Raw genomic sequence first — 56,513 nt, 5'->3', positions numbered from 1 at the left:
CGGCCTTGGGCCCGGTACCGGACAACCCGGACCCGCCGAAGGGCTGGACGCCGACCACCGCGCCGATGACGTTGCGGTTGACGTAGCGGTTGCCGGCCCCGACGCGGTCGAGAATCCGGTCGGCGGTCTCGTCGATGCGGGTCTGGAGGCCGAACGTCAGGCCGTAACCGGTGGCGTCGATCTCGTCCAACAGGCGGCCGAGATCGTGGCGCGCGTACCGCAGGACATGCAGGACCGGCCCGAACACCTCATGCTCGACATCCGCGACGCGGGTGATCTCGATGAGCGTGGGCGGAACGAAGGTGCCGTTCGCCGTCTCGGCCGGCAGCGAAACCTGGTGGATGGCGAAGCCGCGTCCCCGCATCGTCTCGACATGCTTGTTCAGGCGTTCGGCCGCCGCCTGGGTAATGACAGGGCCGACATCGACTGCGAGCCGGCGGGGATCGCCGACGACCAGCTCGCGCATGGCGCTCCGCAGCATGTCCACGGTACGGTCCGCGATCTCCTCCTGAAGGCACAGGATACGCAGGGCCGAGCAGCGCTGGCCGGCGGAATCAAACGCCGAAGCGATGACGTCGGCGACCACCTGCTCGGCCAGGGCGGAGGAATCGACCACCATGGCGTTCTGACCGCCCGTCTCCGCGACGAGCGGGATCGGCTCGCCGTCGCAGCCCAGGCGCTCGGCGAGACGTCCCTGGATCGTCTTTGCGATGCCGGTCGAGCCGGTGAACATCACGCCCTGCACGCGGGCGTCGCCGACCAGGGCCGCCCCGACGTCGCCGGCCCCCGGAAGGATCTGCAGGGCATCCTCCGGGATGCCGGCGCCGTGCAGCAAGCGGATCGCCTCCCAGGCCGTGAGCGGCGTCTCCGCGGCGGGCTTGGCCAGGACCGGGTTGCCGGCCGCCAGGGCGGCGGCGACCTGCCCGACGAAGATCGCCAGCGGGAAGTTCCAGTGGGCGATGCAGACGACCGGACCGAGCGGGGCGTGCGGGCCGGTGAGAGTCCGCTCGGCCTCGGCCGCGTAGTAGCGCAGGAAATCCACGGCCTCGCGGATCTCCGCGACGGCGTTGGCGGAGGATTTGCCGGCCTCGCGCACGATCAGCCCGATCAGCACCGGCATCCGTGCCTCGAAGGCGTCGGCCGCGGTGCGCAGACGCGCGGAGCGCGTCTCGGTCTCCACCGCCGCCCAGGTCTCGGCTGCCGCCTCCGCCCGGGCGAGCGCCGCCTCGATGGCGGGGACCGACGCGGCGCGGACTGTCCCGACCACGTCCCGATGGTCGGCGGGGTTGTGCAAGGGCGTATCGGCTGAGGCCGGATCGGCCCCCGACGGCACGGCGCGCCAGGGCGTCCTCCCGCTTTCCGCCAGCGCCGCAGCGAGTCGGCCCAGGACGGCCTCGTCGGCCAGGTCGAGGCCCGCGGCATTGGCACGGCTGAGTCCGTAGAGATCGCGTGGCAGGGCGATCCGCTCGTGCGGTGCGCCCGGGACCGGCATCGCCGCGACGGCGGCGACGGGATCGGCGATCAGCGCGTCCACCGGCACGGACACGTCGCCGACCCGGTTCACGAAGGAGCTGTTGGCGCCGTTCTCGAGGAGCCGCCGCACGAGATAGGCCAGCAGGGTCTCGTGGGTGCCCACCGGCGCGTAGATCCGGCACGGCCTGTCGAGGTCGGCCCCGCCGACCACCGCTTCGTAGAGCGGCTCCCCCATGCCGTGCAGGCACTGGAATTCGTATCGCCCGAGGCGGAAATCGGGGCCCGCCATCTCGACGATGCTGGCCAGCGTCTGTGCGTTGTGGGTGGCGAATTGTGGAAAGATCGCCTCGGGTGCGGCGAGGAGCTTTCGCGCGCAAGCGAGGTAGGACACGTCCGTGTGCAGCTTGCGGGTGAAGACCGGGAAGTCCGCGAGCCCCTCCACCTGCGCGCGCTTGATCTCGCTGTCCCAGTACGCGCCCTTTACCAGACGAACCATCAGCCGCCGCCGGCTGCGCCGGGCCAGGTCGATCAGCACATCGATCGCGAATGGGCAGCGCTTGCCGTAGGCCTGTACGACGAAGCCCAGCCCATCCCATCCGGCGAGACCCGGGTCGAAGACCAGCGTCTCGAGGATGTCGAGGGACAGGTCGAGGCGATCGGCCTCCTCGGCGTCGATGTTGAGACCGATCTCGTAGCGCTTGGCGAGACGGGCGAGGTCCCGGATGCGGGGCGCCAGTTCCGCCATCACGCGCCCGCGCTGGGATCTCGTGTATCGGGGATGAAGCGCCGACAGCTTGATCGAGATGCCCGGCCCCAAGAGGACGCCGCGCCCGGCAGACGCATCCCCGATCGCTCGAATCGCCTCCTGGTAGGCGCTCAGATAACGGTCCGCGTCCTCGGCGGTGAGGGCAGCCTCGCCGAGCATGTCGTAGGAGTAGGTGAACCCCCTCGCCTCCATCCGGGCGGCGTTGCGCAGGGCCTCTCCGATGTCGCGCCCGGTGACGAACTGCTCGCCCATCAGCCGCATGGCGAGATCGACCGCCTTGCGGATCAGCGGTTCACCGCCGCGCGCGATCAGGCGGGTCAGCGTCGCCGACAGCCCGGATTCACTGCGTGTCGCCGTGAGCCGGCCGGTCACCAGCAGGCCCCAGGTCGCGGCGTTCACGTAGGGCGACGGGCTGTGGCCGAGATGCGCGGCCCAGTCGCCACCGGCGATCTTGTCCCGGATCAGCGCATCGCGGGTGGCGGCGTCGGGAATGCGCAGCAGCGCTTCGGCGAGACACATCAACGCCACGCCCTCCTGACTGGAGAGCGCGTATTCGTGGATCAGGCCTTCGACGCCGCCGCGGCGGGTTTTGCGACGCAGCCCTTCCACCAGACGCCGGGCCATGTTGGCGACGCGCCCGGCCGCGTCGGGCGGCAAGCGGGCGAGATCGAGGAGCGGCGCCACGCAATCCGGCTCGGGGCGCCGACACGCCGCGACCATCGCGGCCCGGAGTGGCGACAGGGAGACCACGTCGTCCGCGAAGGCCGTGAACGGGTCGTCCGTCGGGACGGCGGGACGGTGCAGAACGCCTGATTCTGGCATGTTCGCTTCCTCGGGCTGAAAAGACTCACCGCCTGCGTGCACCAGGCTACGTCTCCAGGGCATCGTCCCGAAAGGTGGCTGCCGACGCGGATCGGGTGCCGCTCAGCGCACGGGTCTCGCGCACCTGCCAGGATCGCCATGTGACCGGCCGCCATGTGACGGACGGCCGTACGCAGTCCCCTCCTGCTCGGGCCATGATAGAGGGACGGTCATGACCGCGATCCTGATCTACGGAGCCACCGGCTACACCGGGACGCTCCTGGCCGAACATGCCCGTGTGCAGGGCCTTCGCCCGATTTTGGCCGGCCGCGATCCGGACAAGCTGCGACCGCTGGCCGACCGGCTCGGGCTCGACTGGAGGGCGGCCCCCCTCGATGCCCCGGGACGGCTGCGGGACGCGCTCGCCGGCGTCGCCGCGGTGATCCACGCCGCCGGACCCTTCTCCAGGACGGCCCGCCCCATGGCCGAGGCGTGCCTGGCCGCAAGGACGCACTACGTCGACATCACCGGCGAGATCGACGTGCTGGAGTCGCTCGCCGCCCGGGACGCCGATGCGCAGGCGGCCGGCATCGTGCTGCTGCCCGCCGCCGGCTTCGACGTTGTGCCGAGCGATTGCTTGGCCGCCCACGTGGCCGGCCGGCTGCCCGGCGCCACGAACCTGCGGATCTCCATCGGCGGTTTCGGGGGCTTCAGCCGCGGGACGGCCCGCACCATGGTCGAGGGCATCGCCTGGGGCACGCGGGTGCGGCGCGACGGCCGCATCGTCGAGTTGCCAAGCCCGCCCCGCGGGAGCGCCGATTTCGGCCGCGGACCTCGGCGCACGGTGGGGCTCGGCTGGGGCGACGTGTCGAGCGCTTGGTACTCGACGCGGGTCCCCAACATCGAGGTGTTTTTTGAGGCGCTCCCCGCCATGTCTGCCGCAGCGGGCCTGCCTGCTGGCTTCCGGCGGATCATCGCCGGCGGCACGGTGCAGCGCCTCATCAATCGCGGCATCGACCGCCTGCCGGAGGGCCCGTCGGCGGCCGCGCGGGCGACGGCGCGCAGCACGTTCCTGGCCGAGGCCTGGGATGAGAACGGCAGGCGCGCGGCAAGCCGGATGGAGACCCCCGAGGGGTATACGCTCACCGTCCTGACAGCGCTGGAAGTCGCCCGGCGCGTGGCGGCGGGTGGGATCCCGGCCGGGTTCCACACGCCGGTCACCGCCTTCGGGGCGGATTTCATCCTGGGTTTTCCAAACGTCGTGCGGATGGATCTCTGATTTCGCATCCGGGCGTGTCGTTCGAACAGCGCGATCTCCGGAGGGCCCATTCTCCGAAGTGGCTCCGCTACGCTCGCAACGGCAATTGAGACTTCGATCGCCGTCAAATCAGACGGTTGCGCCGAGCTGCCAGGGGGCGAATTCCGACGATCCGAAGTCGAACTGCTCGCTCTTCGTCCGCTCGCCGCTGGCGACCCGAAGGATCAGCTCGAAGATCCGTTGGCCGGCCTGCTCGACGCTTTCCTCGCCGTCGAGGATCGTGCCGCAATTGACGTCCATGTCCTCCTCGAGCCGCTGGTGCATGGCCGAGTTCGTGGCGATCTTGATCGACGGGGACGGCTTGCAGCCGAACACGCTGCCGCGCCCGGTGGTGAAGCACACGAGGTTCGCCCCGCCGGCCACCTGCCCGGTCGCGGAGACCGGATCGTAGCCGGGGGTGTCCATGAACACGAAGCCTTTGGCGATGACTGGATCGGCGTAGCGGACCACGTCGACCAGGTTGGTGCTGCCAGCCTTGGCCATGGCACCCAGCGACTTTTCCAGGATCGTGGTCAGGCCGCCGGCCTTGTTGCCGGGGGACGGGTTGGCGTCGATCTCCGAGCCCTCCCGGCGGGTGTACTCTTCCCACCAGCGCATCAGATCGACGAGCTTCTGGCCAACCTCCGGGGACACAGCGCGCCGGGTGAACAGGTGTTCGGCCCCGTAGGTCTCGGTGGTCTCCGACAGGATCACGGTGCCGCCGTTCTCGACCACGCGGTCGCTGGCGATCCCGAGCGCCGGGTTGGCGGAAACGCCGGAATAGCCGTCCGAGCCACCGCATTGCAGGGCGACGATCAGCTCGCTCGCCGGCACGGTCTCCCGCTGCACCACGTTCGCCTCGGCCAGGATGCCCGTGACGAACGCGATGCCGGCCTCGACGGTCTTGCGCGTGCCGCCGAGCGTCTGGATGTTCATGCTGCGGATCCGGTCGCCCAGGCCCTGCTCCTCCAGGAAGGCGCCGATCTGGTTCACCTCGCAGCCGAGCCCGATCATCACGATGTGCGAGAAGTTGACGTGGCGGGCATAGCCCGCGAGCGTCCGGCGCAGGAGCCGCAGCGGCTCACCCATGGCCATGCCGCAGCCGGTCTTATGGGTCAGCGCGACGACGCCGTCGACATTCGGGTAAGCGGCCAGCGGATCGAGGCCGAGGATCGGGTGGCGCCGGAACGCGTCCGCGATCAGGTCGGCGACATGCGCGCTGCAATTCACCGAGGTCAGGATGCCGACATAGTTGCGCGTCGCCACCCGCCCGTCCGGGCGGCGGATGCCCTGGAAGGTCGCGGGTGGCGCGACCAGCCGGGTCGGGCGCGCATCGACCCCGAACGCGTAGTCGCGAGCGAACTCGCCCATGCCGAGATTGTGCACGTGGACGTGCCGGCCGGCCGCGATGTCGTCCTTGGCGAAGCCGATGATCTGTCCGTACTTGGTCACAGCCTCGCCCGAGCGGTGGGGACGGACCGCGACCTTGTGGCCGGGCAGGATCCGCTCGACGGCCATCACGCCCGGGGCGACCGGCGTGCCCGGCTCGATCGCAGTCCTGGCGACCGCGACGCCGTCGTCCGGCCGCAGGGTGATGACGGGATAGGCGGACAGCCTGTCGGCCGTGACCAGCATCGGACTTCCTCCCTGAGTCGCGCCTCGCCGGGCGCGTTCACGGGAAACCTAGCGCCCCTGCACGCAGGGCGCGAGAACCGCGGGTGACGCGGGAGCCCGGATGTCGTCGGCTGGTATCAGGAGATCTCGCGCACCAGCTTGGCGATGAGCGCCCGGCCGAATGCCTCGAAGCTCTGCGCCGTCATGACGAACGCTCCTTCCCCGCCGATCACGGTCTCCCGGTAGTAGGCGGCCAGCCCGTCTGGGGGATTGGTGTGCTCTTTCAAATACCCCGGCATCACGGTGGGATCGGTGAGGATGACGATGCCGTTGACCGTGGTGCCCAGCGCCACGGCGGCATCCCGGGCTTCGGCGATCGCGCGGCCGGAATTGCTGGTGCCGTCCCCGGAGATGTCGATCACCGTCCGCTCGGCGCGGTAGGGCGAGCTATCGATGAGCATGGACGCGAAACCGATCGCCGACCCGATGGCGGTCCGGCCGTAGAAGGGGCGCGATGCTCCGGCCAGCCGCGCGGCGAAGGTGGCGGCATCGGCGGCCGAAGCGATGGTCATCCAGTCGACCGCGACCTGCTGCTCACCGGGCCCCGCCCAATCGAACAGCGCCACAGCGATGCGCCCGCGCTTCCCCTCGGCGATCGCCTGCAGGACGCGCCGGTCGCCGAAGGCTTCGGCATAGCCCCGTCGCTCCAACTCGAAGCGCGACGCGCTGATGCTCAGCGAGACATCGACCGCGAGCACCAGGAGAACATCGACCCCGGTCTCCGCGGCGGTGGCCCGCCGCGCCGTCAGCGACAGCGTGGCGAGCATCCCGGAGAGCAGATGGCGTCGCCGCATGGCCGAAAACCCGGTGATGGGCGTCCGCACGGTCCGGCGGACCACCTCGGGCGTGCAACGAGCCTGCCGCCGGGCTGGTTCGGTGCCACCGGCACCGCATATGCGACACCGGCGCCCGGCTTCCAAGCGATAGGAGCGGCGGCGCCTCTCCGTAGTCGAAGCGGCGGGCTCATCGGCGATGCTGGCTCCGACCGCATTGCGGGAAGGTTCCGTTGCCCCGGGCGCGGGCGACGCCGCCTTCGGTCGCATCGGGCACCGGGCTGTCCGCTCTATCTCCGCGTGGTGAGGTGCATCAGGCGCCGAAACCGGGAAAGCTCGAAACCGACAATGCGTATCTTCAAGTGGATCGGCCGCGTCACGAGGGCTGTCGTGGTCGGCGGGGTGACGGGCACCGTCGCTTTGACCAGTCGGCTCCTCGACGGGACCATCGAGCTGGTCGGCCGGTCCTCCGAGCGCCTGGATGCGAAGCTCGGCGCCCTGGCGCACGCCTCGGAAGAACGCCGTCGCCAGCAGGGCCGCCGCCCGATCGATCCGATCACCCTGCAGAAGTAGACCGTAGCCCTACAGGCCCGGGCCCTTGGCGGCGCCGAGGATACGGCCCGGGCGGCCTTCGGCGGCGCTCTGTACCAGAACGACCCAGCTGTCGGCCTCGGCGATCTCCGCCATGGTGCACGGGACATCGAACCGCGTCGGCTGGCCGGCCCAGGTGCCGAGACGCTGCATGCCGCGCACGACGTTGACATAGGTGGCCGTCCGGCCGCCGTTCTCCCCGCCCTGAATTGCGATGGCGCGGCTGCGCAGCACGGGCACGAGCCAGACGTCGCCGCGGGTGTCGGTCCTGGTGTCCGGCGCGGCGCCGACCTCGACGGTGATCCGGTCGCCATGCATCTCGCCGCGGACCGGGATCGGCAGCCCGCCGTGCTGCGTCGCCTCGCGCATCAAGCGTTCGAGGGCCGCTCGATCCGATCCGACCGCGAAGCCGCTGCCGTCGACCACGATCTGCGGCGTGAAGACCTGCCGGGCGCCGCGAGCCCTGGCGTAGGCGCGCTGACGTTCGGTCAGAGGCCGCATCGCCAGGGTGTCTTTCCAGCCGAGATAATCCCAGTAGGTCACCGGCAGGGTCAGCGCGACCACGCCGGGCTGGCGTGCCAGGTCGCGGATCACGGGGTCGGCACTCCGGCAGGCGCCACAGCCCTGGCTGGTGAACAGCTCCACGACGGCGCGGACCGGCTCCGCCCGCGCCTGCGCCGAAGCCGAGACCGCGCACAGCAGCGCGGCAGCGCACAGCGCGCGGCTTTCGCCGGTCCTGGTACGGGCGCGGTGCCGATGCGTCATCGATCCATCAGAGCGGTTGGGACGCCGTGTGGGAAATCACGTTGGCTTGAGAGGCCTCTACCATCGGTTGAGCGGCCTGTGGGAGATTTCTCGCCTTAGGCAACATGTCCGGCCGCCACCGGCGGTGCATCCAGAGCCATTGGCCGGGATGCTCGCGCACCCAGCCATCCACGACCGCCGTCATCGCCTGCATGGCGCCGGTCACATCGATCACCCCGTCAGCGTTGCGCGGCAGATCGAGCGGCGGCGTCAGTTCGAGCCGGAATCGGCCCTTCGGCAAGCGGATCACCCGGACGCCGTGAACCGGGCAGTCGTAGTGCCGGACGAGCTTGGCGAGCAGCGGGTTGGCCAGACAGGGCCGCCCGAGAAAATCGACCACGACGCCGCGGGTGAAGTGCTGATCGATCAGCTGCCCGAGATGGCCGCCGTTCTCGACCACGTCCCGCATGGCGAAGACGGCGCCGGGGGTCGACGCCGCCAGGCCCCCCATCGAGCGCCGGCGGACCTCCTGCACGAGGCGCGCGGCGGCCGGGTTGTTGGGCGGCCGGAAGACGGCGGTCGCGTCGAGGCCGAACCGGGCCGCGCAGATCGCCGGGAGTTCCCAGTTTCCGAGGTGGGCGGAGAAGATCAGCCCGGGCCGACCGTCGTCGCGCAGGGCCGCGAAGTGCTCGATCCCCGCAACCTCCGTGCGCATCGTACCGGTGGCGTCGGGATCGTAGTCGAACAGCGAATCGAGGTGGGCGTATTCGGCGCCGGTCCGCCCGAGATTGTCCCAGGCCTCCAGGGCGATGCGCTTCCGCTCTGCCTCCGGCATGTCGGGAAACGCCCCGCGCAGGTTCGCCATGGCGGTGCGATGGGCCGGCAGCCATGGTCCGACCGTGCGCAGGAGCGCTGCGCCGAGCGCGGTCGAGCGATCCGGACCGAGGGCGCGGGCCAGCCAGACCAGGGCGCGGATCAACGGGATCATGGCGAAACCGGCAAGCCGGGGGAACGATCGTCTGAGGATGAGAGCGAGGCGCAGCACGTTGGTTTCCCGGGCACGATGCGGGCAGGCCCGGCAGTTCGCGTGTAAGGCGACGCTTAAACCATGTCCGCCGCGGTGCGATAGCGCGTCGCCGCGCAAGATGGCCGCCGCCCTTCGGAACGATGGCAGGCCAGCATTGGGCAAGGCGTCCGGGAGGAGATCCCAGGACGCAGCGCCGACCGCTACAGGCTGACGAGAATCTTTCCGAACACCTTGCGGGATTCGAGCCGCTCCAGCCCCTGCGCGAAGTCGCCGAGCGGGTAGACCGTATCGACCACCGGGCGGATCCCCTGCGCCATCTTGTCGAGGGCCTGCGCGATGTTCGCCAGAGAGCAGCCGAATGAGCCGGTGATGCGATACTGCTGCTGGAACAGCTGCATCAGGTTCATGGTCGCCGAGACGCCGGAGGTCGAGCCGCAGGTCACCAGCCGGCCGCCGCGCTTCAGGCAAAGCAGCGAGCCGTTCCAGGTATCGGCGCCGACATGCTCGAACACCACATCGACGCCCTTGCGCTTGGTCAGCCGGCGGACCTCGCCCTCAAATCGCTCGGTGCGGTAGTTGATGACGTGGTCGGCTCCGAGCTCCGTCGCCTTCCGACCCTTCTCGTCGTCGCCGACCGTGGTGTAGACGGTGCAGCCGATCGCCTTGGCCATGCGGATCGCCGCGGTTCCGATGCCGGAGCCGCCGGCATGGACCAGGACGCTCTCTCCCGGCTCCAGGCGGGCGTTGTCGAACAGCATGTGCTGGACGGTGCCGAAGGCGATGCCCGCACAGGCTGCGTCCGTGTCGCTGACGCCATCCGGCACCTTCACGACCAGGCGGGCCGGCACGGTCACCAGCTCGCGCGCAAAACCATCGACGTGGAAACCCATCACGCCGGAAACATCCTCGCAGAGGTTGTCGCGGCCCTCCCGGCAGGCCCGGCACTGCCCGCAGGTCATCGCCCCGTAGGGCACGACCCGATCGCCTGGCGCGACAGCGGTGACGCCTGCGCCGACCGCTTGCACGACGCCGGCCGCCTCGGCGCCGACGATGAGCGGCATCTTGCGCTTGGCGAACGCCATGCCGCGAAAGCCCCAGACGTCGATGAAGTTGAGGCCGACCGCACGGATGCGGATCTGCACGTCGCCGGGCCCCGGCGCGGCGGGGGCCTCGACCTCGTTCAAGCGCAGGTCGCGGTCGCCGAATAGCTGTAGGGCTCGCATGTCGTCTTTCATCGTTCCGGCGCCAGGTAACGCCGCCGCGCCCACCCCACGGTTCGCCCGGCCTTGACCCGGCACCACGTCGCCCGGCTCGGCGTATCGGCGGTGCAGCCGAAGACCAGGGCACGGGTGCGGATCTCGCCGACCTGTTCGGCCCCGGCGTCCGGCTCGGCGCGGATCGAGAGCGGCTCGCCGGGGGAGAGCCCCGAGATCCGGTACGATTCCGGTTCGGCACGGGCACGGCCCGGGACGAGCGGAGCGGCGAGGCAGAGTCCGGCGAGGAGGGCGAGGCGGGCGCGCATTGGCAGGTCGCTAAAGCATCGCGCGTGCGAGGGGAATTGAGGGCGTCGGACTTATCACGGCGGTGGCGAAAGCCGCGAGCCTACAACGGAGACACGCAAGCGGAACTGCAATCAGGCGCGGTGGACGCCCATCATCGCGGTGAGACCGCCGTCCACCGGCAAGACTGCTCCGGTGATGTAGGCCGCCCCGTCGCCCATGAGGAACGCGGCCAGGGCGGCGACGTCCTCGGGCCGGGCGAACCGGCCGGCTGGAATCTGGCGCTCCATCCCGGCGCGGTGCGCGGCGTACCGCGCCATCATGGCGGTGTCGACGAAGCCCGGCGCAATGACGTTGACCGTCACCCCGCGCTTGGCGGTCTCGATCGCGAGCGTGCGGCAATAGGCGATCAGCGCGCCCTTGCTGGCCGCGTATGCGGCGTTTCCGGCATTGCCCCGCAGGGCGGCCACAGAACCGATGGCGATGACGCGGCCCGCCCGGGCGCGGATCATCTCGCGCATCAGCGCCTTGGCGATCCGCGTCAGGGAAAAGAAGTTGACCTGCATGGCCGCCTCGGCCCGCTCCTGGTCGAACATCGCCGCCAGGGCGTCGCTGGCCTGACCGGCATTGTGGACGAGGCCGTAATAGGCCGTCGCCTCCGCGGCCTCGCAGAAGCCCTCGAGGGCGGCCTTGTCGGCAAGGTCCAAGGCGTGACCGGTGAAAGTGCGGTCCGGATGAGCCTCGTGCAGCTCGGCGAGCAACGCCTCGGCAGCCTCGGCTGAGGAGCGGTAAGTGAAGTCGACGGCGTGCCCGGCGCGTGCCAGCGCCCGTACGATCGCCAGGCCGACCCCCGAGGCGCCGCCGGTGACGAGGACGCGCCGTGCTTCGGGCGTGCCGCTCACGCCGGCTCCGCCCCGAAGACCAGACAAGTGTTCTGGCCGCCAAATCCGAACGAATTCGACAGCACCGTCCGCACCGTCATGTCCCGGGCGGTCTCCACCACATCGAGGCCGATCACTGGATCCGCCATCCGGTGGTTGATGGTCGGCGGGATGCGGCCATGCTGGATCGTCAGCAGCGAGACCGCCGCCTCGATGGCACCGGCTGCGGTCAGCGTGTGGCCGATCATCGACTTGTTGGAGGTCACCGGCAGGGACGGGGCGCGGGCGCCGAAGACCGCGGCGAGCCCGAAAGCCTCCATCTTGTCGTTCTCGGGCGTCGAGGTGCCGTGCGCATTGACCGTGTCGATTGCCTCCGGGGCGAGCCCGGCATCGTCGAGACTGGCCCGGATCGCCGCGATGACCGGCGCTCCGTCAGGGCTGGAGCGGGTGCGATGAAAACCGTCGCCCTTCTCGCCGCAGCCGAGCACGTAGCCGAGGATCCTGGCGCCCCTGGCGAATGCGGCCTCCGCATCCTCAAGGACCAGGGCGGCCGCGCCCTCTCCCATCACGAAGCCGTCCCGATCCTTCGAGAACGGCTTCGAGGCCTCCGCGGGGACATCGTTGCGCGTGGAGAGCGCCGAGAGCAGCGAGAACCGGATCAGCGATTCCGGGTTCACGGAGCCGTCGGTGCCGATGCAGAGCGCCGCTGCGGTCTCGCCCCGGCGGATCGCCTCGACACCGAGCTGGATCGCGGTGGCGCCGGAGGAGCAGGCGGTGGAAAGCGAGATCGGCGAGCCCTTGGTGCCGAACCGGTCGGCGATGCGATCGGCCACGGTGCCGAAGATGAACAGGTCGTGCCAATCATCGAAGCGCCGGGTCGCAGCGGCCCGGAGCAACCCGGCGTAATCGACCGCGCCGTCGCCGCCGGCGGCCTCGGCGAGCGCCTGGCGCTGCGGCCATTCCATCTCGACGGGGGGGACCGCGATGAACAGGGCCCCCGGGAAATCACCCTTCGTGCCGATGCCGGCCTGCGCGACCGCCTCCTCGGCCGCCTCCGCGGCAAAGCGCTCGGACAGGAGCGGGGCAATCAGCGGATCGGTATCCAGGAAATCGACGGTGCCGGCGATGCGGGTGCGGAGACCCTCGGTCGAGAACCGGGCGATGGCATGGATGCCGGACCGGCCCGCACAGAGGGCCGCCCAGGTATCGGCTTGGCCCTGACCGAGGGAGGAGACGACGCCGATGCCCGTCACCGCGATCAGCGGCCGGCCCCTGGCGTCGCGATGGGATCGCGCGCTCATGGCGCGTCTGTACGGGATTTTCCGGCGGCGTACACCCGGTCCGTGTATGCCGTTCAGGCTGCGCGCCGCGAAGTCGAAAACGCTCTGAGCGCCCCGAACAGCACCCGCGCCCCGGTCTCGATATCGGCAATGCTCGCGAATTCGGCGGGGTTGTGGCTGATGCCGCCTAGGCAACGCACGAACACCATGGCGATCGGTGCGATCGCCGCCACCGCCATGCCGTCATGCCCGGCGCCGCTCGGCAGAGCGACGACGGGCAGGCCCTCGGCCGCGATGGCGTCGCGGATCAGCGCGGTCAGCCCGGGATCGCACGGCACCGCCCCGGCCTCGTGCAGGAGGCTGACGCCGAGATCGAGGTTGCGGCGCGCCGCAATGCCGTTGAAATCCGCCTGGATGTCGGCGAGCGCGGCGAGGCGCTGAGCGTCGTCGGGCGCGCGAAGATCGAGCGTGAATCGCACCCGCCCGGGTATCGTGTTCCCGACGCCCGGTTCGACCACCATCCGGCCGACGGTGCCGACCAGATGCTGCTCGTCGCGGCATCGTGCCTCCACGGCGATCACGCAGTCCGCGGCGCCCGCCAAGGCGTCGCGCCGCTCGCCCATGGCGACAGTGCCGGCATGGCCGGCCTCGCCGACCAAGGTGAATTCCAGGCGGCTGGCGCCCGAGATTGCGGTCACGACGCCCACCGGCAGGCCGGCCTTCTCGAGCATCGGCCCCTGCTCGATATGCAGTTCGAGGTAGCCGAGAATCGCGACCGGCGGACGCGCCGCGGACGCGATCGCCGCGGGGTCGAGCCCGGACGTCCGCAATGCCGCGGCGAGGGAGATCCCATCCGCATCCTTGGCATCGAGGACGGCCGGGTCGAGGCGGCCCGCGAAGGCGCGGCTGCCGATGAGGGTGGCGGCGAAGCGGACACCCTCCTCGTCGGCGAAAGCCACCACTTCCAAGGCGTGCGGCAGGCGGATGCCGTCGCGCGCTAGAGCCTCGACGCAGGCGATCCCGGCGATCACGCCGAGCGGCCCGTCGTAGCGGCCGGCATTGCGGACCGTATCGAGATGGGACCCGATGACGAGAGCCGGACCACCCGGGTCAGGACCTTCGAGGCGGCCGATCAGGTTGCCGACGGCATCGTGCCGCACGGTCAGGCCGGCCTCGCGCATCCATCCCGCCACCAGCGCCTCGGCCCGCGCCTGCTCGGGTGTCAGGTAGAGGCGGGTGATGGCGCCGGGCTCGGCGGTGATCGCAGCCAGCGCGTCGAGGCGGTCCTGGATGCGCGGGGCGAAGATCATCGCGCGGTCTGGTCCGTCCGGGGCGCGTTGGCGAGGCGGAGCACCGTCTGCAACAGGACGTCGGCACCGGCCGCGCAATCGCCCGGCGTGGCGGATTCAGACTCGTTATGGCTCACGCCATCCTTGCACGGCACGAAGATCATCGCGGTCGGCACCTTGGCGGCGAGGTTGCAGGCGTCGTGCCCGGCCCCCGAGATAATCCGGCGCCGCGGATGCCCGAGGCTCTCGGCGGCGGCATCCACGGCGGCCACGATCGCCGGATCGAACGGCACCGGTTCCTTGCGCCAGATCCGGGTCAGGGCGACCTCCAGCCGGCGTCGCTCGGCGATCTCGGTCGCGGCCTCGCGCAGGCTCGCCTCCATGGCGTCGAGGGTTGTGGATCGGGGGTCGCGCACATCGACCGTGAAGGCGACCCGCCCCGGCACGACGTTGCGCGAAGGGGCCAGGATTACGGCCTCCCCGATCGTGGCCACCGCGGTCGGCGCATGCGCCAGGGCGATCCGCTCGGCCGCAAGCGCGAACTCGGAGAGGGCCAACAGCGCGTCCCGGCGGCGCGGCATCGGCGTGGTGCCGGCGTGGCTCTCGAAGCCGGTGATTCGCCCGTCGAACCACATGATGCCCTGGCCGCCCTCTACCACCCCGATGGTCTTGCCTTCGGCCTCCAGGATCGGGCCCTGCTCGATATGCAGTTCCACGAAGGCACCGATCTCGCGTGCACCGACGGCTTCGCCGCCGTGATAGCCGATCGCCGCCAGGGCTTCGGCGACGGTGACGCCGGCCGCGTCGCGCTTGGCCAGGATCTCGTCCGTCGTGAAGTCACCCGCATAGGCCGCCGACGCCATCATGGCCGGGGCGAAGCGCGAGCCCTCCTCGTTGGTCCAGTTGACCACCATCAAGGGTGCCTCGGTCTCGATCCCGGCATCGTTCAGGCTGCGCATCACCTCCAGTCCGGCCAGGACTCCGAGCACGCCGTCGAACTTGCCGCCGGTCGGCTGCGTATCGAGATGCGATCCGAACGCGATCGGCGCGCGGCTCATGTCCCGCCCCGGCCGCACGGCGTACTGGGTCCCGAGCGCATCCACCGAGACCGTGAGGCCGGCCGTCTCGCAGGCTTCCCGGAACCAGTCGCGCACGCAACCATCCTCGGGCGACAGAGTCAGGCGGTTGATGCCGCCAGCCGGCGTACTGCCGAACGTCGCCGTCTCCAGGATCGTGGCCCACAGGCGCGATCCGTTCGCGCGCAGGTTATCGGTCTTGCTCGGGGTGGTTTCGGCCATGGCGGGTCCTCTCACGGCGCTGGGCCGTGCGAATCGTTTCTCGGTCACCGTTATCAGGCGATGGGCCGGCCCGGAGCAACGGTGATGCCAGCCGGCGGGATCAGACCGGAGGCCGGCGTACCGGATTGGCGCGCAACAATGCCTCGCCGTCGACCTGCAGCGCGATGGCGATCTCGCCCAGGGCGTTCGCTTCGATGCCGCTGATCCCGTCCTGGTCGGCGACGTCGGCGGCGATCAGGAAGACGTTCTCCCGCTGGCTCATCGGCCGATCCGCGACGGCGGCAACATGGCGGAGATTCTCGGCCCGGCCGAGACGGGTGCGGGCCCGAGCGATCCCTTCGTACAGCTCCGTCTCCAGCATCAGCGCGTCGTAGCCCTTCACCAGGACCGGATCGGCGCGCAGACCGTGCAGGGCCGTGTCGAACTCCTCGCTCGCCACCTCGCCGTCGGCGACGATGACGTTGGCGGCGGCCGAGACAGCCGCGAGCATCAGCGCCTTGTCGCCCGCATAGGCTGTCACGGTACGGCCGACATGGCCGAAAATGTCGCTCAGAAGGCTCATGCCGAATATTCGAGGATGTCCGCCGGAGCGGGAGGGATAGCAGACCGCGGTCGCGAAGGAAGGGGCTGTGAGGCGCTTGGTCAACGCGACGCGGTTCGGATCTGCGACCGGCTCTTCGCAATAGGCTAGCACCAGAAATTCGCCAGCAACATCCGTCTGTGAATCATGCATTCAACCGCGTCCCCAGCGCGGTCGGACAGATCCCGGGCCTGCCATCCCCCCCTCGGGCGCGCCCGGTTCCTGTTCAACGCCGTCGGGACGGTGCGCGCGTGGCCCCAACCGCGCTCGCCGGTCCGGCGGCGGTTTCCTGGGCGAGAAGATCCACCACCGCCGACAGGGCCTCGCGTTCCCGGGCCCCGCGTTTGCGGGCTGCGGAGAAGATCGCGAGCTGTCGATCGGCGCTCGATCCTTCCGCCACGATGGTCCGGGCGTGCGCGCAGGCCTCCGCGCAGCCGAGCGCTTCGGCATCCTCTGCCGTCTCCTCGAGCAATGTCTCGACCGTCTCGGTCATCGGCACCGCCTGCTCCCGCGCCTCGTCGATCAGCTTGGCCTTCACCCCGTCGCGTTCGGCCCGCCACAGGTTCTCACGGATGAAGCCCCGGGATGCGGCCGTCATCCCGGCATGGCGTGTTTGGTCCCGGACCACCCGACGCACCAGGCAGCGGAACAGGCTGGCGATGCAGAGTCCGTCGTCGAGGCGAGGGCAGCTGTCTGCGACGCGCAGCTCGAGAGTCGGATATTTGAGGGACGGGCGGATCTGCCACCACAGGAAGGTCGCATCCGCGATGGCGCCGCTGCGGGTCATCACGTCGACGTAGCGGGCGTAGTCGGCCGGGCCGGCAAAGAGTTCCGGCAGGCCGGTGCGGGGCAACTCGGCGTAGGCGCGAGTCCGATAGCCGGCCATCCCGGTCCGTTCGCCCTGCCAGAACGGCGAGGAGCTCGAGAGCGCGAGCAGCACCGGCAGGAACGGCAGCAGCCGCCCCATGAGGTCGATGCGGGTGTCGGGATCCGGTACCTCGACATGGACGTGCAGTCCGCAGACGAGGTTGCGTTGCCCGACCATTCGCAGGTCGGCCATGATGCCGTGGTAGCGGGCCTTGTCGGTGGCAGATTGGTCCCGCCACCGGGCCGTCGGATGCGTCCCGGCCGCGAAAGGCAGGATTTCGCGCTCAGAACCGATTTCAGAGAGCCTCCGGCGCTGCTCCGCCAGATGGCCCCGCGCCGCTTCGGTGTCGTCGGTCGGGGGTGAGGCGATCTCGATCTGACACTGGAGTTGCTCACGCTCGACTGTGTCCAGCCGCGCCTTGACGGCTGCGTGGAACGCCTTCAGCCGGGCTCGCGGCGAGCCGCGCGTGCGGGCGTCGGCGAGGAAGAACTCTTCCTCCATCCCGAACCGATAGGCATGGGCCATCCGCGCTCCTCGCCCGGGACGTCGGCCCAGGCCGGCATTCCGATCGACGAAGCGTCGCGAGATCCGTGCCGGACCCGATCGCAATCGGGCACGGATCCGCCGTCTCGGCCGGGAAACGCAGGGTCAGGCAGCGTCTGTCAACGCCAGAACGGCTTCACGTCCAGCAGCTCGGCGCGCGCCTCCGCGGCCTCGATCAGAAGCTCCCGGGTGCTCGCGTCGTCCGGACCGGGCATCGGCGCCCCGCCCAGGCTCTCCATCATCGTGCGCGCCGTCTCCAGGTCGTTCAGCGCGCCGAGGTGATCCTGCAGGTCCGAGAGCGCGGTGCCGAACTTGTCCTGGCGACGCCGCGCCTTCTTTTGCGTGTAGAGCCCCGCGAAGAATTCGGCGCCGTAGCGCAGTTTCTTCGCGGCGATCCGTGCCCGGTGGCGGGTGTGCGGATCGAGCTTCTTCAAGCCCCGGCCGCGCTTCTTCAGACGCTCGCGGGCCCGATCCAGGACGCGCGCCGCGAAGGTGCTGCCGTCCTCGGCGGCGGCATCCTGGACCGCCCAAGACCCAGCCTCGACCCAGCCGGCGAAGTCGATGATCAGGCCGCGCCATTGCGGGCTCTCCAGGATCGCCAGGACTGCGTCGTAGGCTTTGGCGCGCTCGGCCTCGGCCAGCTCGCGCACGGCGGTGAGGTCGGTGTCGTCCGGGCGCTCCTTGGCGAGGTTCGGCAGGGTATGACCGAGGAACACGTCGAGGTTGCGGGCATGCCCGAACGGTTCGGTGACGCGCTTGATCTCGTCGCCGAAGGTGGCCGCGCGTGGGTCGGTCTCCAGCATGGGGGCGAACAGCGACAGGGCCGAGCGCAGGCGCCGCAGCGAGACGCGCATCTGGTGCAGGGCCTCCGGCGCATGGCCCGCAAGGAACGCGGTCTCGTTAAGGCGCAGGTGGCGCAGGCAGGCGCGGGCCACCCGGCGGAAGACGTCGCCGACGCTCGCCCCCTCGGGCAGCACCACCGGCTCGGCCTTGACCGAGGACGGGCTGGTCGCGTCGACCAGGGCGAAGCCGCGGCTGCTCTTGGCGGTGGCGCTCAGGCGCAGCGGAACGGTCTCGGCCAGATGCTGTGCCAGGGCGAACAGGTCGGCGGGCTCGCCGTCGGCGAGCTCGAGTTCGACCTCGCAAATCGGGGTATCGCCGGCCGGGCTTTCGACCCGACCTTCATCCAGAGTGACCAGGATGCGCGAGGTGCCCTGCAGAACCGGGATGACCCGACGCGTGACCACCGTCGAGAACAGCTTCACCAGGGGCGCGTCCGCCTTGCGCAGGACCTTGTCCGCTGCAGTCTCGGCCCAGGCCGCGGGATCGGGCGTCTCGCCCGCGATCTCGGTCTCCCACTCGGACCGGTCGAACAATCCGACACCGCCCTTCCCGGCCTTCACGGTCTGGATGTGGCGGTCGCCTTGGTTGCGGACCCGCAGGGTCAATCCGGCGGCGCGCAGATCCTGTTCCGCGGTATCGTAATAGCTGCTGACGAGGAGTTCGGGCTCGGAGCCTTCGGATCCCTGAAGCCGGGGATGGGCCGCCAGCGCGGTCAGGTCGGGACCCGCGCAATCGAGCTTCAGCTCAATCTCGCGGGGGGCGGCCACGGCGTGGCTATCGGTCTCGCTCATGCTCTCCTCTTCGAAACGTCCGGTTCTTAACTCGGCGGGGCGCCCACCGGTTTGCATCCGGGCGTCGTGAAAGCCGATCTAGGGCCGATCCGGACTTTCTGGCAATCGGGGCCACCCCTAAGTCCTTGATCGGACGTGCACGATCGTGCCGATCCGGCGCCCGGCACGCATATGAGGTTGCACCGGGTATCCACGGTATCGGCCGAAGCGGTCCGTGGCATGCGTATTGAGTCGCTTCACTTTTACGCTTTCCCAATCCGGAATGCCGTGGCAAACCCGATTGTCCACAACTCATCTGCCTCCAGCGTGACGACCTCGACCGGTGGGCGGCGAACGCGCAACGTTGGTTCAGCGAGACGAAATCCCTCGCTGTGAGTGCGGTGCGCGCTGCGTGGACGGCATCAACGCGGAGACAATCGGGTCGGTGACTTCCTTGAAGACACTTCTGGTCGGCGTGATCGGGCATGTGGACCACGGCAAGACGGCCCTGGTCCGGGCGCTCACGGGAGTCGAAACGGACAGGCTCAAGGAAGAGCGGGACCGCGGGGTCTCCATCGTACCGGGCTTCGCGTTGCTGACGAGCGCGCAGGGCGAGATCGACCTCGTCGACCTGCCGGGTCACGAGCGCTTCGTCCGCGCCATGGTCTCCGGTGCCACCGGCATGCGTGCCGTCCTGCTCGCGGTGGATGCCAACGAAGGGATCAAGCCGCAGACGGTCGAGCACCTGGAGATCGCCCGGCTGATCGGTGTCCGCCGCGGCGTGCTGGCGCTGACGAAAGCTGATCTGGCCTCGCCCGAGGCGATCGCCACGCGGTCAGCGGAGATTGCCGCCGCCGCCTCCCGGGCCGGGATCGTCGCAGGGCCGGTGATCGCCACCTCCACGCACGCCGGCACCGGAGTCGAGGATCTGGCCCGCGCCTTGGCCGATTTGCTCGCCGATGCGGAAACCGGTGTCGACGACGGGTTCCCGTATCTGCCAGTGGATCGGGTCTTCACCCGTCCGGGCTTCGGCACGGTGGTGACCGGGACCCTCCGGCGCGGGCCGCTCGCAATCGGCGACACCCTGGAGATTGTGCCCGGCGGCCGCAGCGCGGTGGTGCGAAGCCTTCAGATCCACGGACGCCCGGTCGAGCGCGCCGAGCCCGGACGACGGACCGCCGTAGCCCTGCGCGGCGTCGGTCTCGACGAGATCGCGCGCGGTCAGGCCCTGACGGTGCCCGGATTGCTGGCGCCGTCGCACTGGCTCGACGTGGCGCTGACCGCTGCGGCCAGTGCGGATGCGGTGCTGCCCGGCGGCAGCGCATGCCGGCTCCTGTTCGGGACCACCGAGGTCGAGGCCCGCCTGCGCTTGCTGGACCGCGACACGCTGGAACCGGGCGCGACCGCACCGGCGCAGTTGCACCTCGCCGAGCCGATCACCGTGCCGGCTCGCGAGCCGTTCGTGCTCCGCCTCGATTCCCCGCCCGCGACCGTGGCCGGCGGCCGCGTACTCGATCCGGTGAGCCGTCGGCGGCGGCGGCACGATGCCAGGGTGTTGGCCGACTTCAGCGCGCTGGCGACCGGGAAGCCGGCGGTCGCCGTGACGGTCCGGCTGTCGCAGGCCGGTGCAGCGGGGGCGACCCTGCCGGAACTCGCCCGCGCAGCCGGCATCGGAACCGAGCGGGTCCGCCAGATCCTTACGGCCTCCGGCGCCCGGGCGATCGGCGACGGCTTCATCGGGGCTCCCGCCTTCGCGGCGCTGCGCGCCGCAGCGTTGGCGGCGCTCAGCGAGTATCACCGGGACAACCCGATGGAGCACGGCATCCCGCTGGAGCGCCTCGCCCGGCTGCTGTCGATTCCTGAAGTCCTGACAAGCTTGGTCCTGCGCGATCTCGCCGGCACGGGGGGCACGGTTCAGGCCGGCGCACTCTGGCGCAGGTCCGATTTCGATCCGGCCCGCAACGAGAGCGAGACCGCGCGCAAGCTCGAGCAGCTGTTCCGCCGGGCCGGACTCAATCCGCCCGATGAAACCGAGGCGGTCGGCCGTGATGTCAGGCGCCGGGAGGCGCTGACCTATCTCGTCGGCGCCGGCACGGTGATCCGCGCCATCGACCGGGTGCAGCGCCGGGCCGTGCTGTTCCACCGCGATGCGGTCTCGGTCGCCCGCACGCGGCTGGCGGAGGCATTCCCGAACGCGACGACGCCGGAAACCGGATTTCTGGCGCGGGAAGCCGGGGCGGCACTCGGGATCTCGCGAAAGTACTCGATCCCGCTTCTCGAGCACCTGGATGCCGCGGGCTTCAGCCGCAGGGCGGGGGACCGGCGCGTGATCGTGACCCTGGAGGAAGCGGCGGGCGGTCGCTGAGGTCCGCAGTCCATAACCGCGCGAGCCAGCGCATCACCGTCATCTCGAAAGCGGCAATCGGCTCTCGGGAGGATGTTCTAGAAACCCTCGCCGGGCCAATCGTCGGCACCGGGTTCGTAGCAGGTGTAGCCGATCGGGCAGGTCGGGTTGTCGCGGGTCGGCCGGAAGGCGCGCCGCGCGATCTCGGTCGGCTCGCAGAACGACCGGTCCCGGACGAACCGATCGTAGGTCTGGCCGCCGGTCCCGAGGACCAGGGCGCCGCGGGCCTGGACCAGCCGGACGGTCTGCTGGCAGGTCATTTCCGTGCTCGACGGGCGCGTCTGGGCCGCTGCGGGGATGGTCATCACGAAGAGAGCCGTGGCGATCCGGACGATCATCGGTTGCGCCTGGTGTGATTAGATCGGGTTATCTGGGAACGCCGCCTGAACCGCGATCCGCGCTGTGTCGGTTCGACACGGGTTGGCGCAGCTTTACGCAGCGAGCCTCGATCAGGTCGCCCCGCCTGCGCCATGAGCCGATCTCGAATTCATCATTCCTCGAACGCCTCGACATGCACCGTGCCCGGCACCTGACGACGCGCGGCCTCCTCGATCCGGGCCAGTTGCGGCTCTACCCGCCCGCAGGAAATCCGTACCGCTCACGGACCTTGTCGCTGGCGCTGCCGAGGGCGAGCCGGATCGGTGCCAGGAACTCGTCCAGGACGTAGTCCTGACCGACCGCCGAATGGACCTTGATGACCAACGACGGCGAATAGCAGGCCTCGCGGCTGCCGTCCGGCCATCGGATATGGAAACGCATCTCAGGCATCGCCCGCGATCCGGGTGGTGTTCCAGGCGGCGGATCCCGTGGCGATCGCCGAAAGCGGGGCCGGACCGGGGGCGAACGACGCGTAGGTCGGCAGGTGACGTGCGGCGCAGGCGTCCCAGGTGTGGGCCCGGGCGACCTCGAGACCGTTGGCGCGCAGGCGAGCGTGCCGGGACGGGTCGAGGCTCGCCTGCATGGCGGCGGCGATCGCTTCGGGATCGTCGGGCTGGACTGCGAGGGCCGCTGCGACGTTCGGCTGTTCAGCGAAGGGCGACGGTGCCGAGACGATGACGGCGGTACCGCTGGCCATCGCCTCCAGAACGCATAGGCCGTAGCCTCCCCGTGGGGATGGAAACACCAGCGTATCTGCGATGCGGTAGAGGCCAGGCATATCCGCCTGAGCGATCGGCCCTGTCCGGATGACCGGCTTGCCGGGACCGACCTCCAGGCCTTCGCGCTCCAGGGCGGCGTAGCACCGGGCTTCGTAGCCGGCATGGTCGAGGAGCGAAACGCCCCCCGCGATCACGAGCTGTGCGGCCGGGATATCACTGCGTAGGCGCGCGAAGGCCGCGATGATCGCCAGCGTGTTCTTTCGCGCCTCGAACCCGCCGACGCTGAGGAAGACCGGCCCGGGCCCGATGCCGATGCGCTCACGCAGCGCCGGATCGCCGGGCGACGGCTCAGGGGTGTAGACGGTACCATCCACGCCGCTGCCGACCACGTCGGCCCGCGCGCCATATTCGGCCGCAAGGGCCTTGGCCCAGGACGAGCTCAGGCAGAGCAGACGCCCGGCATCGACGATCGCCCGCTCCTGCCACTGGCTCATCTGCGGATCTGTCAGCGTATCGATGTGGTGGACCGTGCGGACGAAGCCGGGGATCAGGCGGCGCCGCGTCAGGGTCGCCAGCGCGTTGCCGCTGATGCCGCAATTCGCATGGAAGATGTCGAAGTCGCAGGCCGCCGGCGTCGAGAAATGAGACAGGTAATCAGCGATCCGTGACTGGACCAGCGCGACCGTCGGTTCGGCGATTGGTTTGGCTGTGACCGAGACCACGGGACAGCGTGCATCCCGAAAGAAGCCGCGACCGGTCGGGTCGGGGGCGTGGACCACCGCCTCATGCCCGAGGTCGCACAGAGCCTCGCCGAGCGCCAGGGCGTGGACCACGCCCCCGCGGGGGTTGGTCGAGTGCGTGAGAATCGCGATGCGCAAGCGATCGACCATGGGATGGCAGATGAGGCTCGCAGCCGATCCGGACTCCGCCCTCGAAGCCCAGCACCAGGATCCCGCCACCCATCCGGAGACCCGTTATGCCCGATCGCATCGATCGTGCCGAAATCTGCACCCGGGATAATAAACGGTTCGATTTTGTCATCTTGGCGGGGCACACAACGTCATCGGCGTATTCGAAAAGCCACCTTGAGCCACGGCGTCGCGCACCGGAACCCAGGCTCCTTCATCTCATTACCAGCGAGAGACCCGCGCGCTTTGATCCTCGCTGTGAATATTTAATACAGTGCGAGGATCACTGGATGGAACGGAGCGTCGTCTTCCTGCGAGAGCCGGCGCCTGGCCCTCGGGACGATGCTCCGGCTGCGGGTCGAGGCGGAGAACCAAGACCTTGCAGAAGATCCTAATCGCTGCTGCCCTGGCTAGCCTTCTCGCCGGTCCAGCCGACGCCGAGGACAACCCGCAGCTCGGCAAACCCGCCAGCGCGGTGATGCCGCCCGTCGAGCTGACCATCACGCTTCAGGATGACAAACCGGTCTGCGCGCCGGCCGATCTGCGCCTGCCCGCCAACACCGACGTGGTGCTGAAGGTGGTGAGCGAGGCCAATGTCCCAGTGACACTCACGGCACCCGGACAGTTCGAACAGGGACACCTGCTGCACGCCGACGGCGACCTCGTCCATGTAATGAGCGAGAAGGGCTACACCGTCAAAGCCAACGGCCGCGGCACTCTGAAACTGCGCACCCTCGACGCCGGGGAGCACAGCTACGCCTGCACCGCGAACAACAAGCGCAATGCACCCTTCGTGGGCAAACTCGTGCTGTCCCCGCCGGCTGGTTGACGCCGGTCGCGCAGAGGCGAGACGCCGGCCGGCTCGGGTCCGGCGACGTCTCGCATTTAATTTTGTGTTACGAATTCACATCATCTTAAAGGCGCGTACGGAACCGCTCTTTTCAAGTGCCTGTGTCAGATTGTATCGGTCATTGACGAGTGGCGGAGCAATCGGTCCCGTGTCCCAGAACCTGACATCCGTCACGCCCGCTAAGCTGCGCCGAAAGCGCTGGCGGGATGTATTGGTTCTGTGCGGCCTGCTGTTGGTCCCCACCGCGGTTCTCGCCTACGCGGATCTCCTGCCTGATTCATTGGACATGCTCGGCATCGACCTGAGCGACAGTCCGGATCTCCCACACGTCGCACGGCAGATCGCCATCGGCGCGCCGCTCAAGATCGTTGCGTTCGGGTCGTCTTCGACCGAGGGCATCGGTGCCTCGAGCCCGGCCAACGCTTATCCGGCCCGCTTGCAGGTCAACCTGCGCAAGAAGCTCCGCGGCATGGAGGTCGCCGTCATCAATCGCGGCATCGGCGGCGAGCATGTCGACGACATGCTGAAGCGCCTGGACCGCGACGTGATCGCGGCCGAGCCGCAGCTCGTCATCTGGCAGACCGGCAGCAACGATCCGCTGCGCGGCGTCTCCATCGAGCATTTCCACGAGGCGACCGCCGTCGCGATCCGTCGGATTCGGGAAGCCGGCATCGACGTGGTGCTGATGGAACCGCAATGGTGTCCGAAACTGGATTCGACACCCGGCTCGTCCCGGTTCCGGGATGCGGTGCGGGCGATCGGGACGGAACTCGACGTGCCGGTCATCCGTCGGGCCGACCTGATGCACGGCTGGGTCCGCGAGGGGAAGCTCACCGCCAAGCAGCTCTTCGCCTCAGACGGCCTCCACATGGCCGATGGTGGCTACGCCCTGCTGGCTCAGGCGGCGGCCGAATCGATCCTGCACGACGCCGGTCCCGTGCAGACCGCCGAGGCGGTCGCGGAGTAGAGCTCCGCACCGTCGCAAGCCCCCCGACACGACGGAAGCGAACGTCCTATCGTCGGGGCGGACGTCCGATGGCTGGACGCGGCCGATAAAGCTCCCCATCTCGGCGCGGACCGAGATCGGAGCCGAACTTTGAGCCAGGACGCATTCAGGTACGACGACCGGGGCTCCGTGCCCCAGATGCACGCCACCACGATCCTGATGGTCCGCAAGGGCGGGCGCGTCGTGGTTGGGGGCGACGGGCAGGTCAGCCTTGGCCAAACCATCGTCAAAGGAAACGCCCGCAAGGTGCGACGCCTCGCCAAGGGCGCGGTGATCGGGGGCTTCGCCGGGGCGACCGCCGATGCCTTCACGCTGTTCGAGCGCCTCGAAGCCAAGCTGGAGCAGTATCCCGGCCAACTGACGCGCGCCTGCGTCGAACTCACCAAGGATTGGCGTACCGACCGCTACCTCCGCCGCCTCGAAGCGATGATGGTGGTGGCTGACCGCGACGTCAGCCTGTTGCTCTCGGGTTCCGGAGACGTGCTGGAGCCGGAAACCGGCGTCATGGCGATCGGTTCGGGCGGAAACTACGCCCTGGCAGCCGCCCGCGCCCTCGAGGATAGCGATCTCGACGCGGAAGCGATCGTGCGTAAAGCCATGACGATCGCCGCTGAGATTTGCGTCTACACCAACGGCAACCTGGTTATCGAGGCCCTCGATCAGGCGTGATGCAGAAGGTTCATGCGCCCGCGGTATAATCGCCTGGTTGCGGTGAAGTAGGCTGGTGCGACGAGGGGCGAGACGGTTTTCGACGTTTAATGAACAGGATAAGATGCCGATCTGCCGGTCGAATGACCCCGCGGACCGGCGATCCGAATCGCATCAGCTTGCCAGCAGACTGCACCTTAACGGAGCTTTGATTCGTCACCGGCACAATCGTTCCGCAAAGCCCTGGGTGGAAACGGCATGAAGATCGGTGGCAAGATCCTGGGCTTCGTCGCAGCCTGCAGCCTGACGACGCTCGTCGTCGCGGGCATCAGCGTCGCGACCCTGCAGCGCTTCGAGCACGCACTGACACAGGTCGAGGATGCCTCGGTCCGCGCGCTGAATGCCGCAAACTTCAACCGCCTCGTTGCCGAGGTGACAATGGATTCCCGCGGCGTCTACGCCTCGGCCGACCGGACCGAGGCTACGAAATACGCCGCCGGCATCCGCAAGGGCTTGGCGGCAATGGATGTCCTGCGGGCCGACTGGGCGCCCCGGGTGACGGAGCAGGAACGCCCGCTCTTCGACGCGATGGCGCGGAACGCCGACGCCTTCCGGACCTTGCGGGCTGCGCTGGCCACCGCCGGCGTGGAAGCCGGTCCCCGCGCCGCCGCCGATCTGGGCTTCAACGAGGCCAACCAGTCCAACCGCAGGGCGTTCCAGGCGAGCATCGATGCCCTGGTCATGGGCGGCCGGGCCGAGATGGCCGCGGTCAAGGCCGAGACCCGCGACCTCTTCCAGGCGCGGACGCTCCTGGTGTTCGCGCTGGCGCTGCTCGGCACAGTGGCGTGCTGCGGGCTCGGCCTCCTAGTCGGCCAGCGCCAGATCGCCCGGCCGCTCCGGGCCGTGTCCGAGGCGATCCAACGCCTGTCGCGGGGCGACCACTCGCTGCCGGATGTGCATCCGCGTCGCGACGAGATCGGGGCGATCTGGGCCAGTATGCAGGTCTTCGCGGGGACGATGCGGGAAGCCGACGGTCTGCGGCAGGAGCGCGAGCGCTTGGGCGCGGAGGCGGTGACCCGCAAGCGCACCGAGATGGTCGGGCTTGCAGACCAGTTCGAGGGCAGCATCGGTGGCTTGGTTCACCACCTCGTCGGCGCCGCCACCGGCATGGAACGCGCCGCTGCCGCCATGGCGGGCAATGCCGAGCGCACCGACGAGCAGTCGCGCGTCGTGACCCGCGCCGCCGAGACCACCGCGCACAATGTCGAGGCGGTCGCCGCCGCCACGGAGGAACTCGCCGCCACCGCGAGTGAGATCGGCGTCCAGGTTTCACAGACGTCCGACGCTGCCGCTGGCGCCGTCGAGGCCGCCAAACGGACCCGCGCCAGTGTCCAGGCACTTGCTCGGAGTGCCGACGGCATCGGGCGGATCGTATCACTGATCTCGACCATCGCGGGACAGACAAATCTGCTCGCCCTCAACGCGACGATCGAGGCGGCCCGGGCCGGCGAGTCGGGGCGTGGTTTCGCCGTGGTCGCCACCGAGGTGAAGGCGCTGGCGACTCAGACCGCCAGGGCTACGGACGAGATCGCCGGCCAGATCGACGCGATGCGTGCGGCGACCCATGCGGCCGTCGTGGCCATCGAAGAGATCGGCGGCACGATCGAGCAGGTCCACGGCATCGCGCTGGGCGTGGCGGCGGCCGTCGAGCAACAGCAGGTCGCCACCCAGGAGATTGCCCGCAGCATCGCCGAGGCTGCCAGCGGCACCCGCGCCGTGACCGAGACCATGTCGATGGTGTTGGACGCCGCCCACGAGGCCGGCGCCAGCGCCGGCAGGGTACTCGATGCGGCGGCCGACATCGCCCGCCGTTCGGATGGCCTGGGGAACGAGGTCGCGGGTTTCGTAGCGCAGGTGCGAGCGGCCTGACGCCGCCTGAATGTTGCATCGCAGTGCGATGCCCCGTAGGGTCGTGCCATTCGCAAGGACCCGGTGAAAGCCCGGGTGGCTCTTCCGGCCGCCGATCCGCCGGACCACGCATCCGAGACGCCCGTTGATCCGCCGTTCGAGCGGACGCGCGTCTCGTGCGGATTCTCATCACCATGCAACGCAGTTCATCCGGAACCGGCGGCCCTCTCGGGTCGTGGGTGTCCAATATCCGCGGCGATACCCTGTCGGGCGTCGTCGTCGCCCTGGCGCTGATCCCGGAGGCGATCGGCTTCTCGGTCATCGCCGGGGTCGATCCCAAGGTCGGGCTCTACGCCTCGGTGGTCATCGCCTGCACGATCGCCTTCGCGGGGGGGCGGCCGGCCATGATCTCGGCCGCGACCGCCGCGACCGCGGTGGTGATGGTCGATCTCGTGCGCGAGCACGGGGTTCAATACCTGTTCGCCGCCACCGTCCTGATGGGCGTGATCCAGATCCTCGCCGGCCTGCTCAAACTCGGCCGGCTGATGCGGTTCGTCTCGCAATCGGTCATGACCGGCTTCGTCAACGCGCTGGCGATCCTGATCTTCCTGGCGCAAATGCCCGAGCTTACGGGCGTTACGCCGGCGACCTACGGATTGATCGCCTTGGGCCTCGCGATCATCTACGGTTTCCCGCGGATCACCCGGGCCGTCCCCTCGCCCCTCGTGGCGATCGCGGTGCTGACCGCAGTGACGGCGATCTTCCACCTCGACGTGCGCACCGTCTCGCATCTGGGCGCTCTGCCCTCGACGCTGCCGAGCTTCGCGCTGCCGGACGTGCCGCTGACCTTCGAGACCCTGCGCATCCTGCTGCCCTACGCGGCGACGCTCGCCGCCGTCGGCCTGCTGGAAAGCCTGCTCACCGCGCAGATCGTCGACGACATGACCGACACCGCCAGCGACAAGAACCGGGAATGCATGGGCCAGGGCGTCGCCAACATGGCCTCCGCGGTGTTCGGCGGCATGGGCGGCTGCGCGATGATCGGGCAGTCGGTGATCAACGTCACCTCGGGGGCTCGCGGCCGCCTGTCCACGCTGGTGGCGGGCGCCTTCCTGCTGCTGCTCCTGGTGGCCCTTCAGGATCTGCTGGGTGTGGTACCGGTCGCGGCCCTGACGGCGGTGATGATCATGGTCTCGCTGAATACCTTCTCGTGGCGGTCGCTGGCGCAGCTGCGCACGAACCCGCTGCCGTCCTCGGCCGTGATGCTGGCGACCGTCCTGGTCGTGGTCGCCACCAAGGATCTGGCGCAGGGTGTGCTCGCCGGCGTGCTCCTCTCCGGCGTGTTCTTCGCCGGCAAGGTCTCGCGGCTGAGCCAGGTGACCTCCACGCTCTCGGAAGACGGCCGGACCCGGACCTATCGGGTGGCCGGGCAGGTCTTCTTCGCCTCGGCCGGCACCTTCTCGGAGGCGATCGACGTGCTGGAGCCGGTGGACCGCCTCGTGATCGACCTGCAGGACGCGCATTTCTGGGACATCTCGGCGGTGGCCGCGCTAGACCGCGTCGTCCTGAAGGCCCGGACCCGTGGGCGGACCGTCGACGTGATCGGCCTGAACGCTGCCAGTGCGACGCTGGTCGAACGCTTCGGCAAGCACGACAAGCCCGACGCCGCACCGTCGCTGGCGGGTCACTGAGACGGGGCGACGCACGCCCCAGGCCGCGCCCGGCCTCTTGCGTCGCGCGCGCCGCGACCCCATTCCCGGCCCAGGCCTGCGGTTGCGTCGGCCAGGCCGGGACAACAAGGATGGCACAGCGTTGACGACGTTCTCTCCCCGCGAGATCGTGTCCGAACTCGATCGCTTCATCGTCGGGCAGCACGACGCCAAGCGCGCCGTCGCGATCGCGCTCCGCAATCGCTGGCGTCGCCAGCAGCTCACGGGGCCGCTTCGCGAGGAGGTCGCGCCCAAAAACATCCTGATGATCGGGCCGACCGGCTGCGGCAAGACCGAGATCGCCCGCCGCCTCGCCAGGCTGGCCAATGCCCCGTTCCTGAAGATCGAGGCCACCAAATTCACCGAGGTCGGCTATGTCGGCCGTGACGTCGAGCAGATCATCCGCGATCTCGTGGAGGTGGCGATCGGCCTGACCCGACAGGCGAAGCGCGAGACCGTCAAAGCCAAGGCAGAGGCGGCGGCCGAGAATCGGATCCTCGACGCCCTGGTCGGGCCCACCGCCAGCCAGGCGACCCGCGACAGCTTCCGGCGCAAGCTGCGTGATAGCGAACTCGACGACAAGGAAGTCGAGCTGGAGCTGGCCTCGGGTGCCCCGTCGGGTCTGCCGATGTTCGAGATCCCCGGCATGCCGGGGGCCTCCATGGGGGCGATCAACATCGGGGACGTGCTCGGCAAGGCGCTGGGCGGGCAGCGCGGCAAGCCGCGCCGTATCCTGGTTCGAGATGCCTACGCGCCGCTGCTGGCCGAGGAATCCGACAAGCTGGTCGACGACGACGCGCTGATCCGCGACGCGATCCGTGAAGTCGAGAACAACGGCATCGTCTTCCTCGATGAGATCGACAAGATCTGCACCCGTGAGGGCCGCTCCTCCGGGGACGTCTCCCGCGAAGGCGTACAGCGCGACCTGCTGCCCCTGATCGAGGGTACGACGGTCGCGACGAAGCACGGCCCGGTGAAGACCGACCACGTGCTGTTCATCGCCTCGGGAGCGTTCCATGTCTCGAAGCCCTCCGACCTCCTGCCGGAACTCCAGGGCCGTCTGCCGATCCGGGTCGAGCTGCAGCCGCTGACGGTGGACGACTTCCGCCAGATCCTGACGTCCACGGAAGCGAGCCTGCTCAAGCAGACGGTGGCGCTGATGGAGACGGAGGGCGTGACCCTCACGTTCACCGACGACGCCGTGGACGCGCTGGCCCGAGTCGCCGTCGAGGTGAATTCGTCGGTCGAGAACATCGGCGCCCGCCGCCTGCAGACCGTTCTGGAGCGGGTGATCGATGAGATCTCCTTCACCGCCACCGACCGGTCCGGAGAGACCGTGCCGATCGACGCCGCCTATGTCCGTGCCCGGGTCGAGGATCTGGCTGCCAACGCGGACCTGAGCCGATTCATCCTGTGATCACGCGCTCGGGGTGGCGGCCGGATGCGGCTCTCCTCCCCGTCATCGCGCTGGTGGCCGGGATGATCTCCCTCCAGTTCGGAGCCACGGTCGCCAAGAGCCTGTTCCCCGTCGTCGGAGCGGCCGGGACGGCGTCTCTGCGAGTCGGCTTCTCGGCCGTGATGCTGATCGCGGTCTGGCGTCCGTGGCGGCGCAGCCTGTCGGGGCGCGATGCCGGATGGATCGCGCTCTACGGGATCAGCCTGGGGCTGATGAACGTCCTGTTCTACCTGGCCATCGCCCGTTTGCCGCTCGGGCCGGCGGTGGCGATCGAGTTCGCAGGGCCGCTCGCCATTGCGCTGATCGCGTCCCGTCGCAGGTCTGACTTCCTGTGGATCGGGGTCGCGGTACTGGGACTCGGCCTGCTTCTGCCGGTCGCATCGACGAGCTCCTTGGACCCGCTCGGCGTCGTCCTGGCGCTCGGGGCGGCTCTGGCCTGGGCGCTCTACATCTTGTTCGGCCAACGTGCGGGACGGATCGACGGCGGTCAGGCAGTCTCGCTGGGCATGCTGGTCGCGGCGGTGGTCGCAGCACCATTCGGCCTGACGGAAGCCGGTCTTGACCTGTTCGCCCCCGGTATCCTGGTCGCCGGTCTCACGGTAGCGCTTATGTCCAGCGCCCTGCCCTACTCGCTCGAGATGTTTGCGCTGCGCCGCCTGGATCGGAAACGTTTCGGCGTCCTGATGAGCCTGGAGCCTGCCGTGGCCGCCTGCGCGGGCTTCGCTCTTTTGGGTGAGCGCCTCGGCATCGTTCAGTGGCTGGCCATCGGGCTTGTGATTCTTGCCTCGGCGGGCATCACCGCGACGAGCCGCCAGCCTGCCACAACGGCCGTAGTCCTCGACGGCTGAAAAGCTTTATTTCCCGGCCAGGACGCGGGAAGCGACGTTGATGTATTTGCGCCCGGCTTCCTGGGCGTGAAGGACGGCGTCGCTGAGGTTTTCCTCGTCACGGACGCTCGCTAACTTGATCAGCATCGGCAGGTTGATCCCCGCCACCACCTCGACCGAGCCGCCGTTCATACACGAGAGCGCAAGGTTCGAGGGCGTGCCACCGAACATGTCGGTGAGCACCACCACACCGTCGCCGGTGTTCACGCGACAGACCGCCGACATGATGTCCCGGCGCCGCAATTCCATATCGTCTTCCGGCCCGATCGTGATCGTCTCGATCTGATCCTGCGGGCCGACCACGTGCTCCAGAGCGGCCTTGAATTCGGTCGCCAGCAGCCCGTGAGTGACGAGCACCATGCCAATCATCGACACGTGTTCCAACGTCCTCTGTCTGCCGCCATGTTGTGCAATGCACAGGTCCCAACAAGGCGATCGCGACGTTTTTGCTCGGACATTAGAACGATCATGCCACGCGGGCCCCTTCGGCGCCATGGGGTCTCACCACCGTGACGCGAATCGATGACCTGTGCGGCTGCGAAGTCACGGACTGGACTTTCGCAGCGCGGCACGAATCAGCAACATCGATAATCCCGCCCGTCGCACTGCGGCGTCGAGGACCAAGCGCGGTAACGGCACGTCGAGAATGTGGGCATCGCCCGGTGGATCGGGCAACCGAGGTTGTTCGTCAACGAGATCGACCGAGAGGCGTAGATGCGCCTCGTAGCTGAGCGGCAATCCAAGGTCCGCTGCCGATAGAATGCCCTGCCCTCGGATCTCGACATGTCCCGCCGATACCTCATGGGACCGGGCGACAAGCGTATCGGCCCGTCGGTCGCACACCACCCGGTCGTCTGCCACGAAGGCCCCATCCGCCTCCGCGGCGATGAGAACCGCCAAGCTCGACTTTCCAGAGCCGGACGGACCGCGAATCAGGATGCCGGCCCCACCCAAGGTCACGCAGGAAGCGTGGAGGGTCGTCATCAGGCGTGGAGCTGCCGCGGTGCGGCCGGGAGGCGAACGGTGAAGCGGGCGCCGCGCACCGTGGGCTCGCCGTCCTCGTCCGGTGCACCGGGTCGGTTCTCGGCTCGGATCGTCCCACGGTGGGCCTGAACGATCTGGCGCGAGATCGACAGCCCGAGCCCCGAATTCTGCCCGAACCCCTGCTCGGGCCGATCGGTGTAGAAGCGCTCGAAGATGCGCTCCAGGGCGTGCTCCGGAATGCCGGGTCCCTCGTCCTCGCAAACCAGCTCGACCTCGCCGCGGACCCGGCGCAGGGCCACCCGGACCTTCGCCTCGGTGGGCGAGAACGAGCGGGCATTGTCGAGAAGGTTGTTGACGACCTGACCAAGCCGGCTGTCGTGGCCGATCACCGTGAAGGGTGCATCCTGATCGGCGATCGGCTCGACGTCGAGCTGGATCAGGCAATCTTTCGGGCGTCTCCGCTCGTTCGCCACCGAGACGACCGTGGACAGCAGCTTCTTGAGATCGACCCGGCGTGCCTCTGCGCGGGCAAGTTCGGCGTCGAGCCGCGAAGCGTCGGCGATGTCGCTGATCAGCCGGTCGAGGCGCTTCACATCGTGCTGGATGATCGCCATCAGGCGGCCGCGCGAATCATCGGACTTCGCCAGCGGCAGCGTCTCGACCGCGCTGCGCAGGGACGTCAGCGGGTTCTTCAGCTCATGGCTGACATCGGCGGCGAAGCTTTCGATGGCGTCGATGCGCCGGTAGAGCGCCTGGGTCATGTCCCGCAGGGCCCCGGAAAGGTGGCCGATCTCGTCCGTGCGCTGGGTAAAGTCGGGGATCTCTTCGCGGGTCTTGATCCCCATGCGGACCTTTTCGGCAGCCTCGGCCAGCCGCCGGACCGGCCCTGCGATGGCGCCGGCCAGCAACGCCGAGAGCACCACCATGACAGCCGAGGCGACCAGGAACACCTGCAGGAGACCGAAGCGCTCCGAGGCGATCACCCGGTCGATGGCGTCCCCTTGCGTGGAGATCAGGAGCGCGCCTCGCACCGAGCCGGCACGGTGGATCGGCACGGCCACCGAGACGGTGGTCTCGCCCAGGGCGTTGCGGCGGACCAGGCTGCCGCGATTGCCGGTGAGCGCCGCCTGGACCTCGCGGAGCGAATGGCCGTTCACCGGCCCCGTCTCCTCGGGTTGAGCGCCTCGGCCGCCGATGAGGGCGCTGAGCTTAGTCTGGACCGCCTGGAAAGCGGATTCCAGCATGCCCGCTTTGTGGGGCTTTGCCGCGATCGTGTCGTTGCGGCCGGCATCCCCGCGCTTGAACAGGGTCCGGGTGTCGAACAGCAGGCCGCCCTCCTGGTCATAGACCCGGGCACGGTTGCCCGTGGGGGTGACCAGGCGGGACAGCAGCGGCGCCACCTTCTCGGGGTTGAGCGAGAAGGCCAGAGGCTGCGATTCCTCCTCGGTGGGCTCCCCAGCCTGCTGCTGGAGCAGCTTGTCGGGGTCGATCTGGATGGTGTCGGTGTCGACCGACGCGGAGGCCGCGATGGCGCCCGCGATGATCTCGCCCTGGATCGCCAGGCTCTGGATCCGGGCCTGGATCAGGCCCTGCCGGAACTGATTCAGGTAGAGGAACCCGACGAGCAGCGCGATCAACCCGACGAGGTTGAGCACGACGATGCGACGCGTCAGGCTCGACGACGCGCGCTGGCCGATCGCATCCCAGAGGGCGCGCGGCCAGGTCAGCGGTCGGGACAGGAGCTGGGTGAACGAGGGGCGCGGTGGGGCGTCCTCGGCTTGGGCGGGGGTCTGGCCGGTCACGTGGCGGATCCTTTTAGATCACGCCTCCTTGAACCGGTAGCCGACGCCGTACAGCGTCTCGATCATGTCGAAGGCCTGGTCGGTCACTTTGAACTTCTTGCGCAGGCGTTTGATGTGGCTGTCGATGGTGCGGTCGTCGACGTAGACCTGATCGTCGTAGGCGGCATCCATGAGGGCGTTGCGGCTCTTCACGACGCCCGGGCGGTGGGCCAGCGCCTGCAGGATCAGGAATTCCGTGACCGTGAGGGTCACCGGCTCACCCTTCCAGGTGCAGGTGTGGCGCTCCGGATCCATCATCAGCGAGCCGCGCTCCAGCGAGCGGGCCGCGACCTCGGCCTCGCCCCTTGGGGTGGCGCCCGCCGGCTCCTTGGCGAAGCGGCGCAGCACCGCCTTCACGCGCTCCACCAGAAGGCGCTGCGAGAACGGCTTATGGATGAAGTCGTCCGCGCCCATCTTGAGACCGAACAGCTCGTCGATCTCCTCGTCCTTCGAGGTCAGGAAGATCACCGGGAGGTCGGATTTCTGCCGCAGGCGGCGGAGAAGCTCCATCCCGTCCATGCGCGGCATCTTGATGTCGAAGATCGCGAGGTCCGGCGGGGAGTGCCGCAGACCGTCGAGGGCGGAGGCGCCGTCGGTGTAGGTCTGGATGCGATAGCCTTCGGTCTCAAGCGCGATCGACACGGAGGTCAGGATATTCCGGTCGTCGTCGACGAGGGCGATGGTTGGCATGCGCGATCCCTGACTGAACGGGCTCAAGCGCGGTCCCGGCTGTTCGCGCGGGCCGCGCTCCATCCCGGCCCCCGAGGGGCAGGCGGAAGCGCGAACCGGGCCGGTTTCGGCGCCGCCCGGTTCGCGCAACGGGACAGGTGCTTTAGTACGGCCGATCGGAAAAAGCGAGCGGCGGTCATAGCTTGGCCATAAAGGCCGATCTGACGCGGGTCCGGGCGCTCGTGCGGGAAGCGGTGCGCCGCTACGGTGGCGGGCGTGCGGCAGCGGTGAAAAACGGGAGCGACCGGATGGGCGAGACGAGTACCACTGCGTCGGAACAGCGCGAAATGGCCCGTCCGCTGCCCGCGGGCGAGGCGCCGTTCGACGCCATCGGGTTGTCGCGGATGCTGCTGCGGAGCATCCGTTCCGGGGCACTGGCGACCCTCGATTCGGAGGGGACGCCGTTCGCGTCGCTGGTGACGATCGCCACCGACCAGGACGGCACGCCGCTGATGCTGCTGTCGCGGCTCTCGGCCCACACCCGCAACCTGCTGGCGGATCCGCGGTGCTCGCTGCTGTTCTCGCAGGGCGGCAAGGGCGATCCGTTGGCGCATCCGCGGCTCACCGTGGTCGGCACCGCCGTGCAGACCGAGGCGGCGCGGGCGCGGGCGCGTTTCGTGGCCCGCCATCCGAAGGCCAAGCTCTACGCCGACTTTCCGGATTTCGGGTTCTTCGCAGTGACCGCGAAGTCTGGACACCTGAACGGCGGTTTCGCGAAGGCCGCCACGTTGACCCGCGAAGAATTGCTCCTCGACCTCACCGGGGCGGAGGCCGTGGTCGCTGGCGAGGCCGGGGCGGTCGAGCACATGAACGCCGACCACTCCGACGCGCTGGCGCTTTACGCCGCCGCGGCGGGTGCGGAGGCTGGGCTGCCGTGGCGTTTGAGCGGGCTGGACCCGGAGGGGCTCGACCTGATGGCCGGCGACCGGACGGCGCGGGTGGTCTTTCCCGAGCGCGTCTCCGACATGGGCGGCCTGCGCAGGCACCTCGTCGCCATGGCGGCGCAGGCGCGCGGCGGGGCCTGAGCGGGGGACATCGGGGGCGGGAGATCACCCCGGGGCATGGCGAAGTGCCGCCCGGTGCACCATATCCGCGCGATGAGCGAGATCCAGACAGACACCTATCCCTTCAGCCTCGATGTGCAGCCGGTCGGCGAAAGCGGCGCGATGTTCCAGTGGAGCATCCGCAAGCACGGCAAGCTGCACCAGCGCTCGGATCGGAAGCACCCGACTGAGTCGAAGGCCCGGACCCACGGCGAGGCCGAGATCGAGCGCCTGATCCGCGACCGCGGCCGCTGAACGCTCGTCATAGCCGCCGGCATCGGCGGAGCACTGCCGACGGGCGGGGGCCGGTTCGTACTGGCTCCCGCTTCGTCGTTCTGGCCCCTCGGTCGCAGCGGGTCGGCCCCCGCGCTTGGCGCGTCTGCGCGGCACTGCTATCTCGCGCGTGAGCCGACCCATCCGAACATGCCCAGACGTCAGACGGTGCGCGCCGTCGCGCGCCCGAACGGAATGCCGATGACAACCCCGATCGACAACATCCGCAACTTCTCGATCGTCGCGCATATCGACCACGGCAAATCGACCCTGGCGGATCGGCTGATCCAGGCCACCGGCACCGTGGCGTTGCGCGACATGAGCGAGCAGATGCTCGACTCGATGGATATCGAGAAGGAGCGCGGCATCACCATCAAGGCGCAGACCGTGCGCCTGGAATACCGGGCCGAGGACGGCAAGGATTACATCCTCAACCTGATGGACACGCCCGGCCACGTGGACTTCGCCTACGAGGTGTCGCGCTCGCTCGCCGCCTGCGAGGGCTCGCTGCTGGTGGTGGATGCCTCCCAGGGCGTCGAAGCGCAGACGCTGGCCAACGTCTACCAGGCGCTCGACGCCAACCACGAGATCGTGCCGGTCCTCAACAAGGTCGATCTGCCGGCCGCCGAGCCGGAGCGGGTCAAGGAGCAGATCGAGGAGGTGATCGGCCTCGACGCCTCGAACGCGGTGCCGATCTCGGCCAAGACCGGGCTGAACATCGAGGCGGTGCTGGAGGCGATCGTGACCCGCCTGCCGCCGCCCAAGGGCGACCGGAGCGCGCCGCTCAAGGCCCTGCTGGTGGACAGCTGGTACGACGCCTATCTCGGCGTCGTCGTGCTGGTGCGCATCATCGACGGTGTGCTCAAGAAGGGCATGACCATCCGGATGATGGGCGCGGACGCCGTCCACGGCGTCGACCGGATCGGCGTGTTCCGTCCGAAGATGGCCGAGATCGGCGAGCTCGGCCCGGGCGAGGTCGGCTTCTTCACCGGCTCGATCAAGGAAGTCGCCGACACCCGCGTCGGCGACACGCTGACCGAGGACAAGCGCCAGACCACCTCGATGCTGCCGGGCTTCAAGGAAGTCCAGGCGGTCGTATTCTGCGGCCTGTTCCCGGTGGACGCCGCCGAGTTCGAGAACCTGCGCGCGGCCATGGGCCGGCTCCGGCTCAACGACGCGTCCTTCTCCTACGAGATGGAGAGTTCGGCCGCGCTGGGCTTCGGCTTCCGCTGCGGCTTCCTCGGCCTGCTGCACCTGGAGATCATCCAGGAGCGGCTGGAGCGCGAGTTCAACCTCGACCTGATCTCCACCGCGCCCTCGGTGGTCTACCGCCTGAAGATGCGCGACGGCACGCTCAAAGAGCTGCACAACCCGGCCGACATGCCGGACGTGATGAAGATCGAGCTGATCGAGGAGCCGTGGATCCGCGCCACGATCCTGACGCCGGACGAGTATCTCGGCGGCGTGCTCAAGCTCTGCCAGGACCGCCGCGGCGTCCAGATCGACCTCAACTACGTCGGCAAGCGCGCCATGGTGGTCTACGACCTGCCGCTGAACGAGGTGGTGTTCGATTTCTACGACCGGCTGAAATCGATCTCCAAGGGCTACGCCTCGTTCGACTACCACGTCTCCGACTACCGCGAGGGCGACCTCGTGAAGATGTCGCTGCTGGTCAACGCCGAGCCGGTGGACGCCCTCTCGATGCTGGTCCACCGCACCCGCGCCGAATCGCGCGGCCGGGCCATGTGCGAGAAGCTGAAGGACCTGATCCCCCGCCACCTGTTCCAGATCCCGGTCCAGGCGGCGATCGGCGGCAAGATCATCGCCCGCGAGACGATCAAGGCCCTGTCCAAGGACGTCACCGCCAAGTGCTACGGCGGCGACATCTCGCGCAAGCGCAAGCTGTTGGACAAGCAGAAGGAAGGCAAGAAGAAGATGCGCCAGTTCGGGCGCGTGGAGATCCCGCAGGAGGCGTTCATCGCGGCGCTGAAGATGGACGATTGAGGTGCTGATTTCGTGACGCGCACTCAACCTAGGGTGGGCGGTGCGGATCGGTTCAGCGTCTGGCCTTATCGGTCTGTCTTTGATCGCGAGCCTGTTCGACCGGCTATCCCATCCTTTTCCTCATCCTGAGGTGCCGGAGCGCAGCGGAGGCCTCGAAGGAGCCCTCCAGCCAGTCGCGCGATCCCTGGAGGGCTCCTTCGAGGCTGCTACGCAGCACCTCAGGATGAGGGGGAGGGTTGGAGGATCTCCGTGGCTCGAAATCGTCACTCGGTGGACCCGGTGCAGTTATCGAATCCGAACGGTCCCTTCCGTCGTCGCGAGCACTACGAAGCAATGACGGTGTGGAGCGCCGGAGAAGCTCCTACCCCGGCGGCAGCACGTCGATCTTGATGCCCGCGTAATACGCCGCCAGATTCGCGATGTCGGCATCCGACAGTTCCTTGGCGACCACGTTCATGATCTCGTTCTGCCGCTTGCCGTCGCGGTACTCGCCGAGAGCCTTCACCAGGTAGGGCTCGACCTGGCCGGCGAGGTTCGGCGCCTCCGGCAGCTTCGAGAGCCCGTCCATACCGTGGCAGGTCTGGCAGGCGCTGGCCTTCTTGCGCCCGAGGGCCGCGTCGCCAGCCTGGGCCGAGAGCGGGACGAGCAGAGCGGCGAGAAGGAGAAGCGGGCGGATCATCGGCTGGGCTCGGTAGGCGGTTTCACGAAAGGTCAACGGAACAGGCGCAGTCCCCCTCTCCCGTGCGGGAGAGGGGGACTGCGCCTGTTTGCGGCGGTGGCGCCTCGCACGGAGCGAGGCGCCAAGTCCCAAAAAGCTACTTCTCGTAGGAGATCCGGTAGATCGCCCCGGCGGAATCGTCCGAGACCAGCAGCGAGCCGTCGAGCATCACCGCCACGTCCACCGGGCGGCCGAGATACTCGCCGTCGCCGGTCAGCCAGCCTTCCGCGAACGGCTTGACCGCGCCGAGCTTCCCGTCCGCGCCCATGGGGGCGAACATCACCCGGGCGCCCACCGGCTCGGTGCGGTTCCAGGAACCGTGCTCGGCGATGAAGATCCCGCCCTTGTACGAGGCCGGGAACTGCTTGCCGTTGTAGAAGGCCATGCCGAGATCGGCCGCGTGGGGCGGCAATTCGGCGACCGGGGCGACCGCGTCGGCGGGCGGGGTCTGCTCCTTGTACTCGACCGTGCGGATTGCGCCGCCGCCGTACCAGGGGAAGCCGAAATTCTCGCCCGCCTTGGTGGCGTGGTTCAATTCACCCGGCGGCTTGTCGTCGCCCATGCCATCGACCTGGTTGTCGGTGAACCAGAGCGACTTGTCGGCGGCGAAGTCCATGCCCACCGAATTGCGGATGCCGGTCGCAAAAACCTCGCGGTTCTTGCCGTCGGCGTCGATGCGGATGATGCCGCCGATGCCGGCCTTCCGGTACAGGTCCATCTTCTCGGCCGGCGGCACGTTGTAGGGCTGGCCGAGCGCAATGTAGGTCTTGCCGTCCGCACCCACCCGGCAGACCCGGGCGGTGTGATTGAAGCTCTCTTCCCCGGCCGGGATCAGCGCGCCTTCCTTCACCAGGATGCCGGCGGCGACGTCCGGATTCTCGTAGAAGAACTCGGCGGCCGGGAAGGCGAGCACCCGATTCTGCTCCACGATGGTGAGCACGCCGTCCTTCGAGAAGCAGACGCCGTTGGGGATCTTGAACGCGATGCCCGGCGCGAAGGCCCGGACCTCGTCGGCGACCCGGTCCTTGTCGCGGTCGGTGACCGTGTAGACCTTGGTCTTGCGGGTGCCGACGAACAGCACGCCGGCATTGGGGCCGACCGCGATGGCGCGGGCATCCGGCACCACGGCGTAGAGATCGATCTTGAAGCCGTCGGGCAGCTTGATCTTGGTGAGCGTCTTGCGGATCGCATCGGCGCGGCGGCCGGTCTGCGGGATCTCGGGGGCGGCCTGGGTGTCGGTGCTGCGGAGGTTCTGCAGCTTCTCCAGGTCGTCGGCCTTGGCCTTGGTCTCGGCCGGCGCCGCACCCTGTGCGAGGGCCGGAGCCACGAGGGCGGGCAGGGCGACGCCCGCCCAGAGCGCAGCGATGAACAGCGATCGCATCGTTTTAAAATCCTCCCGGCCGCCCTTGGGTTCGGACGGTTCCGAATCGGACATAGACGACGCCTGCGGGCGGGCAAGTTGCGCCGGTGACGCGCGCCCGCAGCTGTCGCGTGTCAGGCGACCTTGCGGGGGACGAGACGCTCGCTGCCCAAAGCCGCCTGCGCGCCGGATACGCCGGATTCGGTGTATTCCGCATCCTCGTTGACCTGCCAGACATCGTGCCGGCGCCGGCCGCAGAGGATGTTCTCCACGGTCAGCATCGCGGTCATCATCGCGTGGTCCTGGTTGTTGTACTTGTGCATGCCGTTGCGGCCGACGAGGTGCAGGGTCGGGAAGTCCCGCTCCAGCTCGCGCCGCACGGTGACGACGTGTCCGGCATAATCCGCGTCGTAGACCGGATACGCCTTGGGCTGGCGGACCACGCAGGCATCGACCACGTTGGCTGGATCGATAAGCCCGATCTGGCTGATCTCGCGCTTGGCGAGCGCCACCAGCTCCTCGTCCGAGGCGGTCCAGAGCCCGTCGCCCTCGAAGCAGAAATACTCGAGGCCGAGGCAGGTGTGATCGTCGTCCGGCACCATCTCGGGCGACCAGGAGCGGAAGTTCTGCACCCGGCCGACCTGCACGGACGGATCGTGGATGTAGATCCAGTTGTCCGGAAAATTCTTTTGCGACTTGGCGATGAGCGCCACGGTCAGGAAGTCGCGGTACTTGAGCGACCGCGCGTTGAAGGTGCTGAGCGGACGCGGGCGGATCGCATCGACCAGTTCGCGCACCGGCGCCGACGAGATCACGTGCCGGGCCGTGAAGGTCTCGCGGCTGCCGTCGGCGCTGCGGGCCGCGACCGTCCAGATGCCGGTGCCGGCATCGTAGGAGAGCGCATCGACGCCGCGGTCGAGGAGCACGCGCCCGCCCTGCGCCTGGATCTTGGCGGCGGCGGCCTCCCACATCATACCGGGTCCGCGGCGGGGATAGCGGAACGACTCGATCAGCGTCTTGATCACCGGGCCGCCGGCCTTGGGCGCCTTGCGCAGGCCGAGCGAGCGCTTGATGCCGTCGCGGATCGCCGCGCCGAGGTCGAGGCCCTTGATGCGCTGGGCCGCCCAATCGGCCGAGATCGCGTCGCACGACATGCCCCACACCTTCTCGGTGTAGGTCTTGAAGAAGATCGAGAACAGGCGCTCGCCGAACTGGTTGCGGACCCAGGCGTGGAAGTTCTTGGGGTCGCGCACCGGCCGCATGCGGGCGTACAGGTAGGAGGCCACGCAAGCCGCGCTCGTGAACAGGCCGAGGTTGCGCAGCGCTTCGAATGCCTTGAGCGGATAGGCGTAGTACCGGCCGCGATAGTAGATCCTGGACAGGCGTGGCCGCTCGATGAAGTCGTTGGGTAGGATCTCGTCCCAGAGATCGACCACCGCCTTGGATTTCGAGAAGAACCGGTGTCCGCCGATATCGAACAGGTAGCCGTTGTGCGAGACCGTGCGGGAGATGCCGCCGACCTGCGCCGGATCCCGCTCCAGCACGGTGACCGACCGCCCCTGCTTCGACAGCAGGTAAGCGGCCGTGAGGCCCGCCGGCCCCGCGCCGATCACCAGCGTCTCGGTGTGGTGGCTCATCCCCTGCTCCGGCTGCCGTCCCGGCCGGATCGCGGACCGGCTCGCGCGGAGAGTGCGGCGGGATGGTTAAGGAACCGCCTCACGGTTGATTGACCCGCCATTAAGCGCGGGCGCGCAGCATGGCTCCGGCGCTCGCTTTCGGCGCATCCGGGGACCCGAACCGATGCCGCCCGCGGCCGCCGCCTCGCCGGCACGGATCGATCCGCGCACGTTCTTGTGGCTGCTCGTCGCCCTGTCGCTCGCGACGCTGAACGCGCCGCAAGACGTGTGGGACACGATCCGGCACCTGCGCGTGCCCGACACCGACGACGCGATGCGGCTTGTCGAAGTGCGCGACATGCTGGCCGGCCAGGGCTGGTACGAGAACACCCAGTACCGGTTCCTGGCGCCGGACGGCGTAGCGAGCCATTGGTCGCGCCTGGTGGACGCGCCGATCGCGGGCCTGATCCGGGCGTTGACGCCCCTGGCCGGGCCGGACCTCGCCACAGGTCTGGCGGCGGCGATCTGGCCGATGCTGCTGTTCGGGCTGTTCTGCACCCTGCTGTACCGGGGCGTGAACGCGCATTTCGGGAGCCGGGCGGCGATCCTGGCGGTGCTTGCGGCGACCCAGACCTTCGGGATCGCGATCCAGTTTCAGGCGGGCCGGGTCGATCACCACAACGTCCAGATCCTTGCGATCCTGGGTCTCGCGTTCTGCGTGATCCGCGGCGGCTTCCGCGCCGGACTCGTTGGCGGCGGGTTGGCGGCCCTGTCGCTGGCGGTGGGCCTCGAGGGTCTGCCCTATCTCGCGCTCGGCGCGCTTTACCTTGCCGGCGACTGGTGCCGGCGCGGCCGCGTCGCCCTCCCCTGCCTCGCAGGCTTCGGGCTCGGCCTCGGCGTGGCGGCCCCGCTCCTGTTCGCCGCGCAGACGGCCCCCGGCTTCTGGACCGCGACGCGCTGCGACGCCCTCTCCCCGCCCTGGCTGTGGCTGACGACCGGCGGCCTCGGCTTCGGCGCCGCAGCGTTCGTCCTGGACCGGTCTCGCACGACGGGCCGCGCGCGGCTCGCCCTGGCAATCGCCTCCGGCATCGCTCTGATCGGAGGGTTCGCCCTCGCCTTTCCGGTCTGCCTCGACGGGCCGTTCCCCGGGATGACGCCGCTGGTGCGGGAGCATTGGCTGCTCACCGTCAACGAGATGGCGTCGGTGCGGAAATCCGTGGCCCAGGGGCGCTGGGAGATGCTGGTCTTCTACCCGGTCGTTCTCCTCGCAACCCTGGCCGCGAGTTTGATGGCGTGGCGCGGATCACAGCGGCGCGCCTGGTCGGTCGCCGCCCTGTTCCTCTGGCCCGGGCTGATCCTCGGGATCTTTCAGTTCCGCGGGCTCTACATCGCCTCCGGCTTCGTGCCGCTGGTGGCGGGGCCGGTGATCGACCGGGCTCTGACGCTGGCCGTCCGGGCCGACCCCCGCCGCGGGGCGGCCGCCGCGCTCGGCGCCAGCCTCATCAGCACCCTCTGGATGGCGCCCGCGGCGCTGGCCGGATGGCTCGGCGCCGAAGCCCGGACGGGACCCGATCCAGCCGCCGCCTTCGCCTGCCTGGGAGATGCCGCCGTGCGTCCCCTGGCGGCACTCCCGGCCGGGACCGTGCTGGCGCCGATCGCCCTCGGGCCGTCGATCCTGCTGCGCACGCCGCACACCATTGTGGCCGCGCCCTATCACCGGGCGATTCCGGGCCTGACCGCCGCGATCGAGGGCCTCGGCGGCACCGAGGCGTATCTCAACCGGGTGCTCGACGCCTTCCGGGTCCGCTACGTGGTAACCTGCCCGGCTCGTCCGGCCGACGACCTCCAGGCCGAGCCGGCCTTCGCGACCCGGCTCGCCCGCGGGGAGGCTCAGTCCGACCGGCTGGAGCCCATCGCGCTGCCAGGTCCCCTCAAGGTCTGGCGGGTTATTCGCTAGGCGGTCAGAGCAACCGGCGATCGAGCCGGATGATCCGGCAGGGATCGCCGGCCGTCGCGGCCTTCTCGTGCGGCGCGCGGATCAGCAGCGCCTCGGCGCGGCCGAGCACGGCCAGCATGGAGGAATCCTGGCGCTTCTCCGGATCCGCCACCGGCAGGCAGCCGGGTTCGAGCGCGAGGGTGGCGCGCATATAGTCGGCGCGGCCATCGTTGGCCGGCAGGTCGCGGGCGAGCGTGGCCGGTTCGCTCCGGTCGGCGCCCGCCTGCGGGTCGCCCTGCAGGGCTCGGATTGCCGGCACGACGAACAGCAGTCCGCAGACGATCGACGACACCGGATTCCCGGGCAGGCCGATCACCAGCATGTCGCCCAGTCGCCCGTGCATCAGCGGCTTCCCGGGCCGGAGCGCCACACGCCAGAAGCCGAGTTCCAGCCCCTCCCGGGCGAGCGCGGCCTGGACCAGGTCGTGGTCGCCGACGGATGCGCCGCCGAGCGTCACCAAGAGGTCGGCCCGGGCCTCGCGGGCGCGGCGGAACGCATCTTCCAGGGCCCCGTGATCGTCGGCGGCGATACCGAGGTCGATGATCTCGGCGCCGGCCTCGGCGGAGAGGGCGGCGAGCGCGAGGCTGTTCGAGGCGACGATCTGGTCCCAAGCTGGCACGGCGCCGGGTTCCACAAGCTCGTCGCCGGTCGCGAGGATCGCCACGCGCGGCCGGCGGCGGACCGAGAGTTCCGGCTGGCCGGCCGCCGCGGACAACGCCAGGCGCCGCGCGTCGAGGGTCATGCCGGCGACCAACAGGGTCTCGCCGGCGGTGAAGTCCAGGCCGGCCCGGCGGATAAAGCGGTCTCTTTCGACCGCCTCCATCACCCGAACGACGTCGCCCTCGGCCTGCGCGTCCTCCTGGATCAGGATCCCGTCGGCGCCCTCCGGCACGGGAGCGCCGGTGAAGATCCGCACCGCCTCGCCGGGGCCGATGCGCCCCGAGAAGCCGTGACCGGCCGCGCTGGTCCCGATCAATCTAAGGCTGGCACCAACCACGGACGCATCGGCGAAGCGGACCGCGTAGCCGTCCATGGCGGAGGCCGGGAACGGCGGCTGCGTTCGGGAGGCGGCGACATCAGCCGCCAACGTGCGCCCTGCGGCCCGGGCCAGCGGAATCGTTTCTGCCTCGACCGGCGCGGGGATGCTTGCGAGCACCCGTGCCAGCGCTTCGGCGACCGGGATCAGCCCAGTGCTCATGCGTCGGGCGCCCGGTAGGCACCGGAGCGGCCGCCATCCTTGGCGATGAGGCGGATGCCCTCGATCCGCATGCCGCGATCCACCGCCTTCACCATGTCGTAGACCGTCAGGCAGGCCACGGAGACCGCGGTCAGCGCCTCCATCTCGACCCCGGTCGGGCCCTGGACCCGCACCTCGGCGGCGATGCGCAGGCCCGGCAGCGCGTCGTCCAGCTCGCACTCGACCCGCACCTTCGACAGCAGCAGCGGATGGCAGAGCGGGATCAGCTCGTGGGTCCGCTTGGCGGCCATGATCCCGGCGAGCCGCGCGGTGCCGACCACGTCGCCCTTCTTGGCGTCGCCCTCGCGAATCAGCGCCAGGGTCTCGGGCTGCATCACCACGCTGCCCTCGGCCCGGGCGGTGCGGTCGGTGGCGGGCTTGTCGGTGACGTCGACCATGTTGGCCGCGCCGCTGGTGTCGAGATGGGTGAGCGTCGAACCCGGTTCCATGCTCACCCCTTCTTCTTGTCGTCTTGCTTCTTGGTCTTGCCGGCCTTGGCGTCCGGCTCCGGCCCGTCGCCCTCGCCGAACAGCAATTCTTGGGTCGCACGCGTGACGTCCGCCTGCCGCATCAGGCTCTCGCCGACCAGCACCACGCCCAGGCCGTGCTCCCGGAGCCGCCTGACGTCGGCGTGGCCGCCGATGCCGCTCTCGGCCACGGCGATCCGGTCCGCCGGGATGCCCGGGGCGAGGCGGATCGCGGTCTCGAACGAGACCTCGAAGGTCTTGAGGTTGCGGTTGTTGATCCCGATCAGGGCCGTGCCGAGCGGCACCGCGCGGTTCAACTCGGCCTCGTCGTGGACCTCGACCAGCACGTCCATGCCGAGCTCGTGCGCGGTGGCGACCAGGGCCTGCGCCTCGTCGTCGTCCAGGCAAGCCATGATGGCGAGGATGCAATCGGCACCCCAGGCCCGGGCCTCGTAGACCTGGTAGGGCTCGAACAAAAAGTCCTTGCGCAGGACCGGGAGCCCGCAGGCCGCCCGCGCCTCGGTGAGGTATTCCGGACGCCCCTGGAATGACGGCTCGTCGGTGAGCACCGACAGGCAGGTGGCACCGCCGGCCTCGTAGGCCGCCGCCAGCGTCGCGGGCGCGAAATCCTCGCGGATCAGGCCCTTCGACGGGGAGGCCTTCTTCACCTCCGCGATCAGGGCCGGGCGCCCGGCATCGAGATGGCTCCGGATCGCCGCCGCGAACCCGCGCACCGGCACGGCCTGGGCGGCGCGGCGCTCGAGCTTGGCCAGCGGCACCCGCAGCTTCGCCTCGGCGATCTCGCGGCGCTTGTAGGCCTCGATCCGGGCCAGCACGTTGGGCCGCTCGTTCGGCGCCTCGGCAGAACCCTCATGGGTCACCGATTCCTGCGTGAGCGTGCTCATCGGCACTCCTCCCCGTTCGAGCGATCGTTCGAGGCCCGGACCAAGCGGGCGAGGGTGTCCCGCGCCGCCCCGGAATCGACGGCATCCTGCGTCCGCGCGAGCCCGTCCGCCAGGGTCGACGCCGCCCCCGCGACGACGAGGGCCGCGCCTGCATTGAGAACGGCGATGTCCCGGTAGGCGTTGCGTGCGCCGGCCAGGACGGCTTCGAGCGCCCGGGCGTTGTCGGCAGGATCGCCGCCGCGCAGCTCTTCCGGTGCCCGCAATGGGAGGCCGAGGTCCCGCGGATCGATGGTGAACCGGGACAACCGGCCCTCCTCGAGGGCGACCACGCGGGTCGGCCCGGTGACGGTGATCTCGTCCAGTCCGTCGGAGCCGTGGACGGTCCAGACCCGGCGGCTGCCGAGTTCGGCGAGCACCTTCGTCAGCGGCTCGGCCAGCGCCTCCTGCGCGACGCCGAACAGCTGGTAGGCGACGCCCGCCGGATTACAGAGCGGTCCCAGCAGGTTGAAGATCGTCCGCACCGGCAGCTCGGAGCGCACCGCCGCCACGTGGCGCATGGCGCCGTGATGGGCCTGGGCGAATAGGAAGCACAGGTTGGCCTCGGCGAGGCACCGGGCCTGACCCTCGGCATCGAGCCCAAGCCTGACGCCCAAAGCCGCCAACACGTCGGCGGCACCCGAGCGCGAAGTCGCGGCGCGGTTCCCGTGCTTGGCCACCGGCACGCCGCAGGCGGCGACCAGGATGGCGGCGAGCGTCGAGACGTTCACGCTGCCGGAATGATCGCCGCCGGTGCCGACCACGTCGACGGCGCCTGCGGGCGCATCGATCCGGGTCATGCGGGCGCGCATCGCCTCGGCGGCGCCGACGATCTCCTCGACGGTCTCGCCGCGCACCTTCAGGGCGGCCAGGAACGCGCCGGCCTGCACGGGCGTGACCTCGCCCGACAACAGGTCGTCGAAGGCCGCGCGCGCCTCGGCACGGTCGAGGGCCAGGCCCCCGGCGACCTTGGCGAGATGGGGTCTGAAGCTGTCCATGCGCTCTGTCGGAAGGCCGCCCCGGCCGTCCGGCGTCAATGCACGTCGGCGCGGGTCCTGTCACGCGCCGCGTTCCAGGCGGCGGCCAGATCCAGGAAGTTCCTCACGATCTCCGTGCCGTGCTGCGACCGGATGCTCTCGGGGTGGAACTGCACCCCGTGGAGCGGCCGCTCGGCGTGCTCCAGCCCCATGATCAGGCCGTCAGCCTCAGCCGTGACCCGCAACGTGTCCGGGCAGCTGGCCCGGTCCACGATCAGGGAATGGTAGCGGGTCGCCTCGAAGCTGTCGTTCAGGCCCCGGAACAGGCCGCTGGCGCCATGCCGGATGGTCGAGACCTTGCCGTGCAGCGGTAGCGGCGCCCGGATCACGTCGCCGCCGAAGGCCTGGCCGATCGCCTGGAGCCCGAGGCAGACGCCGAAGATCGGGATCTCGTGTGAGAGGTCTCGGACGACATCGAGGCAGATGCCCGCCTCGTTCGGCGTACATGGGCCGGGTGAGAGCACGATCGCGTCCGGCGCCTTAGCGCGGATGTCGGCGACGGTGATCGTATCGTTGCGGGCGACCGCGACGGCGCCGCAGAGCGGGCCGATCAGGTGAACGAGATTCCAGGTGAAGGAATCGTAGTTGTCGATGACGAGGACGTTGGACATCGCGGCGGCACGCTCGGGCATTTTCGCGATGTGAGCCCTCTCGCCCGCAGGGTCAACCTCGCTCTACTGCCCGCGCTTGGCCTGGGCGGCGAACCGAACCGCCTCCTCGGCGGCCCGGAACAGCGCCTTGGCCTTGTTGACGCATTCCTGCTGCTCGGAGGCCGGATCGGAATCGTAGACGATGCCGGCGCCGGCCTGGACGTGCATGCGCCCGTCCTTCACGATCGCCGTACGCAGGACGATGCAGGTATCCATCTCGCCGCGCGCGCCGAAATAGCCGATGCAGCCGGCGTAAGGCCCGCGCTTCTCGTGCTCCAGCTCGTCGATGATTTCCATGGCCCGCACCTTCGGAGCGCCCGAGACCGTGCCGGCCGGGAAGCCGGCCGCGAGGGCGTCGAGCGGATCGTGGCGCGGATCGAGGTCGCCCTCGACGTTCGACACGATGTGCATGACCTGGCTGTAGCGCTCGATGAAGAACGAATCGGTGACCCGCACGGTGCCGATCTTCGAGACCCGGCCGGCATCGTTGCGGCCGAGATCGAGCAGCATCAGATGCTCGGCGCATTCCTTCGGATCGGCCAGCAATTCGGCGGCGAGCGCCGCATCCTCGGCCGGGGTCGCGCCGCGGCGGCGCGTGCCGGCGATCGGCCGGACCGTGACGGTCCCGTCGCGCACGCGCACCAGGATCTCCGGCGACGAGCAGACGATCTGGAAAGCCTCGAAGTCGAGGTAGCAGAGGAACGGCGCCGGGTTGGTCCGCCGCAGCGAGCGGTACAGGCTGTAGGCGGGCAGCGTGAACGGCGCCGAGAAGCGCTGGGACAGCACCACCTGGAATACGTCGCCGGCGACGATGTACTCCTTCGCCTTCGCGACCATGCCGGCGAAGGCCTCGGGGGAGGTGTTCGAGACCGGCTCGGGATGCGCCACCGTCGAGAGGTCCACCCGCGCATCCACCGGCAGCGGGCCTTCGAGGGCCTCCGCCACCCGGTCGAGGGACGCGAGCGCAGCCTCGTAGGCGGCGCGGGCGGTGACGCCGGGCGAAGGTCGCACCGGCGAGATGACGGTGATCTGGTCGCGGATCGAATCGAACACCACCATGACGCGCGGGCGCATCAGGATCGCGTCCGGCACGCCCAGGGGATCCGGGTTCGGCTCGGGCAGCCGCTCCATGGCGCGGACCATGTCGTAGCCGAGATAGCCGAACAGGCCGGCGGCCATGGGAGGCAGGTCCTGCCCGCCGGATTCGCCGATCGCGCTCTCGGCGATCAGTGCCCGCAGGCTGGCGAGCGGCGCCCGGTCGTCCGGCTCGAAGGCGTCGAGATCCGCCCCGCGGGCGATCGCGGGGGCGCCGTCGCGACAGCGCCAGATCAGGTCCGGATCGAGACCGATCATCGAGTAGCGGCCGCGCACCGCGCCGCCCTCCACCGATTCGAGCAGGAATGCCGGGCCGGCATGCCGGGCGCGCAGCTTCAGGAACGCCGCCACCGGCGTCTCGAGGTCGGCGACCAGGCTGAGTTCGACGAGGCTCGGCTGCCCGGCCTCGTAGCGTCCGGCGAAGGCCGCGTAGTCAGGCGCCTCGGCCATGGCCCTCAATACTCTCCGCCGATGGCCCGGCGCAGGGCCGCCTGATCGATCTTCACACCCGCGTTCTTCTGGACCTCGGAAATGTACTGGGACAGCACGTCATCGGCGAGCGCGGCCTGGAAGTTCTTGGTGATCGCCTTGTCGCCCTGGGTGTTGGCTACGAAGGCCGGCATCGTCGCCGCCGTAACCTTGAACACGGCGCGCGAATCACCCGCGGCCGCGGTGCCAGCCTTGCCGACCGGGGTGGCGAAGATCAGGTTCACGTCGTCGGCGGTTAGCATGTCCTTGGCCTGGTTGCGGGCAAGGTCCTGCGCCTCCTGCGTGTTGACGCCGACCTCCTGGGCGACCGCCTCGATGGTCGCGCCGCCGTTAAGCTTCTCCGCCAGCTCCCGGCCCTTGGCCTGGAGCCGCTTGGCGATCTCGGCGGTGGTCCAGCCGGCCTTCACGCCGTCCCGGACCTCGTCCAGCGGCTTGTCGTGCGCGGCGTCGATGCCGGTTACGTCGTACCAGACGTAGCCGCCGGACTTGGTGCGCAGCGGCTCGTTGTCGCCGCCGATCTCGGCCCGGAACAGGGCCGGCAGGGTGGTGTCCGGGTCGGGGATGTCGGCGACGCGCTGGCCGTCCGGGCCCTTGCCCTGGGGATCCACCGCCTTGACGGTCACGAGCTTCAGCCCGCGCTCGGCGGCGATGTCGGCGAGCGGCTTGGCGCTGGCGCGCTGGTCCTCGATGGCGTCCCGGGTCGTCTCCATGGCGTCCCGGGCACGGCTGAGCGCCAGGCCCTTGCGGATCTCGCCCTCGACCTCGGCGAACGGCTTGACCGTGCCGGGCTCGATCTTGGTCACCCGCAGCAGCACGGTGCCGAAGCGGCCCTGGACCGGCTGGCTCACGCCGCCCTCGGGCAGCGCGAAGGCGGCGTCCGCCACCACCTTGTCGAACAATTCGGCCTTGGTCAGCGTGCCGAGCGTCAGGTCGGTGCCGCCGGTGCTGCGTTCCTCGGCCACGGCCTCGAAGGTCTTCGAGCCGTCCTCGATCGCCTTGCGGGCGGTCTCGGCCGCGGTGGCATCCGGAAACACGACCTGCTGGATCGTGCGCTTCTCCGGGCTGCCGTAGCGGCCCTTGTTCAGCTCGTAGGCGGCCTTGGCGTCCGCATCGGTGATCGCCTCCGGCTTGGCCATCGCCTCGGGATCGACCACCAGCAGGGTCGCGGTCCGGAATTCCGGCGCCCGGAAACCGGACTTGTTGGCCTCGTACCAGGCCTTCAATGCGTCCTCGGTCGGGGCCGGGATCTCTCCGGCAACGGACGGGGTCAGCATCAGGTAGGCCGCAGAGCGGCGCTCGGTGGTGTAGCGGTGGACCGCCTCGCGCATCGCCGCCGGCACGTGCAGATCGGACGACACGGCCTCGGCGAGCTGCAGCCGCGCGATCACGGAGCGCTGCTCGCGCACGAACAGGCCCTCGTTCAGGCCCGCCCGCTGGAGGGTCTGGTAAAACAGCTGCGGCTCGAACTGCCCTTGCGCGTTCTGGAAGCTCTTCTCGTCGTGGATCGCCCGGATCACCGAGGCGTCCGGCACCCCGAGACCGAGATCGTGCGTCTTCTGGTCGAGGGCCGCCTCGGTGATCAGCTGCGACATCACCTGCCGGTCGAGGCCGAGCATCCGCGCCTGGTCCGGGGTGAGCGCACGCTTCAGCTGCGTCTGATAGCGCTGCAGCTGGTTCTGGTAGGCTTGGCGCACCTGCTCGGCGGTGATCGGCGTGCTGCCCACCGTCGCGACGTTGCTGCTGGAGCCGCCGCGGAAGAATTCCTCCACGCCGAAGATCCCGACGCCCGCGATCAGCAGGGTGAAGATGATCGTCAAGACGATCTTGCCGAGCCAATGCTGGCTGGCGTTGCGGATGCCCTGAAGCATGATCTGTGATCGGATACCTTCGGCCGTCGACCCGTCGCCGGGCCGGTGCCATCCCTGAAAGCCGACCGCGATAGACCATTCGCGCCCACAGGCAAAGGCTCACCCATTCGGACGGTTTGCGCGCCCAAGCTCGCTCTGGTAGGCCCCGCCGACCCCGGAATACCGTGGCGGCGCGGGGAAGAGGTGAGGGCTAGGGATGTCGCAGACGGGGCGGAAACCGCTGGTCGCCGGCAACTGGAAGATGAACGGGACCCGGGCTTCGATCAAAGTGGTCGAGGCGATCCGGGACGGTCTCACGCCGGACCTGGCATCCCGCGTCGAGGTGCTGATCTGCCCGCCCGCGACGCTGATCGGCTCCTGCGTGGCCGCGGCCGCCGGCTCGCCGATCGTCATCGGCGGCCAGAACCTGCACGCCCGGCCGAGCGGCGCCTTCACGGGATCGATCTCGGCGGAGATGCTGGCCGACCTCGGCGCGCAATACGTGATCGTCGGCCATTCCGAGCGCCGGGCCTACCATCACGAGACGGATGACGGCGTCCACGCCAAGGCGCTCGGCGCCCGCCGCGCCGGCTTGAGCGGAATCATCTGCGTCGGCGAGACCATCGAGGAGCGCGAGCAAGGGCGCGCCCTCGATATCGTTCGCGCACAGCTGGCCATCGGCTTGCCAAAGGGCGCCACCGCGGCCGACACTGTGATCGCCTACGAGCCGGTCTGGGCGATCGGCTCCGGCCGGACCCCGACGCCCCGCGACATCGCCGAGGTCCACGCGTCTCTGCGGGAGATGCTGGACAAGCTCGTCGGCGACGAGGCCCACCGGATCCGCATCCTCTACGGCGGCTCCGTGAAGCCCAGCAACGCCCGCGAGCTGATGGCGGTGGAGAACGTCGACGGCGCCCTGGTGGGCGGCGCGAGCCTCGTGGCCGAGGACTTCCTGGGGATCTGCGCCGCCTACGCGTGAGGCGCGGGCGGGGGTCTCGGGCAGGGTCTCGGGCAAAGCCTTCGTCAGGGTCTCGGGACTGTCACACGATCCTGCTTTGTGGGGCGTGACGACACCCGACCGCGAAGCCTGCCATGACCATCGATCACGACCGCGCCGACCCATCGATGGTGGACATGATCCGCCGCGAGATCCTCGACAGCTACGACGAGGAGATGGAGCTCGGGTTCGAGGACGACCGCCTCGACAGCCTCGAGGGCGGGACCGGCTCCGGCAGCGACCGCCGCTTCTATTTCCGGGAGCTGCTGCGCCTCCAGCACGAACTGGTCCGCCTGCAGGACTGGGTCCAGCACAGCAAGCTGCGCGTCGTGGTCCTGTTCGAGGGGCGCGATTCGGCCGGCAAGGGCGGCGTGATCAAGCGGATCACCCAGCGCCTCAACCCGCGCGTCTGCCGGGTCGCGGCGCTGCCGGCGCCGAGCGAGCGCGAGCGCACGCAATGGTACTTCCAGCGCTACGTCAGCCACCTGCCGGCCGGCGGCGAGATCGTGCTGTTCGACCGCTCCTGGTACAATCGGGCCGGCGTCGAGCGCGTCATGGGCTTCTGCTCCGATGCCGACGTCGAGGAGTTCTTCCGCTCGGTGCCCGAGTTCGAGCGCATGCTGGTGCGCTCCGGCATCGTGCTGCTGAAATACTGGTTCTCGATCACCGACGAGGAGCAGGCCCTGCGCTTCCACATGCGCATCGCCGACCCGTTGAAGCAGTGGAAGCTGTCGCCGATGGATGTCGAATCCCGCCGGCGTTGGGAGGACTACACCCGCGCCAAGGAAGACATGCTGACCCGCACCCACATCCCCGAGGCGCCCTGGTGGGTCATCGAGGCTGTGGACAAGAAGCGCGCCCGCCTCAACTGCATCAGCCACCTGCTCGAACAGATCCCCTACCAGGACGTCGAGCATCCGCCGGTTCACCTGCCCGAGCGGGTTCGCCACGCGGATTACATCCGCACGCCGACCCCGCCGGAGATGCTCGTCCCGTCGCGCTACTGAGCGGCGAACTGGTCGCGCGTCAGAGCTTGAACGCCTGGCGGGCCATCAGGCGCCAGCGGCCGCCGTCCCGGTGCCAGACCTGCAGCACCCCGATATGGACCGGCGAGGTCTTGACACCCGAGACGGTTTCGCCGGTGAAGACGTGCCGGACGATCGCGTCCTCCCCGATCACCGAGGCCGAGCGGTCCGACAGCGTGATGCTGGGGAAGCGCGAGGCGCCGCTGGTCAGCGCGCCGACGAAGGCCGCCTTGTCCTGCACAACGCCGCTCGAATGGCCGTAGCTCAAGCCATCGAGGGTGAGGGCATCGAGGGCGGTGCCGTCCGCCGCGAGCAGGGCCTTGGTCAAGGCATCCACCGCCGCCTCGACCTCGGCGGTCTGGGCGGAGGCTTCCGTTCCGGCGGCGAACCCCGGCGGCGCGTGGATCAGGATCGGCGCGGCGAACGCGGCGGCGAGCGCCGAACGGCGTGAGATGGTCATGGCGAGGCTCCCGGGCGGGGCGGCGCGTTCGATGAGCCGCCTTCCCGCCCGTCAGAACACGGTCCGACCCCGGACGCGAGGCCGACCGGGAACAACCGGGGGCCGATCGTCAAGTTGGCGGCGGCCAGCGAGTGGTGTATGGCCGACGCAGATTTGCGACCGGCGCGCCAAGTCGAATGCCTGACACCTCGAATGCCTGGCACTTCGAGTGCTTGGCTCCTCGAACGCCTGGCACCGGCCGCCCGTCGCCGGATCGCCTCCTCGGGACCGGCGCGCGAAGCCGAACCAGATTCCGGAACACCGATGCAGACCGTCCTGATCGTCGTCCACCTCATCATCGTGCTCGCGCTAATCGGCGTCGTGCTGCTGCAGCGTTCTGAGGGCGGCCTCGGGCTCGGCGGTGGCGGCGGGGGTGGCGTCGCCGGCTTCATGACCGGCCGCGGCCAGGCCAACGCCCTGACCCGCGCGACTGCGATCCTGGCCGCCCTGTTCTTCGCCACCAGCATGCTGCTCGCCGTGATGTCGCACCGTTCGGCGGCGCCGAAGTCGATCCTCGACACCGGCGCGTCCTCGCCCGTCGGCCAGCCGGCCAAGCAGCCGACCGGAGCCGACAACCTGCTCGACACCCTGCGCCAGCAGCAGGACCGGGCCCCCGCGACCGCGCCGGCCCAGCCGGCCGTGCCCGAGGCGCCGCAGTCGCGCTGACGCGGCGCATGGCCGAAACGGATACCGGGTCGGCACTGGACGCGCGTGACAACCGGCCCCGTGAGCCGCAAGAGGTCAGGCGGCGGATGAGCGTGGGCCGACGATTCGGCTCAGCTCCGGTCCGCCCTGGCGGGCCGTTCCCGTTGCCCGCCTGATCCCCAACCATTCCATCGCCGGCAGGCTTGCCGTTTGGCAAAGGCCAGCGCTTTCTGTATGGACCGAGGCCCATGACGCGGTACGTTTTCATCACCGGCGGCGTGGTTTCCTCCCTCGGTAAGGGACTCGCCTCGGCGGCGCTGGCCGCCGTACTCCAGGCCCGGGGTTACCGGGTGCGGATGCGCAAGCTCGACCCCTACCTGAACGTCGATCCGGGCACGATGAGCCCGACCCAGCACGGCGAGGTGTTCGTCACCGACGACGGCGCCGAGACCGACCTTGATCTCGGCCATTACGAGCGCTTCACCGGCGTGCCGGCGAGCCGGGCCGACAACATCACCACCGGCCGGATCTACCAGGACATCATCGCCAAGGAGCGGCGCGGCGACTATCTTGGCGCCACCATCCAGGTGATCCCGCACGTCACCAACGCGATCAAGGATTTCGTCCTCGACGGCAACGACACGTTCGACTTCGTGCTGGTCGAGATCGGCGGCACGGTCGGCGACATTGAGGGGCTCCCGTTCTTCGAGGCGATCCGCCAGCTCGGCCAGGAACTGCCCCGCGGCACCTGTGCGTACGTCCATCTGACGCTGCTGCCCTACATCCCGTCGGCGGGCGAATTGAAGACCAAGCCGACCCAGCACTCCGTGAAGGAGCTGCGTTCGATCGGCATCCAGCCCGACATCCTGCTCTGCCGTTGCGACCGGCCGATCCCGATCGAGGAGCGGCGCAAGCTCGCGTTGTTCTGCAACGTCCGCGAGACCGCGGTGATCGAGGCGCTCGACGTGGCCTCGATCTACGAGGTGCCGCTCTCCTACCGGAAGGCCGGGCTCGACCGGGAGGTGCTCGGCCATTTCGGCCTGGAGCACGGCGAGGAGCCGGATCTCGGCCGCTGGACCACCATCTCCGACCGGGTGCGCAACCCCGAGGGCGAGGTCTCCATCGCCATCGTGGGCAAGTACACAGGGCT

General features: G+C 69.4%; 49 protein-coding genes, 1 pseudogene and 1 other annotated feature (2 of these 51 cut by a window edge). Of the genes and pseudogenes, 18 read left to right on the top strand and 32 right to left on the bottom strand.

Annotated elements, in window-relative coordinates; translation table 11 throughout:
* Nucleotides 1-3,061, bottom strand: the 5' portion of a protein-coding gene (gene putA / locus AC0IY0_RS06520) for a trifunctional transcriptional regulator/proline dehydrogenase/L-glutamate gamma-semialdehyde dehydrogenase (RefSeq protein ID WP_471763351.1). 626 nt of this gene lie to the left of the window's left edge; 3,061 of the gene's 3,687 nt are visible here — the first part of the coding sequence; its start codon is at nt 3,059-3,061; its stop codon lies off the left edge, out of view.
* Between the two features lie 211 nt (nt 3,062-3,272).
* Here putA and AC0IY0_RS06515 point away from each other — a divergent pair, with 211 nt between their 5' ends.
* Nucleotides 3,273-4,319 carry a saccharopine dehydrogenase family protein gene (locus AC0IY0_RS06515; protein ID WP_471763350.1) on the top strand — a complete coding sequence of 349 codons (1,047 nt, stop codon included), beginning with the start codon at nt 3,273-3,275 and terminating at the stop codon, nt 4,317-4,319.
* Between the two features lie 108 nt (nt 4,320-4,427).
* On the opposite strand, the gene AC0IY0_RS06510 is transcribed toward AC0IY0_RS06515, so the two are convergent.
* Nucleotides 4,428-5,951 (bottom strand): UxaA family hydrolase, encoded by a 1,524-nt coding sequence (locus AC0IY0_RS06510; protein WP_471763464.1) that lies wholly within the window; start codon nt 5,949-5,951, stop codon nt 4,428-4,430.
* A gap of 137 nt (nt 5,952-6,088) precedes the next feature.
* Entirely contained in the window at nt 6,089-6,805 is a 717-nt protein-coding gene (locus AC0IY0_RS06505; RefSeq protein ID WP_471763349.1) for a DUF1194 domain-containing protein, read from the bottom strand.
* A 327-nt stretch (nt 6,806-7,132) separates the two neighbouring features.
* Between AC0IY0_RS06505 and AC0IY0_RS06500 the strand changes: the two genes are divergently transcribed.
* Nucleotides 7,133-7,357 (top strand): hypothetical protein, encoded by a 225-nt coding sequence (locus AC0IY0_RS06500; protein WP_147907076.1) that lies wholly within the window; start codon nt 7,133-7,135, stop codon nt 7,355-7,357.
* A 9-nt stretch (nt 7,358-7,366) separates the two neighbouring features.
* On the opposite strand, the gene AC0IY0_RS06495 is transcribed toward AC0IY0_RS06500, so the two are convergent.
* The 11 genes from AC0IY0_RS06495 to AC0IY0_RS06445 all read right to left on the bottom strand — a co-directional run bounded on the left by AC0IY0_RS06495 (nt 7,367) and on the right by AC0IY0_RS06445 (nt 19,018).
* Nucleotides 7,367-8,140 carry a DUF1223 domain-containing protein gene (locus AC0IY0_RS06495; protein WP_147907075.1) on the bottom strand — a complete coding sequence of 258 codons (774 nt, stop codon included), beginning with the start codon at nt 8,138-8,140 and terminating at the stop codon, nt 7,367-7,369.
* A gap of 7 nt (nt 8,141-8,147) precedes the next feature.
* Entirely contained in the window at nt 8,148-9,164 is a 1,017-nt protein-coding gene (locus tag AC0IY0_RS06490) for a lipid A biosynthesis lauroyl acyltransferase (protein ID WP_147907074.1), read from the bottom strand.
* A 182-nt stretch (nt 9,165-9,346) separates the two neighbouring features.
* Nucleotides 9,347-10,369 (bottom strand): zinc-binding dehydrogenase, encoded by a 1,023-nt coding sequence (locus AC0IY0_RS06485; RefSeq protein WP_419829336.1) that lies wholly within the window; start codon nt 10,367-10,369, stop codon nt 9,347-9,349.
* An 8-nt stretch (nt 10,370-10,377) separates the two neighbouring features.
* On the bottom strand, nt 10,378-10,668 hold the full coding sequence (locus AC0IY0_RS06480) for an SH3 domain-containing protein (protein WP_471763348.1): 291 nt from the start codon (nt 10,666-10,668) through the stop codon (nt 10,378-10,380).
* A gap of 111 nt (nt 10,669-10,779) precedes the next feature.
* A complete protein-coding gene (locus tag AC0IY0_RS06475) occupies nt 10,780-11,547 on the bottom strand; it encodes an SDR family NAD(P)-dependent oxidoreductase (protein WP_147938851.1) in 768 nt (255 codons plus the stop codon).
* On the bottom strand, nt 11,544-12,827 hold the full coding sequence (locus AC0IY0_RS06470) for a beta-ketoacyl-ACP synthase (protein ID WP_471763347.1): 1,284 nt from the start codon (nt 12,825-12,827) through the stop codon (nt 11,544-11,546). The genes AC0IY0_RS06475 and AC0IY0_RS06470 overlap by 4 nt, the downstream gene beginning before the upstream one ends.
* Nucleotides 12,828-12,880: 53 nt before the next feature.
* Nucleotides 12,881-14,116 carry an allantoate amidohydrolase gene (locus tag AC0IY0_RS06465; protein WP_471763346.1) on the bottom strand — a complete coding sequence of 412 codons (1,236 nt, stop codon included), beginning with the start codon at nt 14,114-14,116 and terminating at the stop codon, nt 12,881-12,883.
* On the bottom strand, nt 14,113-15,393 hold the full coding sequence (locus AC0IY0_RS06460; protein ID WP_419829333.1) for a Zn-dependent hydrolase: 1,281 nt from the start codon (nt 15,391-15,393) through the stop codon (nt 14,113-14,115). The genes AC0IY0_RS06465 and AC0IY0_RS06460 overlap by 4 nt, the downstream gene beginning before the upstream one ends.
* A 100-nt stretch (nt 15,394-15,493) precedes the next feature.
* Nucleotides 15,494-15,955 (bottom strand): tellurite resistance TerB family protein, encoded by a 462-nt coding sequence (locus tag AC0IY0_RS06455; RefSeq protein ID WP_147907067.1) that lies wholly within the window; start codon nt 15,953-15,955, stop codon nt 15,494-15,496.
* A 244-nt stretch (nt 15,956-16,199) separates the two neighbouring features.
* Nucleotides 16,200-17,366, bottom strand: coding sequence for a carboxylate-amine ligase (locus AC0IY0_RS06450; protein WP_147907066.1), 1,167 nt, complete (start codon nt 17,364-17,366; stop codon nt 16,200-16,202).
* A gap of 137 nt (nt 17,367-17,503) precedes the next feature.
* On the bottom strand, nt 17,504-19,018 hold the full coding sequence (locus tag AC0IY0_RS06445; RefSeq protein WP_471763345.1) for a CYTH and CHAD domain-containing protein: 1,515 nt from the start codon (nt 19,016-19,018) through the stop codon (nt 17,504-17,506).
* A 391-nt stretch (nt 19,019-19,409) separates the two neighbouring features.
* Between AC0IY0_RS06445 and selB the strand changes: the two genes are divergently transcribed.
* Nucleotides 19,410-21,362, top strand: coding sequence for a selenocysteine-specific translation elongation factor (gene selB / locus AC0IY0_RS06440; protein WP_471763344.1), 1,953 nt, complete (start codon nt 19,410-19,412; stop codon nt 21,360-21,362).
* Nucleotides 21,363-21,439: 77 nt separating this feature from the next.
* Here the strand turns inward: selB and AC0IY0_RS06435 are convergent, their stop codons facing one another.
* From AC0IY0_RS06435 to AC0IY0_RS06425, 3 genes and pseudogenes are all read right to left on the bottom strand, one after another.
* Nucleotides 21,440-21,739: a hypothetical protein gene (locus AC0IY0_RS06435; protein ID WP_471763343.1), complete on the bottom strand. Its 300-nt coding sequence runs from the start codon at nt 21,737-21,739 to the stop codon at nt 21,440-21,442.
* 152 nt (nt 21,740-21,891) lie between these two features.
* Nucleotides 21,892-22,169, bottom strand: a pseudogene (locus AC0IY0_RS06430) (MSMEG_0570 family nitrogen starvation response protein).
* The gene (locus AC0IY0_RS06425; RefSeq protein ID WP_471763342.1) at nt 22,162-23,388 is read right to left on the bottom strand and encodes an MSMEG_0565 family glycosyltransferase; all 1,227 of its coding nucleotides are present in this window, start codon (nt 23,386-23,388) and stop codon (nt 22,162-22,164) included. Before AC0IY0_RS06425 ends, AC0IY0_RS06430 begins: the two are co-directional and overlap by 8 nt.
* Before the next feature lie 397 nt (nt 23,389-23,785).
* On the opposite strand from AC0IY0_RS06425, the gene AC0IY0_RS06420 reads away from it, so the two are divergent.
* The 7 genes from AC0IY0_RS06420 to AC0IY0_RS06390 all read left to right on the top strand — a co-directional run bounded on the left by AC0IY0_RS06420 (nt 23,786) and on the right by AC0IY0_RS06390 (nt 31,831).
* Nucleotides 23,786-24,235, top strand: coding sequence for a cupredoxin domain-containing protein (locus AC0IY0_RS06420; RefSeq protein ID WP_147907061.1), 450 nt, complete (start codon nt 23,786-23,788; stop codon nt 24,233-24,235).
* 169 nt (nt 24,236-24,404) lie between these two features.
* Complete coding sequence (locus tag AC0IY0_RS06415; RefSeq protein ID WP_147907060.1) at nt 24,405-25,223, top strand: SGNH/GDSL hydrolase family protein; 819 nt, start codon at nt 24,405-24,407, stop codon at nt 25,221-25,223.
* 177 nt (nt 25,224-25,400) lie between these two features.
* Complete coding sequence (hslV, locus tag AC0IY0_RS06410) at nt 25,401-25,931, top strand: ATP-dependent protease subunit HslV (protein ID WP_147938843.1); 531 nt, start codon at nt 25,401-25,403, stop codon at nt 25,929-25,931.
* Between the two features lie 237 nt (nt 25,932-26,168).
* A complete protein-coding gene (locus tag AC0IY0_RS06405; protein ID WP_471763341.1) occupies nt 26,169-27,839 on the top strand; it encodes a methyl-accepting chemotaxis protein in 1,671 nt (556 codons plus the stop codon).
* 53 nt (nt 27,840-27,892) lie between these two features.
* Nucleotides 27,893-27,948: a sequence feature (sul1 is cis-regulatory element that is thought to sense ions involved in sulfur or methionine metabolism; They are found in Alphaproteobacteria), on the top strand.
* 64 nt (nt 27,949-28,012) lie between these two features.
* Nucleotides 28,013-29,509, top strand: coding sequence for a SulP family inorganic anion transporter (locus AC0IY0_RS06400; protein WP_471763340.1), 1,497 nt, complete (start codon nt 28,013-28,015; stop codon nt 29,507-29,509).
* Nucleotides 29,510-29,630: 121 nt separating this feature from the next.
* The gene (hslU, locus tag AC0IY0_RS06395) at nt 29,631-30,944 is read left to right on the top strand and encodes an ATP-dependent protease ATPase subunit HslU (RefSeq protein WP_147907056.1); all 1,314 of its coding nucleotides are present in this window, start codon (nt 29,631-29,633) and stop codon (nt 30,942-30,944) included.
* A gap of 62 nt (nt 30,945-31,006) precedes the next feature.
* On the top strand, nt 31,007-31,831 hold the full coding sequence (locus AC0IY0_RS06390) for an EamA family transporter (protein ID WP_147938884.1): 825 nt from the start codon (nt 31,007-31,009) through the stop codon (nt 31,829-31,831).
* A 6-nt stretch (nt 31,832-31,837) separates the two neighbouring features.
* On the opposite strand, the gene AC0IY0_RS06385 is transcribed toward AC0IY0_RS06390, so the two are convergent.
* The 4 genes from AC0IY0_RS06385 to AC0IY0_RS06370 form a co-directional block, all read right to left on the bottom strand.
* Nucleotides 31,838-32,239 carry a PTS sugar transporter subunit IIA gene (locus tag AC0IY0_RS06385; protein WP_147853550.1) on the bottom strand — a complete coding sequence of 134 codons (402 nt, stop codon included), beginning with the start codon at nt 32,237-32,239 and terminating at the stop codon, nt 31,838-31,840.
* 174 nt (nt 32,240-32,413) lie between these two features.
* Entirely contained in the window at nt 32,414-32,854 is a 441-nt protein-coding gene (locus AC0IY0_RS06380; RefSeq protein ID WP_471763339.1) for an HPr kinase/phosphorylase, read from the bottom strand.
* Nucleotides 32,854-34,593, bottom strand: coding sequence for a stimulus-sensing domain-containing protein (locus AC0IY0_RS06375; RefSeq protein ID WP_419830013.1), 1,740 nt, complete (start codon nt 34,591-34,593; stop codon nt 32,854-32,856). The genes AC0IY0_RS06380 and AC0IY0_RS06375 overlap by 1 nt, the downstream gene beginning before the upstream one ends.
* Nucleotides 34,594-34,674: 81 nt before the next feature.
* Complete coding sequence (locus tag AC0IY0_RS06370; protein WP_147907053.1) at nt 34,675-35,385, bottom strand: response regulator transcription factor; 711 nt, start codon at nt 35,383-35,385, stop codon at nt 34,675-34,677.
* 287 nt (nt 35,386-35,672) lie between these two features.
* Here AC0IY0_RS06370 and AC0IY0_RS06365 point away from each other — a divergent pair, with 287 nt between their 5' ends.
* The 3 genes from AC0IY0_RS06365 to lepA all read left to right on the top strand — a co-directional run bounded on the left by AC0IY0_RS06365 (nt 35,673) and on the right by lepA (nt 38,744).
* The gene (locus tag AC0IY0_RS06365) at nt 35,673-36,449 is read left to right on the top strand and encodes a HugZ family pyridoxamine 5'-phosphate oxidase (RefSeq protein WP_471763338.1); all 777 of its coding nucleotides are present in this window, start codon (nt 35,673-35,675) and stop codon (nt 36,447-36,449) included.
* Between the two features lie 36 nt (nt 36,450-36,485).
* Nucleotides 36,486-36,722 carry a hypothetical protein gene (locus AC0IY0_RS06360; RefSeq protein ID WP_246692206.1) on the top strand — a complete coding sequence of 79 codons (237 nt, stop codon included), beginning with the start codon at nt 36,486-36,488 and terminating at the stop codon, nt 36,720-36,722.
* 219 nt (nt 36,723-36,941) lie between these two features.
* Nucleotides 36,942-38,744, top strand: coding sequence for a translation elongation factor 4 (lepA, locus tag AC0IY0_RS06355; RefSeq protein WP_147938642.1), 1,803 nt, complete (start codon nt 36,942-36,944; stop codon nt 38,742-38,744).
* A 361-nt stretch (nt 38,745-39,105) separates the two neighbouring features.
* Here lepA and AC0IY0_RS06350 read toward each other — a convergent pair whose 3' ends face one another.
* The 3 genes from AC0IY0_RS06350 to AC0IY0_RS06340 all read right to left on the bottom strand — a co-directional run bounded on the left by AC0IY0_RS06350 (nt 39,106) and on the right by AC0IY0_RS06340 (nt 42,459).
* On the bottom strand, nt 39,106-39,423 hold the full coding sequence (locus AC0IY0_RS06350; RefSeq protein WP_471763337.1) for a c-type cytochrome: 318 nt from the start codon (nt 39,421-39,423) through the stop codon (nt 39,106-39,108).
* A gap of 136 nt (nt 39,424-39,559) precedes the next feature.
* A complete protein-coding gene (locus AC0IY0_RS06345) occupies nt 39,560-40,843 on the bottom strand; it encodes a PQQ-dependent sugar dehydrogenase (RefSeq protein ID WP_471763336.1) in 1,284 nt (427 codons plus the stop codon).
* 113 nt (nt 40,844-40,956) lie between these two features.
* Nucleotides 40,957-42,459, bottom strand: coding sequence for an NAD(P)/FAD-dependent oxidoreductase (locus AC0IY0_RS06340; RefSeq protein WP_471763335.1), 1,503 nt, complete (start codon nt 42,457-42,459; stop codon nt 40,957-40,959).
* Between the two features lie 163 nt (nt 42,460-42,622).
* Between AC0IY0_RS06340 and AC0IY0_RS06335 the strand changes: the two genes are divergently transcribed.
* Entirely contained in the window at nt 42,623-44,395 is a 1,773-nt protein-coding gene (locus tag AC0IY0_RS06335; protein ID WP_471763334.1) for a hypothetical protein, read from the top strand.
* Nucleotides 44,396-44,399: 4 nt separating this feature from the next.
* Here the strand turns inward: AC0IY0_RS06335 and AC0IY0_RS06330 are convergent, their stop codons facing one another.
* From AC0IY0_RS06330 to AC0IY0_RS06300, 7 genes are all read right to left on the bottom strand, one after another.
* A complete protein-coding gene (locus AC0IY0_RS06330) occupies nt 44,400-45,632 on the bottom strand; it encodes a molybdopterin molybdotransferase MoeA (protein WP_419829324.1) in 1,233 nt (410 codons plus the stop codon).
* The gene (moaC, locus tag AC0IY0_RS06325; RefSeq protein WP_147938701.1) at nt 45,629-46,120 is read right to left on the bottom strand and encodes a cyclic pyranopterin monophosphate synthase MoaC; all 492 of its coding nucleotides are present in this window, start codon (nt 46,118-46,120) and stop codon (nt 45,629-45,631) included. The genes AC0IY0_RS06330 and moaC overlap by 4 nt, the downstream gene beginning before the upstream one ends.
* A 2-nt stretch (nt 46,121-46,122) precedes the next feature.
* On the bottom strand, nt 46,123-47,043 hold the full coding sequence (trpC, locus tag AC0IY0_RS06320) for an indole-3-glycerol phosphate synthase TrpC (RefSeq protein ID WP_147938648.1): 921 nt from the start codon (nt 47,041-47,043) through the stop codon (nt 46,123-46,125).
* Complete coding sequence (gene trpD / locus AC0IY0_RS06315; RefSeq protein WP_147938649.1) at nt 47,040-48,077, bottom strand: anthranilate phosphoribosyltransferase; 1,038 nt, start codon at nt 48,075-48,077, stop codon at nt 47,040-47,042. Before trpD ends, trpC begins: the two co-directional genes overlap by 4 nt.
* Before the next feature lie 35 nt (nt 48,078-48,112).
* Nucleotides 48,113-48,727 (bottom strand): anthranilate synthase component II, encoded by a 615-nt coding sequence (locus AC0IY0_RS06310; RefSeq protein ID WP_147905834.1) that lies wholly within the window; start codon nt 48,725-48,727, stop codon nt 48,113-48,115.
* A 63-nt stretch (nt 48,728-48,790) separates the two neighbouring features.
* Complete coding sequence (trpE, locus tag AC0IY0_RS06305; protein ID WP_471763333.1) at nt 48,791-50,311, bottom strand: anthranilate synthase component I; 1,521 nt, start codon at nt 50,309-50,311, stop codon at nt 48,791-48,793.
* A gap of 5 nt (nt 50,312-50,316) precedes the next feature.
* Nucleotides 50,317-52,218, bottom strand: coding sequence for a peptidylprolyl isomerase (locus tag AC0IY0_RS06300; protein WP_147905836.1), 1,902 nt, complete (start codon nt 52,216-52,218; stop codon nt 50,317-50,319).
* Nucleotides 52,219-52,414: 196 nt separating this feature from the next.
* Here AC0IY0_RS06300 and tpiA point away from each other — a divergent pair, with 196 nt between their 5' ends.
* Both tpiA and ppk2 read left to right on the top strand, forming a co-directional pair.
* Nucleotides 52,415-53,176 carry a triose-phosphate isomerase gene (gene tpiA / locus AC0IY0_RS06295; protein WP_471763332.1) on the top strand — a complete coding sequence of 254 codons (762 nt, stop codon included), beginning with the start codon at nt 52,415-52,417 and terminating at the stop codon, nt 53,174-53,176.
* 113 nt (nt 53,177-53,289) lie between these two features.
* Nucleotides 53,290-54,201: a polyphosphate kinase 2 gene (gene ppk2, locus AC0IY0_RS06290; RefSeq protein ID WP_187277719.1), complete on the top strand. Its 912-nt coding sequence runs from the start codon at nt 53,290-53,292 to the stop codon at nt 54,199-54,201.
* A 19-nt stretch (nt 54,202-54,220) separates the two neighbouring features.
* Here ppk2 and AC0IY0_RS06285 read toward each other — a convergent pair whose 3' ends face one another.
* Complete coding sequence (locus AC0IY0_RS06285; RefSeq protein ID WP_471763331.1) at nt 54,221-54,679, bottom strand: nuclear transport factor 2 family protein; 459 nt, start codon at nt 54,677-54,679, stop codon at nt 54,221-54,223.
* Nucleotides 54,680-54,982: 303 nt separating this feature from the next.
* On the opposite strand from AC0IY0_RS06285, the gene secG reads away from it, so the two are divergent.
* Complete coding sequence (secG, locus tag AC0IY0_RS06280; protein ID WP_471763330.1) at nt 54,983-55,384, top strand: preprotein translocase subunit SecG; 402 nt, start codon at nt 54,983-54,985, stop codon at nt 55,382-55,384.
* Nucleotides 55,385-55,611: 227 nt separating this feature from the next.
* Nucleotides 55,612-56,513 carry the 5' portion of a CTP synthase gene (locus AC0IY0_RS06275; protein WP_147905840.1) on the top strand. It continues 727 nt past the right edge of the window, so the window shows 902 of its 1,629 coding nt (coding positions 1-902); it begins with the start codon at nt 55,612-55,614; the stop codon falls past the right edge of the window.

It is taken from the genome of Methylobacterium sp. AC315, assembly GCF_979253755.1.
This window is presented reverse-complemented; position numbering and strand designations above follow the sequence as displayed.

What these genes read in the sequence shown, in the direction of transcription:
- trpD (WP_147938649.1), bottom strand. Translation starts at nt 48,077, where the DNA reads ATGGACAGCTTCAGACCCCATCTCGCCAAGGTCGCCGGGGGCCTGGCC.
- AC0IY0_RS06455 (WP_147907067.1), bottom strand. Translation starts at nt 15,955, where the DNA reads ATGAGCCTTCTGAGCGACATTTTCGGCCATGTCGGCCGTACCGTGACA.
- AC0IY0_RS06385 (WP_147853550.1), bottom strand. Translation starts at nt 32,239, where the DNA reads ATGATTGGCATGGTGCTCGTCACTCACGGGCTGCTGGCGACCGAATTC.
- lepA (WP_147938642.1), top strand. Translation starts at nt 36,942, where the DNA reads ATGACAACCCCGATCGACAACATCCGCAACTTCTCGATCGTCGCGCAT.
- AC0IY0_RS06470 (WP_471763347.1), bottom strand. Translation starts at nt 12,827, where the DNA reads ATGAGCGCGCGATCCCATCGCGACGCCAGGGGCCGGCCGCTGATCGCG.
- AC0IY0_RS06400 (WP_471763340.1), top strand. Translation starts at nt 28,013, where the DNA reads ATGCAACGCAGTTCATCCGGAACCGGCGGCCCTCTCGGGTCGTGGGTG.
- AC0IY0_RS06350 (WP_471763337.1), bottom strand. Translation starts at nt 39,423, where the DNA reads ATGATCCGCCCGCTTCTCCTTCTCGCCGCTCTGCTCGTCCCGCTCTCG.
- ppk2 (WP_187277719.1), top strand. Translation starts at nt 53,290, where the DNA reads ATGACCATCGATCACGACCGCGCCGACCCATCGATGGTGGACATGATC.
- AC0IY0_RS06450 (WP_147907066.1), bottom strand. Translation starts at nt 17,366, where the DNA reads ATGGCCCATGCCTATCGGTTCGGGATGGAGGAAGAGTTCTTCCTCGCC.
- trpC (WP_147938648.1), bottom strand. Translation starts at nt 47,043, where the DNA reads ATGAGCACGCTCACGCAGGAATCGGTGACCCATGAGGGTTCTGCCGAG.
- AC0IY0_RS06515 (WP_471763350.1), top strand. Translation starts at nt 3,273, where the DNA reads ATGACCGCGATCCTGATCTACGGAGCCACCGGCTACACCGGGACGCTC.
- AC0IY0_RS06300 (WP_147905836.1), bottom strand. Translation starts at nt 52,218, where the DNA reads ATGCTTCAGGGCATCCGCAACGCCAGCCAGCATTGGCTCGGCAAGATC.
- AC0IY0_RS06345 (WP_471763336.1), bottom strand. Translation starts at nt 40,843, where the DNA reads ATGCGATCGCTGTTCATCGCTGCGCTCTGGGCGGGCGTCGCCCTGCCC.
- AC0IY0_RS06445 (WP_471763345.1), bottom strand. Translation starts at nt 19,018, where the DNA reads ATGAGCGAGACCGATAGCCACGCCGTGGCCGCCCCCCGCGAGATTGAG.
- AC0IY0_RS06465 (WP_471763346.1), bottom strand. Translation starts at nt 14,116, where the DNA reads ATGATCTTCGCCCCGCGCATCCAGGACCGCCTCGACGCGCTGGCTGCG.
- hslV (WP_147938843.1), top strand. Translation starts at nt 25,401, where the DNA reads ATGCACGCCACCACGATCCTGATGGTCCGCAAGGGCGGGCGCGTCGTG.
- AC0IY0_RS06390 (WP_147938884.1), top strand. Translation starts at nt 31,007, where the DNA reads ATGATCTCCCTCCAGTTCGGAGCCACGGTCGCCAAGAGCCTGTTCCCC.
- AC0IY0_RS06330 (WP_419829324.1), bottom strand. Translation starts at nt 45,632, where the DNA reads ATGAGCACTGGGCTGATCCCGGTCGCCGAAGCGCTGGCACGGGTGCTC.
- AC0IY0_RS06370 (WP_147907053.1), bottom strand. Translation starts at nt 35,385, where the DNA reads ATGCCAACCATCGCCCTCGTCGACGACGACCGGAATATCCTGACCTCC.
- AC0IY0_RS06480 (WP_471763348.1), bottom strand. Translation starts at nt 10,668, where the DNA reads ATGCGCGCCCGCCTCGCCCTCCTCGCCGGACTCTGCCTCGCCGCTCCG.
- AC0IY0_RS06485 (WP_419829336.1), bottom strand. Translation starts at nt 10,369, where the DNA reads ATGCGAGCCCTACAGCTATTCGGCGACCGCGACCTGCGCTTGAACGAG.
- AC0IY0_RS06310 (WP_147905834.1), bottom strand. Translation starts at nt 48,727, where the DNA reads ATGTCCAACGTCCTCGTCATCGACAACTACGATTCCTTCACCTGGAAT.
- AC0IY0_RS06380 (WP_471763339.1), bottom strand. Translation starts at nt 32,854, where the DNA reads ATGACGACCCTCCACGCTTCCTGCGTGACCTTGGGTGGGGCCGGCATC.
- AC0IY0_RS06500 (WP_147907076.1), top strand. Translation starts at nt 7,133, where the DNA reads ATGCGTATCTTCAAGTGGATCGGCCGCGTCACGAGGGCTGTCGTGGTC.
- moaC (WP_147938701.1), bottom strand. Translation starts at nt 46,120, where the DNA reads ATGGAACCGGGTTCGACGCTCACCCATCTCGACACCAGCGGCGCGGCC.
- secG (WP_471763330.1), top strand. Translation starts at nt 54,983, where the DNA reads ATGCAGACCGTCCTGATCGTCGTCCACCTCATCATCGTGCTCGCGCTA.
- AC0IY0_RS06285 (WP_471763331.1), bottom strand. Translation starts at nt 54,679, where the DNA reads ATGACCATCTCACGCCGTTCGGCGCTCGCCGCCGCGTTCGCCGCGCCG.
- AC0IY0_RS06460 (WP_419829333.1), bottom strand. Translation starts at nt 15,393, where the DNA reads ATGGCCGAAACCACCCCGAGCAAGACCGATAACCTGCGCGCGAACGGA.
- AC0IY0_RS06495 (WP_147907075.1), bottom strand. Translation starts at nt 8,140, where the DNA reads ATGACGCATCGGCACCGCGCCCGTACCAGGACCGGCGAAAGCCGCGCG.
- trpE (WP_471763333.1), bottom strand. Translation starts at nt 50,311, where the DNA reads ATGGCCGAGGCGCCTGACTACGCGGCCTTCGCCGGACGCTACGAGGCC.
- AC0IY0_RS06435 (WP_471763343.1), bottom strand. Translation starts at nt 21,739, where the DNA reads ATGATCGTCCGGATCGCCACGGCTCTCTTCGTGATGACCATCCCCGCA.
- AC0IY0_RS06340 (WP_471763335.1), bottom strand. Translation starts at nt 42,459, where the DNA reads ATGAGCCACCACACCGAGACGCTGGTGATCGGCGCGGGGCCGGCGGGC.
- AC0IY0_RS06335 (WP_471763334.1), top strand. Translation starts at nt 42,623, where the DNA reads ATGCCGCCCGCGGCCGCCGCCTCGCCGGCACGGATCGATCCGCGCACG.
- AC0IY0_RS06365 (WP_471763338.1), top strand. Translation starts at nt 35,673, where the DNA reads ATGGGCGAGACGAGTACCACTGCGTCGGAACAGCGCGAAATGGCCCGT.
- tpiA (WP_471763332.1), top strand. Translation starts at nt 52,415, where the DNA reads ATGTCGCAGACGGGGCGGAAACCGCTGGTCGCCGGCAACTGGAAGATG.
- AC0IY0_RS06425 (WP_471763342.1), bottom strand. Translation starts at nt 23,388, where the DNA reads ATGGTCGATCGCTTGCGCATCGCGATTCTCACGCACTCGACCAACCCC.
- AC0IY0_RS06360 (WP_246692206.1), top strand. Translation starts at nt 36,486, where the DNA reads ATGGCGAAGTGCCGCCCGGTGCACCATATCCGCGCGATGAGCGAGATC.
- AC0IY0_RS06405 (WP_471763341.1), top strand. Translation starts at nt 26,169, where the DNA reads ATGAAGATCGGTGGCAAGATCCTGGGCTTCGTCGCAGCCTGCAGCCTG.
- AC0IY0_RS06505 (WP_471763349.1), bottom strand. Translation starts at nt 6,805, where the DNA reads ATGCGGCGACGCCATCTGCTCTCCGGGATGCTCGCCACGCTGTCGCTG.